The organism is Leptospira neocaledonica, assembly GCF_002812205.1.
Classification (GTDB): domain Bacteria; phylum Spirochaetota; class Leptospiria; order Leptospirales; family Leptospiraceae; genus Leptospira_B; species Leptospira_B neocaledonica.
The window spans coordinates 1-57671 of sequence record NZ_NPEA01000003.1 but is presented as its reverse complement, the minus strand read 5'-3'; the positions used below and the strand labels follow the sequence as shown (position 1 = coordinate 57671).

Sequence of the window (57671 nt, the reverse complement as noted above, 5' to 3'; positions counted from 1 at the left end):
CGCTGCAGGTGGGGTAGGAATTTACGCAAATCGTATCGCTAAAAAATTCGGTGCTTGGACCTTAGGTTCCGTAGGAAATCATTCTAAAATTTCTCTTCTGGAAAAAGAAGGGTATGATGCGTGGATCATTCGTTCTTCTCGTTTTCCCGAAGAATTAAAAACAGCACTTGGCGGAAGAGAATTACATTTAGTTTTAGAATGTATTGGCGGTAAAATTTTCAAAGCTAGCTACGATGCTCTTTCTCCTATGGGTCGTATGGTTGTTTATGGTTCCGCTTCTTTTATGAGCCAGGGAGACAAGGTCAATTGGCTGACTTTAGCTTGGAGATATTTGACCAGGCCGAAAGTGGATACCTTAGAAATTGTATCTGAAAATAAAGCAGTGATGGGATTTAATCTGATCTGGTTATATGAGAAAATTGACGAATTAACCGTTCATCTCAAAGCACTTTTGAAATTAAATTTGGAACCACCTCATATCGGTTCCGTATATCCTTTTGTGGATCTTCCGGAAGCGGTCCGGCATTTTCAAACTGGAAATACTACCGGCAAAGTGGTGATTACTGTCGAATCAGGAAAATGACGAATCGAACGGAAACTAACGAACTTTCTCAATTACTAAAACGTTCCAAGGATCGTTTCGAAGATTATTTAGAAAACGAAGTATATCTATATTTTAAAAAAGAATCTGCTCCCGAACTTGCGGCCGCAATGGAATATAGCCTAAGGGCCGGGGGAAAAAGATTAAGACCTATTCTTACATTTGCATCTTTCGGAAAGATAGATCGGGATTCTCTTTCTATCGGAGCTGCATTAGAATTTGTTCATACATATAGTTTGATCCATGATGATCTTCCCAGTATGGATGATGATGATTTCCGAAGAGGAAAACCTTCTCTTCATAAACAATTTTCAGAAGCGACAGCTATCCTTGCAGGAGATGCTTTACAGGCATACGCGTTTGATTGGCTAACCCAGATCGATTCTTCTGACAAAAATTTGCATAAGGATCTAGTCAGAACTTTGGCAAAAGGTGCCGGGGCTGCGGGAATGGTTTCCGGGCAAATGTACGATCTACTATTAGAAAGAAATCCTTCTTCTTTAACCGGAACAAAAGAAGAACTACTTTCTAAAACTCATAGATTGAAAACCGGAGCGTTAATCCAGGCTTCTTTTTTGATGGGAAATCGATTGAGAGAAGATTACCAAGAAAGAGAAGATATTATTTCCGAATACGGTTCCAAGTTAGGATTATTATTTCAGATCACGGATGATATTTTGGATATTGAAGGAACTAAGGAAGATCTGGGAAAAACTCCCGGTAAAGACGGAAAATCCGGAAAGATCACTTATCCTTCTTTGTATGGAATGGAAACTTGTAAACGGATGGTTTTCGATTTAGTTTCCGAGTTGGAAGAACTAGGATCCGATCTGGATTCTTCTTCCTCTAAAAATGAAGTTTCCGAATTTCCGGAATTCTTTAAATCCTTACCTTCTAACATTGGCAAAAGAAAAAATTAGGCTAGATGACTTACTCTTGAAAAAGGGTTTGGCCGAGAATATTTCCAAGGCCAGAAGTCTGATCTTATCCGGTTCAGTTCTCGTGAACGACAGAATGTCCGACAAGGTTGGCACATTATTTGACGAATCTGTAGAGATCCGTATCAGAGAGATCATCCCGAAATATGTGAGTAGGGGTGCCTATAAACTCAAGGCTGCATTCGAAAAATGGAATATTTCCGTTAAAGGAAAGCTTTGCATAGATTGGGGGGCATCTACCGGAGGATTCACTCAAGTTCTTTTGGAAGAAGGAGCGGATCTAGTGTTTGCTTTCGATGTCGGTTATGGACAGATGGCATCCAAGATCGCGATGAATCCAAAGGTTTCAGTTCGAGATCGATTTCATATAAGAGATACAAGCTGGAAATTATTATCTTCTTTATGGGCAGAAAAAACTGACAGAAAATTTCCCGACGAAATTTTGCTAGTTATGGATTTAAGTTTTATTTCTCTTCGAACGGTTCTTCCTGTTCTTACCGAACTCAAATCTAAAAATCCTCAAGTTCGATGGAATATAGTCAGTCTATTCAAACCTCAATTTGAAACTGAGTCCAGAAATTTGGACAAAGGGATCTTAAGGGACCCTTGGATTCGTTGGAAGACGATCCGTTCTTTTTTGCGATTTTTGAAAAATGAAATTAAAGGAAGAAGGATAGGTTTGGAAGATTCCCCGATTACCGGGAGAGAAGGTAACCGAGAAATCTTGGTATACTGGACCCTTTAGTTTAACCGAAGGTCGCGTCTAAAACCATAGAAACTCTGGAGCCGATCCCAGGTTTTTTTGCCTTTCCATCCACACGAACGAATTCGTAATCCTTAGGACGAAGGAAGAATGTCCTGGCCTTAAATTCGAAAGTAAATCCCGGCCAAAGAGTCGTGTTTCTACCAGAGCTGGTATTATACCAACTTACACATCCTCCGGTTAACCAGACGGATTTGCCTAGACGTCTTTGGATTTCTGCATTATAGCGATCCTGAACGTCTTTGCGAACATCTATAAACTTTATGTTTTTCTTAAGTAGATAACGGATTCCCTGGAGAGCATATTGTACTTGGGATTCTATCATCAGAATCATAGAACTATGACCTAAACCTGTATTTGGGCCTACGATCATGAATAGATTCGGAAAACCGGAAACAGTTGTTCCCAAATATGCTTCTGCCCCGTCTTCCCAAACATCTGCCAAAAGTTTTCCACCTCTGCCTCTAATCTCAAATGGCGAAACCGCTTCTGCTGCTTGGAAACCTGTGGCAAAAATGATCGCATCTACCTTATGTTCAACTCCGTCTTTCGTTTTAACTCCGGAAGCGGTGATCTCTTCTATGCCATCTGTAACCAATTCAACATTTTCTCTATTCAAGGCCGGATAATAATCGTTGGAAAGAAGGATACGTTTACATCCGATCGTATAATTCGGGGTCAGTTTTTGTCTGAGTTCTTCGCTATGAATGCTCTTGTTTATAAAACTTTTAGCGAACTTTTCGAAAATTTTCATCAGCTTAGGATTGATTGCGAAAGCTAATACGCCGATTTCGTTCAACCAATAGATCGCTTTTCTAAACAACCATCTCAATGGAGGAATGAACTTAAAGATCCCCTTTACCGAACCTGAGATATTACTATCCGGTTTTGGGATGATCCATGCTGGAGTTCTTTGAAAAAGTTTTAGTGTTCCTACGATTGGAGCAATAGTCGGAACGATTTGGATCGCGCTTGCACCTGTTCCGATCACTGCTACCTTCTTCCCTTGGAGATTATAGTTATGATCCCACTTTGCAGAATGGAATTTTGCACCTTTAAAAGTATCAATCCCTTTGATATTCGGAAGAACGGGTCTGCTTAAACCGCCTGTGCCGCTCACGACGGATTTTGTTTTATAGGATTTCCCTCCCGTAGTGTTAATTTCCCAAAGACCTGTATTTTCATCAAACCAGGCACCGCTTACTTCTGAATTTGTGCGAATATATGAACGGATTCCAAAATAGTCCGTGCATTGGTTCATATAGTTTAGGATTTCTTCTTGGGGTCCGAAAAGTCTGGACCAATCCGATTTAGGTGCGAAAGAAAAAGAATATAAATGGGACTGAACATCACAGGCTGCCCCCGGATAGGTATTGTCTCTCCAGGTTCCTCCAATCCCATTTCCTTTTTCTAAAATAACAAATGATTCTATTCCCGCTTGTTTCAAACGGATCCCCATACATAGTCCCGCAAATCCGGTTCCTATGATGACCGCATCATAGACCTTTTCCGCTTGGGAGTTCTGATTGAGGCTCGGTCTTTCCAATGTCTGAGCTACCATTCTTCTTCTCTCCTCTAAACAATCTTTCCGGAGTTTCCGGTGTTTTGTTGGAAATATAGAATACAATCTTTCTCGAAAAGGATCGTCCGATCTTAGAATTTGATACCGAGAAATACTAATGAATTCCGGAATCAGCAAGGAATTTCATTCTATTTGTATTCCAATTTTTCTTTTGGAATCAATATTCCAGAGCAGATCGTTCAAATCTTACAAAAAGTGCGAACCACTTTTTCTCTCTCAGACCCGTTCTTCCAAAGCAACTCGCTTGAAAATCAATTATAGGATGAATAGACTATGACAGAACCAATACTATTAGTTCCCAAAGCGCTCAGGAACAGTTTAGGCGAAGAAGGTGCAGAGGCTCTTGTTAGTCTTTTAAATCAAGCCAATTCGGGAGGAAAAAAGTTTATGGAAGAATTCGTTTCGGAAAGATTTGAGAAAAGACTAATGGAAGAGACTGGTAAACTTCGTTTAGAATTTAAAGAAGAAACAAACAAACTCAGAATGGAATTAAAGGAAGAAACCGCAAAGCTATGGATCGCAATTGCGGAACTAAGAGCAGAGATGCATGCAGGGTTTGCAGGGATCCAAGAACAATTCAAAGAAGTGTATAAAGAAATTGCAAATATTCATAAATCAATCGCTTCTCAAACGAGATGGATGGTTGCTGTGATCATTGCATCTGTTCTTCCTATTTACTTAGGTTTAGCTAAACTGATCTTTCAATAATCTCTACAATTCTTTTAGAAATAAAAAAACCCCAGTTTGTCCAACCGGGGTTTTTTCCTACATTGAAATGAAAAGAGAGGATTATGGGCGAACCGAAATCACTTCGTCTTTGTTAATCAAAGCAACGATGTGTTTGTATTCCGGGGAATCCTTTCCGTATTTCAGCTCGGTAGCGCGGAGAAGGTGGATGTTTTTCTTGTGACGGAATTTGAACATCTGGTCTTCACTTGCTCCACCATATTTCTTGATCATGTTTTCTTCGAAAGCATAGCAGCTTGCAAGATACTTGTGAGCTGGGTATTCTTTCTCATTTTCATTAACCTCGATGTAGAGTTCCAGTATAGGAATACACTGAGGTAAGTTTTGTAGATCGTATTCAGTAACAATCCAAGATCTATATACATCGGAAAGAAGTCTCTTGAACTCGGCACGTTCACGTAAATCCGGGTTCTTGATCTCATCCAAATGGTTGATTGCCTTGGTGAAATAATTCAATGCTTGTTGTTTTGCTTCCAACTTTTGGCGGGAAACGACACGATCCTCGCGAGCTTTACGGTCGACCTTTTGCCAGTACCATTTCTCGTCTAGACGTTTCTTCTCCGCTTCCTCTTTACGGTACTGCTCAACAGCTTCCCTCATCTTGAGGACGGTATTCACTCCGGATTGATAGCTAGTTAGGGCCAGGCGGAACTTATTGTTCGCAAAAGCCTTAGAAAGCTGATGGAGTTCTTGGAAGTTCTTGTCGTAACCTTTGAAGTCAGGGTTCTTCCAGATCGCTTCCTGCTCCTGGATTTCTTTTTTACGTTTCTTAGCTTCTTCCGTTAGATTTTTGTCGTCGTCTTCCGGAACGAGCTCACCTTTCAGCAGTTCGTCGATCTTATCAGCTGCCGCCTTGGCATCTGTAGTATCCTGCCCCCCTTGGTTCTGTGCGAACAAGGAGAGGTTGAGTCCGACCACGGCCAGAAGAACGAATATAGTCTTCATCACCTTCATAGTGCTCACACCTGTGCCTTCTCTTTCAAAGATAGGATTTAGAAAAAAGACAGCAAAGTCCTTTTCTTCTGTTTATCTATCGGTCAGGGACCTTTAGATATAAACCTGGATTAGAAAAAATTTCCCATTTTTCCTATACAAGGGACATAAACGAGAATCTTTTTACAATATCCATTAGCGAAATTCTATCATTTTTCGCTAATTTTGTACCCAAAATCCGTTCAGGATACTCCTCCAGGATCTTGCTTAAAGCAGAACTTGTCAGCAGATTTTTAGGAATTCCTAGGAAATGATAGGTCCTTAGATTTCTTTCTTTCTATTACTTTCCTTTTTTCCAGTCTGGATCTAGACCATGAATTTAAAGAATTTAACCCTAATCAGAGAAGGTTCTCCCAGTTGTAAATTCTGCGCAGGAGTCGGATTTCTTTTGGAAGAGAATGTAAAGAATTCCAGCTCTGGAGTTCTGTTACTTTGTTCCTGCGTCGGAGAGTCTTGTCCTTGCGGTGGTAAGGCTCCTTATATGGTCTACGACGAAAGTCAAAATAGAATGTTACCTTGCGTCTGTCATAACGCTAGGATGGAACTCGGCAGGGTAGAATATTTGGTAAAGAAGGCGGGGATCCCTGCTAGATATAAGTATAGAACCCTGGATAGAATGGATACCACCGAACTTTCTTTCTTGGCCGCTCATGACTGGGCAAACGATATCGTAGTAAAATGGAAAGAGAGAGAGAGAGCCCAACAGGGTCTCTATCTTTGGGGTGGAACAGGTTCAGGGAAAACATTACTTGCCTGTGCTATTTTAAACGAACTCATTCTTCGTTACGGATTGGAATGCAAATACGCAAAGATTAATCGTGATTTTCTTTCTACCATTCGAGATAGTTATCAAAAAGAAAGTGAACTTCACGGAATGGAGCAAACCATTAAAAAACAATTCACCGATGTGGAAGTTTTGGTTTTAGACGATTTTGGAGCAAACAAAGAATCCGATTGGGCAAATTCTCAGTTGTACGATCTGATCGATGCAAGATATGAAGAAGAGAAAGTAACCATTCTCACTTCTAATATTCCTCCTAGTGATTGGAAGGATAAAGCAGAAGGAAGGATTTTTTCAAGATTAATGGAGATGGCAAAACAAATCCATTTGGATTGTCCTGATTACCGTCTAAGTCATAGCGCCTTCGGAACTCATTGATGGATAAAAATAATCACATCGCATTTTTATGTTTGGGAACGAATTTAGGAGATCGTGAATTGTATCTTTCGGATGCGATTCAAAAGATCAGCGCTCATCCTGAAGTAATGGTCCTAAAAAAAAGTACTGCTTTAAATACGGAAGCTTTAGAAGTTACCGACCAACCTGATTTTTTAAATCAAATTATACAGATCTCTACTCATCTTTCTCCCAGAGAACTTTTGGATTTTTTGCTCGGAATAGAAAATGAAATGGGAAGGGTCCGAACGATAGACAAGGGGCCTCGAGTCATTGACATAGATATTCTATCCATCGACGATATGAAAGTCCATGAGAAGGGTTTACATCTTCCTCATCATAGTCTGTTTACCCGTCCTTTTATATTAGAACTTTTAAATGAACTCGGAGAAGGTTCCCTAATCCAAGCTTTCGGGAATCCTTTGGAGGGATGACATGAGAGATGTTAGCAAAGTATTTCCTAGAGGACCGAAACCCGTAGAAAAAAAAATCACAGTATTAACCTGCTATGATTTTATGTTCGCTCGAATTTTAGAAGATTCCGGCGTAGATTGTATTCTCGTTGGGGACACTCTTGGCGTAGTCTACCAAGGCCAGCCGACCACCTTGCCGGTTACCTTGGACGAGATGATCTATCATGCAAAGGCCGTTAGAAGAGGGGCTCCGAACACATTTGTAGTAGTGGACCTTCCATTTCTAAGCTATCAGGTTTCTTTAGAAGAAGGAATCCGATCTGCAGGAAAGGTAATGAAAGAAAGTGGATGTGACGCTGTAAAATTCGAGGGTGGCGGTCCGGAGATTCTGGAACTTATCTATAAATTGGAAAGAATAGGTATACCTGTTATGGGACATATAGGCCTTACCCCTCAATCCGTGAACGTTTTCGGAGGACATAAAATCCAAGGAAAAGCAGAACAAGATAAGGCCAGATTGATAAGCGAAGCAAAAGGGATCTCCGATGCCGGAGCCTTCTCCATTGTTTTCGAGTTAATACCCTCTACTCTTGCTAAAGAAATTTCCGAATCTGTCCCAATTCCTACGATAGGGATAGGAGCGGGAGCGGCGACCGATGGACAGGTGCTGGTAATTTACGATTTTCTTGGATTGAATAAGGGCTTTAAGCCTAAGTTCTTAAAAACTTTCCTGAATGGATACGACGATGTCTCTGGCGCAGTCAAAAATTATATTCAGGAAGTGAGAAATGGAAGTTTTCCGGGGCCGGAACATTCTCATTAAACTCTTTTCTCTGCGGATTTCTTGACGTTCCGTGTATGAAGTAAAGGCTGGAGAGAGAATCAATCCCGATTGTAAAATCGAACAAAGATAGGACGGAAGATACGTGGACATAGTCGAACTGGAGAAGGGATATCCGGAAACCGAAGCAAAAATAAAGGCTTTGGCCTCCGAATGTGGGAACGCCACCGAGATCATTCGCGGAGCGGTCGTATCCGATACCATTCATTTTATCGGGGATACCCGTAAGATCTCCGACAAGGAAGGTTATGTGAAAGAACTTCCTGGTGTGACTAGAATTTGGAACGTATCATTGCCTTATAAAAATATCGCACGCACTGCTGCCGGTAAAAACGGAGAAGTGGTCCATCGCGAAAACCGAATTGTAGAAGTTCATGGAAAAGACGGATTAGTTCGTAAGTTCGGAACAGGGAAACATATTTTTCTAGTTGGTCCAGATTCTCCTCAGACTTATGAGCAAACTGTTACTATCGCAAAACAAGCGGTAGAGATCGGTAAAAAATTCGGGATCTTGGATCGTATCATCTTTAGAGGTGGAGCATTCAAACCTAGAACTCGTCCGACTGATTGGAGAGGAATGGGTTGGGACGGAATCAAATTACTCGATAGAGTAAAAGAAGAAACCGGCCTTCCTTATGTAACCGAAGTTATGGACCATACCATGGCGGAAGAAGTTTCCAAACATGCGGACATGATCCAGATCGGAACAAGAAATGCTCAAGACTTCGAACTCTTAGAAGCGGTAGGTCGTACGGGCAAACCTGTCATCTTAAAAAGAGGTTTCGGTAACGAAGCTATCGAATGGTTCTCTGCTGCAGAATATATTGCTAATCAAGGAAATTTGAATATTGTTCTTTGTGAAAGAGGAGTGAAAACTCTTTTCATCAAGGAAGGATATTGCCGTAATACTCCGGACCTGAACGTGATTACTCACGCTAAGAACCAGACAATTCTTCCTGTGATCTTCGACCCAAGCCATGTTGCTGGAGATGATAAGATCGTGGTTTCCAATTTGCTGGCTTCTCTTCCATTCAACCCGGATGGGTCCATTACGGAAACCTTACATGTTGAGGAGTTCCGTAAAGAACAGATGTGTGATGCGGCTCAGGCACTTCTCATGTCTCTATACGAAAAAACGGTAGAAGCTATTTTAACCTATGAGGAAAAAATTAAACCTCTAACAGATAAGGTAGATTCTTATTTTTTGGAACGTAAGGGAAAAAAATAAGTCCGAGGTCGGGCCTATTCCGGAAATTTGGGAGCTAATTCTTTTTTGGTTTGCTCCCAAAGGCTCGGAAGTTCCTGGCAAAGGGCCAAACAGGCCTCTAAGTTTCCTTCCTTCAATTTTAGTTCAGCCTCTGTAACATTCTTTTGAACTCCGGCGAGTCCGAAATTTGCGGCGACACCTTTTGTCTGGTGTAATTCTGCCTGGAGTTCTACGCTTTTCTTTTCGTCAGTGAAGGTTTTGATATTCTCTAAACGACTGTTCATGTTCTTGCGTAAGGAACGTACCATTTCTTCCAGCCAGATAATATCATCTTCATCATCGCCTTGTTTTAGGGAATCTAGACGAGACCAATCCACCAACATAGAATTCTCCTTCCCGAACCGCGTTTGGTATTTAGATCCGGCTTCCAAAATTCGACGAAGCCCTGAGCCCTTTACCGACCCCAATTATTTATAGCTTGAATAAAAAATCCACGTCGATTTTCGTATTATGGAAGATTTAAGAGGCGAAACTTAATGAAAATTCACCCAACAGCCATCGTTGATTCGAAAGCGGAATTACACGAATCCGTCGAAGTCGGTGCGTATACAATTATAGAAAAAGATGTGGTAATCGGCGAAGGAACCGTAATCGAAACCGGAGCCCGAATTTTCGCAGGTACTAAATTAGGTAAATTCAACAAAGTACATCATGGAGCGGTAATCGGAGTAGGTCCTCAGGATCTAGGTTTTGATCCTAGCACTCCTAGCAAAACGATCATCGGAGATAATAATACTTTTAAGGAATATTCCAATATTCACAAGGGAACTAAGGTGGATTCTCCCACTATTATCGGAAATAGAAACTACGTAATGGGGAATGCCCATGTAGGCCATGACTGTATTTTAGGAGATGATAATATTCTAACTCACGGTCTCGTCTTGGCAGGACATGTTACGGTTGGTAATAAAGCATTTATCTCTGGTTTAGTTGCGGTTCACCAATTTTGTTTTGTGGGCGATTATGCGATGATAGCAGGTTGTTCTAAAGTAGTTCAGGATGTTCCTCCTTTTGCTACTGCTGACGGAAACCCTTGTACGATCATCGGTTTAAATACTGTGGGTCTGAAAAGAGGCGGATTTTCTCCTGAGACAAGATCGGCGATTAAGAACGCATACAAGGTGATTTATCATTCAGGTCTAAATTATAGAACTGCTTTGGACCAACTGGAAAAGGAATCAGGTCATCCTCCTGAAGTTCTTCAGATCATTAAGTTCTTTAGGAACAGTGATCGTGGAGTCATGAACCACAGATAATTAAAAGTTCTGCGTGTTGGAACTCCAACACGCATTCTTATATTCACTCGATTCTGGCACAGTCCGGATTGATAGAAGTCACGTATTCCAGGGGTAGGTCTCCTAAAAAGTCGGATCCTTGGAATTTCCCTTTAAAATTTAATTTTCCCTTTTTATAGGCATCCACCCAGGCTCTTTGGAATTTGTTGGAGAGCGGAGCGTAAGACCAATGCCATTTCTCTTCATTATAACCTTTTCCACCTCTTTCCGATTTGGCTGAATAAGGCTGGCAGAATCCGAATTTATGAGCATTCTTCTTCATCCAATGATAGAATGTTTCCCCTTTTCCTCCTTTATCAAAGTAAGAATTTTCCAAAGCATTGATATCCATGTCTGTTCCCCAGTGATGGCGGGAAGTGCCGGGAGCGCTCGAAAATTCTAAAATTAAAGAAATAATCTCAGAAGGAGTTTTGCCTTTTACAGATTCTCTCATCTTCTTCTTTCCCGAATACTTATCTTCCCAAATGGATTTTTGATCCGAAAAAGACCTATGAGCAGAAATTAGAAACGGCTCTTGCCTTTCTTGGGGATTGTCTTTTTTATATTCTTGTTTCAATTTTAAGAAAGCGGCCTTGGCTTCTTTTCTTAAGAAGAACTGTCTTGTATCTCCAGGATTTGTAAAGGACACGAGAGCTTTTTCTTTAGGAAAATCTCCGATCAGGTAAGAAGTTTCCGAGACTCCCTGATAGGTTTCGTCTGTCGTTTGGGAGTTTAGGGAGAAGATACCAAAAATCAGAACTAGTACTAAACATCGGAATAGGAATAGCATAATTCCATATTCTTCTTTGCCGACTTGGGGAAAAGGGATTTTCTAATGATCCAAATCCCTTTAAAGACACAAATGTTACTACAGAAATTTCTGGGACTTTATGACAAACCCCTGCCTTGAAATCCGGAAATTTGTATTGCATTACCTAGGAAATTCGGTTGAAGTTAAGCTCTAATTGGAAATTTTTTGTAAAAAACAAATTGGGAGAACCCTGGATGAAAAAAATCATCACTCTTCTTCTGCCTCTGGTATTAACGTTCAATTGTGTTCTGTTCGATGCAGTCGGCTTATCCTATCCGGATACCGTTGATGGAAAAGAAGCAAAAAGTATCATTTTGACAAGTGCAGTTATTGGATCCGCAGTAAGCGGCTTTGAAGTTCTTTCTATTCTTGCTCCTCAATTAGCAAAAGTAGAAGAAGATAAATACTATAATAAATCGGATGTGGACGATTGCGCAAATGAGGCGTTGATTATCAACTTGCTGACTGTGGATCTCGGAGGATTTACCTGCGATTTGAATCCTAGAGCGACAATCATTCCGTTTATCTATTAATTCTTTAGAACGAGATATGTTTTTTGGTCGGTTGAAATTTCGGCCGGCCGGGAAACATTTTTATTAATTCGAAAATAACAAAGCGCCTTCCGAAAATCTAGAAACGATTTCCGATTTTTCCAGATCTCCTAAATTCCCGAACTGAGCTGCATCTTCTCTCGAAATCTCAATCCATTGACTGTCTTCTCGTAAGTCAGCGATCTTAAAGTCTGGCAGTCCACTTTGTCTTACCCCAAGCAATTCTCCTGGGCCTCTTAATTTCAAGTCCGCTTCCGATAAGAAGAATCCATCGTCGGAGTCTACTAAGGCCTGTATTCTATATCTTGCTTCTTCCGTAATTTTGGAGTCTGAAATTAAGATACAAAAACTCTCGTGTTTTCCCCGGCCTACACGCCCTCTCAACTGATGAAGCTGAGAGATCCCGAATCTATCCGAATGTTCAATGACCATCACGGAAGCATTCGGAACATCCACTCCAACCTCTATTACAGTAGTACTTACTAAGATATTGATCTCGTTTTGCTGGAACAATTTCATGATCCGGTCTTTTTCAGAAGTTTCCATTTTTCCGTGGAGAAGTCCCACTTTGAATTCCGGAAAAACATCTTTTCTTAATGTTTCATAAGCTTCTATACAAGATTTCAGATCCGATTTTTCGGATTCTTCTACCAATGGGTAAACTATATAACATTGTCTTCCTTGAGAGACGTACTTTTGGATGGATTTATAAACTCCAGATCTTTTGCTTTCGGTAAACCATAAGGTCTTGATCGGTATTCTTCCGGCTGGACGATTTTTTAAAGTCACTAATTCCAAATCACCGTATAGAGTGAGACAAAGTGTTCTTGGAATAGGAGTTGCTGTCATAGCAAGAATGTCCGGATTTTTTCCTTTGGCTCTTAATGTTTCTCTTTGTTCCACTCCGAACTTATGCTGTTCGTCTATAATGGCAAGCCCCAGATCTTTGAAAGTCACATCTTCCTGGAAAACGCTATGAGTTCCTATGATAAAGAGAGATTCTCCAGTTTTGATTCTGAATATTTTTTCTGCCCTGGTCTTTTTGGGCTCTTTTCCGACCAAAAGTTCTATTCGTAAGAAAGGCATATTGCCTAAAAAGTTCATTACGGTTTGGTAATGTTGTCTGGCCAAAATTTCGGTAGGAGCCACCATACAAACCTGGACCTGATTGTCCGTGTATTTGAGGGCAGTCAAAAGTGCCACAAGGGTTTTTCCGGACCCCACATCTCCTTGTAATAGGATTGCAGCAGGAGTGTCCGACTTGGTCCATTCTGAAATTTTTGTCAGGCTTTCTTTCTGATCCGGGGTCAACTCGAAAGGCAGATTTTTGATCAGATCGTTTGCGGTTTTGGATTCAGGAAGAGGCCAAAGAACTCTAGGTATTTTTGCTCTTTGAGAACGTTTGTAATCTATCAGAAGATTAAAATAATATAATTCTTCGTATTTAAATCTGGTCCTTGCTCTTCCCAATTGTTCGTCTTCTGTGGGAAAATGGATCTCATTATAAGCCTGAGCTCGATCCATAAGATTTCTTTTTTTGACCACTTGAGCCGGAAGAATTTCCTGGATTCTACCTTCCAAAAGTTTTAATGCAAAATGGATAAGTTTCCGGAGCTCCCTGGAGTTAAGATGTTCATCTCTCATGGCTTCGGTTGTAGGATAAAGTGGAATGATCCGTCCTGTATGGATACTCTCCGGAAGATCGTCTTCCGAAATGTCGGAATTTCCACCGTAAGATAGAACTTCGTAATCCGGATGCATGAGTTGGAATCCTCTGAAATATTCCAACTTGCCGGTAACAGCCACAAGAATCCCAGGTTGAAAAACCCTACGGAAAAATTGGATCCCTCTAAAAAAGACTAAACTGATCGGTTCGTTGTTTTTTGTTTTTGCAGAAACTACCAGTCTGGATTTTTTTCCATGAGCTAGATAAGAATCGATCACCTCCAGAATTAAGGTAACCGATTCTCCCTGCTTGAGAAGTATGTTCTCCGTTAAGTTTCGATCTAAGTATCTACGAGGAAACCATCCTAAAAGATCTTGAATGGTTTTGATCCCAACGGATTCCAAAACCTCCTGCTTTTTAGGACCAACACCTTTTACTACTCCGATGGAGCTAGTTAGGGAAATATTAGAATTTTTTTTATCAGAGACCGAGTTCTTCATCCTGGACTGGTTTCGGTTGAGGAGAATTTTGCACCATTTCCTCTGGAGCCGAACTCGAATCATCCAATCCTAGGTAACAATAACGGCAACCATAAATCCGAGCTTGTCGTTTTGCTCCAGGTGTTGCGGGCTCAAAAAGTACTGCGTATAAATATTCATTCTTATCCAAGAACCGACCACATACAGGGCAAAGTCTAGGGCGAGGAAGATTCGGATCCCAATTTCCACCATATACTTTTCTGGGATTTCCATACTCGTTATCTTTAGGTCGTTTGGACGCTTTTTTATCCAAACGTTTTGTATCTACCGTATATAATACGTGGAAGAATATCGCAGCCGCAGCCAAACAAGCGACTAAGGTGAGAAAAGTGATCATTGTTTTAGATAATCCTTTATTTTCTCCGCCATAGAGCCCGGCAATTTAATTCCCTTATCTGCTAATCTTCCGGCGTACTTATGGAAAGAGTAAGTATGTTGGGAAGACTTGATTATACCTTCGAAACATTCTTCTAACGATTCGGAAATTTTTTCCCAAAGAGGAAGATTCTCCGAGATCATGTTTTCGTATTTATGAAGAAGCCTACGATTCACCCCTCTACAAATGGATCTATAAAAACAAAAACGGATGAGTAAGGCAGAATCTGCATTCTTATCTTTTATATCTTTTTCCAATTGGTTCAGATTGATAGAGTCCACGATCTCTAATTTATATGCCTGAGAGTTATGTTCAAAGGTAACCAGATTTAGGAACATATGCTTGAACAGGGAAATTTTATAACAATTTTCCAGTCCACATTCTCCCATTTTACCTTCTTCACATCTGGTATACATTACAATGTCTGTGTCGGAATCACTTGTGGCCTGGCCGAAATTTAAGGAACCCAGGATATCGAATGCTACTTCGTCTCCGCCGTAGTTGATGAGTTTATTAAATTTTTTGAAATCTTCTATTCTTTCTCTGGATACTCCGGTCTCGTGAGATCTGAAAAACTTTTTCAAACCTACGAATTTTTGTATATTGGAGTTCGAACTGAGTTTAGGAAGAGTCATAAAGCTATCGGATAAAATCTTCCGCCGATACTTCCGAATCGCTGCTTACATGGACAAGCCCTAACTTGTCTCCAGAGCAATCGACCTCTAAAAGTTGGCGAATTGAGTGATCCGATAGTCTATTCAATTTTACTTTTTTTACAAGATCCTTTTCTAATTCTATTTCCGAGAAGAAGCCTCCGGGTTGAAATCCGAAAACCGAATCCACCGGCCCAAAATTAGAAGGATTCAAAAACACTGTTTTTCCTTTTTTTACGATCCCTTGGTCTTCGTGAACATGACCGGAGACCACTAAAGAAGGGGTATAATCATCTAAATATCTTCTAATCCCTTGGGAACCTACATGTCCAAAACTTGGGATTTTATCTAAGAATCCATACGCAGGATTATGGATTACAACTATGTCCGGATTTTCTTCCTTAAAGAAATCTTCGGGTTCGCTATAATTTTTTCCGTTACGATTGTATTCGTGGAATTTAACCGCTAATTTTTCGGGAATACCCGAAGTGATGACAGGAGCTCCACCGTAACCTGCAAATTTTAATCCTTCCATATCGAAGGTCTTTCTATGCAGGTCTCTTTCATATAACGCGGAGTATTGAAGATCTATATCATAATTTCCCGGTAGTAACCAGACAGGTGCTTTCGCATATTTTTGGATGATGATCTCGATGAGTTCGTATTTTTCCTTCATCGTTTTTGCGGCTTGGTGGAATAATCTTCTGTAATCGTGGGATTTTTCTACCACGTTAGGTTGGTATTTCTCCGGAAAACGTACCGCTCTTGTCGCATAATCGTAAGGATTGATATCTTCTTTGATATCATCCATGATCCGATACATGTCCTCTTGGAGTGTTACAAATTCGATGATACGTTCTGGGTTGAAAAAGGCTTTGTAGATTATATCGCCGGAGAAAAGGTACAAGTCGCATTCGGTTCCTAGTAGGACTTCTTTCAATCCTCTGAGTCCGTCGTGGATATCGGTGAGGTAAATGATCCTCATTTGGACTTATCCTAAATTATATGTTAAACGACTTAAAGCCGTTTGACCCTTTCTATACTGATTCTTGAAAAACCCGCGATAATGTCCAATCTTTCTAATCCCTCCACAGCATGAGCATACTGTCCTCGTTCTCCGAAATCGGTTCTATTCTCAGATAGTCCGGACCAAAAAAATCCAATAGCGGTTTTAAAATCGTATTGGAACGCACGAATAAGAATACATTTCCTTTTTCGGGGATTACTTTTTGGACGGTGACAGCTCCTGCCACTTCCGGAATTTCCGCTAAAAAATAATTTAAGTCGACTCGGATCTCATTTCCTATATCCGTAAGGGATAGTATTTCCGGAATTTCTTCGACGATCTCTTCTAAAATTAATTTTCGATGGAATTTGAAAACTTTGGAAAAAATTCGTATCGGATCGATTGACCTTGGGTTATGATCGTAGAGCCTAAATGCTTCGATCTTAAACACAACTCTGTTTCCGTCTACCTTCACGGGTCGTAAAGAGAGTTTGTACCTGATATGATTCGTTCTTAAAATTTTGGACCAGGCCAGTCCTTGGATAGAGTAATGTCCGGAAAGGTATAAAACACCCCGACCGGAATCCATCACTAGGGACTCCAGATCTTCCGTACCTTCTACCACTTTTTTTTGCAGAACCTTATTCAAAGAATGAAGTAAAACGGCGATCCTGTAATTGCTTCTTAAGGCTTTTTCTTCGAAGGAATTTTTTCCCGTCAGAAAATCTAAAAGATTGAATCCCGAAAGTTTCCGCAAATCGAGCATGGAAGAACAAAGTTAATCCTCCGGATTTGGTCGGTAAACTTCATTTCTATTTTATGCCAAAATAAGAATGCAAAGGCCTTCCTATTTCCGTTCTTTTTTTTCTTGCCGTTTAGGCTTTCCAGGTCAGGATCATCACTCCCTAGGGTTAGTCGGGGAAAGGGTATCTCATGCAAATCGGCGTTATCGGATCTGGAAGTTTTGGTTCTTCTTTAGGTGTGTTACTGGCGGACAAAGGTTATGAGGTTACCATTTGGGGAAGGAACTCTGGACTGATCCAAGAGATTAACGAGAACCATCGGAACGAAAAATATCTACCGGGCATAGATCTTCCTAAAAATTTAAAAGGAAGCACAAGTTTAGAAGAAGCCGTCCGCGACAAAGACATGATCGTTTCTGCTCCTCCTTCTCATGCAATCACTGATATTTTAAAAGAGATTAAATCCTTCCTTCCTGAAAAGGCACCTATTGTTTCCGCAAGTAAAGGAATAGAAAATGGAAGTCTCAGGCTGGTTTCCGAAATTTTCGAAGCGGAACTTCCCGGTAAATTTCACAGTAGATTATCTTATCTTTCCGGACCTAGTTTTGCAAAAGAATTAGTCAAACGTGTACCTACGATTGTGAGTATCGCTTCTAAAAACGAAGCAACAGCAAGAAAGGTACAGGAAATATTCAGTTTCACTTATTTTAGGACCTATTGGACACCCGATGTGGTAGGAGTAGAAGTAGGCGGCTCCTTAAAAAATGTGATCGCGATTGCTGCAGGAGTTTCCGACGGATTAGGATTCGGGCAGAATACAAGAGCCGCTTTAATCACTAGAGGACTAACGGAGATTTCCAGACTTGGAGTTAAATTGGGTGCTGACCCTCTTACTTTTTTAGGACCATCCGGAATGGGAGATTTGATCTTAACCTGTTGTGGAGATGCTTCCAGAAATAGGACTGTTGGTTTTAGATTGGGAAAAGGAGAAAGTCTGGAATCTATCCTGGGCGGCATGGTAGAAGTTGCAGAAGGCGTAAAAACCGCAAAAAGTGGATTCGAATTATCCCAGAAATTAGGCATAGAAATGGCCATCACCACCGAGGTGTATAAAATGCTTTACGAGCATAAGAATCCCAAGGAGGTTGTTAGAGATTTAATGGGCCGTGACTTAAAAAGAGAAGGTCTATAAACCGGACTTAAATCGCGATCGATTCCCTTGCAAAATGCAATTTTAAATATTCGTAAAATAGGCGGCATTGGCCTAATTTTAAAGTATATTCCATTTTTATTAATTTCATTCTGTTCTTTTTGTACATCTCTTTCCGCACAGACCCGTAATGACTACGGTTGGACCGGTTCTCCGGGTAATTTTTATCTTTTGATGGATGGCAAAAACGTTCTTACAAAAGAAACTGATTTTAATTCTTTTCCGGAAGGCCTGAATCCAGTCCAAAAATCAGAGTTTGCACTTTTAGCCGGAGAGTATTTACTTCTCAATAAAGATTCCGGGAAATTTTCCAATCTGATCAATACTATCCGAAAGGAAAAAGATCTAGGTTTTGCAGAAGTTCTTCTACTTTATTTCCAGGATATCTACTTTTCCAAAAAAACGAACGGGGAAAATTTTCTAAAAGTTTGGAATCCTCCTGCAGGAGATACTTATCAAAAGGAGTTAGTAGAATCGACGCGTAACGTTCTTCTCTATAAAAAACCTGCAGATAAAATCAAATGTTCTCCTAAAAAACAATATTATTCACTTTGTAGAACACTTCGTCTCGGAAGTTATATGGCGGATTTCAAACTTTCGGATCCGAACCATGATCGGGAATATACAAATCTACAGAGGATACTTTCTCCTTTTCCCGGAGTTACTGATCCGGAGGAGAAGGAGCTAAAACATATTCCTTTTTTATCTAATTTTCTCCCAAATATTGCGGATTATCTTTCCGAGTTAGGATTTGCAAGAGATGCGATCCAATTTTCTAAAATAGGAATTGTATCCGAAAATCTGGGCGGAAGAATGCTCTCTCATTCTTATGAAAAATTAGCATATTACTACTTGGTAGATGGGGATCCGAATTCCGCCGAAAAAGTTTTAAAGTATATTATTGAGAGACAAGGGGAGATGGCTCCCACTTATAAAAATTCATTATATCTAAAGTTAGGAACTCTTGCCTATTTGCAAGGTGAACCTACAAGAGCTTTGGAATATTATTTGAATTTGGATTTTTTACATTGGTCTACTAAGATACTTCATCCATTTTTAGGAGAACCTATTCCGATCAATAGTGCTCGCGACTTGGTGTCCGTCGCTGTTTGGAAATCCAAAAATTCTCATAAAGCAGTGGATGCTTTGCAGTCGGTCAGTACTCCTAAAAATCTAACGGAAGATGATCTATTTACTAAATTAAGAATTATTCAAATACTTTCGGAAGACGAACCCGAAGTAGCTTCCAAACTTGCCATGGACTTAAGTTTTCTAGCGCAAAGTAAGGGATGGAGAAGGGTAGAATATTCTGCCACATTGCTCCACGGGTTTTTGCAGTTAAAAACCAATAATCTCAGGAAAGCAATCATTGAGTTCACCAAAGCCGGCGGAATTTTAAAAGAAGATCCTTCTTATAAAGAGGAATGGATCCGCTTGAATGGATTATTTCTTTCTCATAAGGAATCTTCTAACTTAAGAGGAGTGAAAAGTTTCTTAGACCAAGCTCTTAAAATTTCTGCTTCCGGTATTACGGACGATAAAACTTTCGAGATCAAAAATTATCTCCCTCCTTCTTTCGGAAGCAAAAGTTTAGAGAACTCTGCCATTGATTTTTATACCAGACACGGTTATACGAATGATCTACTTTCTTTTATGATTCATTACGAGGAAAATTCGGAACTTCAAGAAGATGATTCTCCTCCGGATATTGCGATCCTTAAGACCCATATTAGAATTTCTAGATATAAAGGCTTTTATCCTCCTGGAAGAGAACCTTGGAAATCCGCTTGGTCCGAAATGAGAACCAAGGAATTTTCTCGGATTAGGGAAGAATCGGATCCTCTCAGAAATGCAAATTTCAAAAAGTTAACTCATCCGCTTATTGCTGTTTTTGTGAAAGATAAGAGAGTATTTCTATTTCATAAAGACGGCGATTCTTCCGAGCTGGAAGCAAGAGAATTGAATACGGATAATCCTTCCAGTTATACTGCTCAATCTGCTCTAAGAAATACGATGGAATCTTTTTCCAAAAAGGACAAAATTCAAATTTATCTGAATTCACCTGGAGTAGAAGCGGCAGAATATCTGAGAAAGGAATTCCCTGATTCTGAGATTAAATTATTTTTAAGATTCGATAAAAGAGAGGAATCAGATTCTGCTAAAAAAGTATTCGGTCCTGCTTGTGAGAATCTTTTCCCTAAAAACCTTCCGGAAGGGGAAGGTCATTTGGGTTGGCAATCCTTTCCATTACAATATTATGATGGATCTAAATTACTCCAAGGGAAGTCTGCGTTACTTGTTTGGAATATGAAAGTGACTTCTAAATCTCCTAATGGTCTTAGGGATTATGAATGGTCTTGTGGATCCGATTCTATATCTTTCAGAAAAGCAAAACGTAGATTGGATTTTAGAAATTTACCGGACAGGATTGCATTCACTAAGGATTCTCTTAATGGTTCCGGTTGGGGAGATAAATCCGAAGATTTTCTGGACTGGGCTAGATTCTGGTTATCCGCCGGAACTTCTCGCCTTTATTTTGTTAAATATTGGAATCCTGAGTCGGAATCCGACATAAATTTATTAGAAAGACTCGCAAATGAAAATGGGGACCCGAACCTGAATTCTAGAGTCCTAAAAATGGTCCGAAACGCTGAGTAACCCGTTTAAACCGGGTCCGGTAAAAGGGGAAATTTTCATTTTTTCGGCTCCAAAACACTCGACAATGCATCGTTTTTCAGGGATGGTATCACAGATAGATGGACCCCGACAGTAGAAGCCGGATTTTTCCGGACCATAGCCATATTTTTCCCACCTTGTTTTATTCTTTCGATCTAGCAATCTGCCTAAATCTTACATTCGGAAGATCTTGCCGTTAATGGACGTGATTGGATTTTTCGTAATTCTTCTTCTTATTTTTGCAAACGGATTTTTCGTGTCCGCAGAATTTGCCCTGGTCTCGATCAGACCTTCTCGTTTGGAAGAATTGATCAGAGACGGCAGACCTATGGCGGCTCTCACTAAAAAAGCGGCCAGCATGTTGAACGATATGCTCTCTGTCTGTCAGGTGGGGATCACAATTGCAAGTTTACTTTTAGGTTGGGTGGGAGAAGGTTATCTGTCCAGTTGGATAGAGCCTATTTTTCATTACGCAGGTTATCCTGATTCCGATTTAACGGTCCATGGGGTGGCAGTTGCGATCTCGTTTGCATTGATCACATTTTTGCATATTCTTTTGGGAGAACTTCTTCCTAAAACTGTTGCTATTCAAAAAACGGAAACCTTGGCCTTGGTAACAAGCGCCCCTATATTCTTCTTTTATTATTTATTTTTCCCTATTACGTTTTTCTTAAATGGAATGACTTCTTTTATTTTGAAAAGAATCGGGTTTAAGGAAGACTCTCATCGTATCATCCATTCCCCAGAGGAATTGATGATCCTGATTCAGGAGCAGAATAAACAGGGAAATATAGACCAGGAAGAATTTCAGATCATCCAAAACACTTTCCAGTTCTCCGAACATTTGGCAAAGGATGTGATGACTCATCGACTCAGTATTGTGGGGATTCCTGCAGACAGTCAAATGGATGGAGTTCTTTCTATCATCGCAGAACATCATTTTTCCAGATATCCTGTGTATGATGGAACTACTGATAATATAGTAGGGATTATCCACGTTCAGGCGTATCTCGCATGGCTTTCCGAATCTAAACGGAACAAAAAAGCGAAAGTAACTACAATCATGCAATCTCCTATCGTGGTTCCGGAAGGTATGTCGATAGAAAAGGTCCTTCAGAAGTTGCGGCTCGCAAAACAACATATGGCGATCGTGATCGATGAGTACGGTGGGGTTTCGGGATTACTTACTATGGAAGATATAGTGGAAGAAGTTTTCGGCGAGATCCGGGACGAAACCGACGATCATGAAACGGATGCTGTTCCATCACATTCTCCTGATGCATTCGATATTGACGGAGAAACCGAGCTCGACGAACTAAAAGAGATCCTAACAGGCATCGAAGAAGAAGAGCTAAACGATATTCGTACCATCGCAGGTTTTATTTTAGAGAAGTTAGAAGATATGCCCAAAGAAGGGACCGAAGTTGCGATTCCTGAAGGTAAGCTGACCGTAGAAAAAATGGATGGGAACAAGATCATGACCGTTCGTTTTACGAGGCTTTCTGCTCCTTCTTCTTTTGCGATTTAAGTTGTAAATCTGATCGAATGGTTCTGAATCTGTAAGTATGGACAAAAAGGATATTTTGATCGCGGTCAGCGGAAGTATCGCAGCCTTTAGAGCCTGCGAACTGGTGCGTAATCTTACCAAAGAAGGTTATCCTGTTTCCGTGATCATGACGGAAAATGCCACCAAGTTTATAGGTCCGATCACGTTCGAGGCTCTTACCGGTAAAAAAGTCCAGGTAGATGAGTATGAGCATGGAATGGCTCATATTGATGCAAGGAATCGCGCGGCGGTGATCGCAGTGGTCCCGGCTACTGCAAATATTATTGCAAAAATGGCTAACGGAATTGCGGACGATCTTGTAACTTCTACCTATCTTGCTGCGAAATGTCCTGTATTAGTTGCTCCAGCAATGAATCCAAATATGTTCACTCATCCTGCCACACAAAGAAATCTTGCACGTTTGAAAGAAGACGGAGTGATCATCTTAGATCCTCAGGAAGGAGTAGTGGTTTGTGGTGACGAAGGTTACGGCAAACTTGCCGATGTTCCGGTAATGCAAAAAAGGATTCTGGAATTATATCTAAAAACTTCTCATTAAGATGTTTTATCTTGGGTAAATATTCAAAAATCATAATAACTTCGGGACCCACTAGAGAGTGGATCGACCCTGTACGTTTTATCTCAAATGCTTCCTCCGGAAAAATGGGATATTGTTTGGCCCAAGAAGCGACTCACTTAGTGAAAGATATTGTTTATATCCGAGGATTGACTGAACCAAAGTATTCAGAACCTAAAGGTGCAAGAATTATAAAGGTAGAAACGACTCTCGAGATGAGGGATGCTGTTCTGAAAGAAGTGGATTCTTCTTCCATTCTAATTATGGCTGCTGCCCCTGCGGACTTTCGCCCTAAAAATGCGAATGAATCCAAAATAAAAAAAGAAGAAGGTAGTGATACCTTAGTTCTGGAACTGATTAAAAACCCTGATATACTCGTTTCCGTTCACGAAAAGATCCATACCCAAAATCTGAAAGATATTCTGCGTATAGGCTTCTCCGCAGAGACCGATTTATTGGACCAAAATGCGCTTGGTAAACTTAGGAAGAAAAATCTGGATTTTATCGTAGGCAATTATGTAGGTAAAGACTCTAAGGGTTTCGGTGATTTAGATACCAGTGTGATTGTTTATGGAAAAGAAGGTTCCAAAAAGGAAATTGGTCCCGCTTCTAAGGAGACAATTGCCAAAGGAATTTTAGAATATTTGGATATTCTTTCTAAACAAGAAAGTATTATTTAAAGACTGCTTTGGCCTCGTCCAGGGTGTGATAGATCGCCACTTTTTTAGGTAATTCCATCAATCGGATCACATTCTCTAAGAAGTGATTTAAACCTCCGATCACGATCTTTCCGTTATGCTGGTCTACGGTTTTGATCAGGGTTAAAAGTGTCGCAACACCAACACTATTGATATATTCCAAAGATGAAAGGTCCAAGATGATCTCATAGATTCCTTCGTCGAAAACGAAATTGATCTTTCTGGAAATTTCGAAAGCGTTTGAGTTCGTCACTTTTCCATTCATGATGACGACTAGAACTTCTTTGTCCCCGACAGAGTCTTTTTTAGTTTCTATGTATAGACCTTCGAATTCCGTTTTTGCCATTTTGTCCCGATCCGCGTTAAAGAATCATTGTTCCGTCTTTGATGGTGGCTGTCAATTCCGTCCATCCGGAGACTTCTTCCGATTTGGAATCCGTTTTTGCGGACCCACGAAAAAGTATCCTAAGTTGCCCCTTCTCTTCGATTTCGCCTTCTAAGTCCAGATAGATCCTTCTGTGATCTTTCTTTCTTTGAAAAGTTATTTTCGATCCACTTTGGAGCAAATCCCAATAGGATGCGATTGTTCCGAAGGTGATTAGACGAGAATTTCCGTCAATATCCAAAAATAAATCCAAATGTGATTCCCCGAACCCTTCATGTAAGGACAATGTGCAGGGAAATTCGCTCATAATTTTATAGTCCGTCCCATAATTCATGTTATCGATAACTATTTGATCCCGGGCTTCAAGAGCCTGGGACAGGCTCTTACAATTTGTCTTCCAACCGGATAGCAACAGAGGGTTCTAAAACCACTTCGGACGTATCTATCCTACCTAAAGATGCAGAAATCGAAGCTTCCACACAAGGATGTGTGACCACTACAACTTCTGCAGGTTCCTTTTCCGATTCGTTTTGACGGACAGAAGAAATAGATACCCCGTTTGTTCCCAAATCTTTCGCAATTTCCGCCAAAACTCCAGGTTGATCCAAGGTATTAAATCTCAGATAATATCTGGCTTCTGTTTGGTTGGCTTCCGATATGGATGCTTTTGGAAATCTGTTCTTTTCCATCGGAAGATTTTTGCCACGTCTTGAGCCGTAATAGATCAGATCCGAAACCACTGCAGAAGCAGTAGGCAAAGCGCCTGCGCCCTTTCCTACGATCAAACCCGGGCCCGCAAATGCTGTTTTATAATACACTGCATTAGTTTCGTTCATCACGCTTGCGAATGCGTGGTGTTTTGGGATCATTACCGGTTGGACTCTAGCTTCTACCTTGCCGTCCAATTTTCTTACAAGACCGAGTAACTTTATTCTATAACCCAGGTCTGAAGCAAATGCGATATCGAGTCGTGTAATCTTTGTTATACCTTCGACGACTATGTTTTGTAGAGGAATTTTTTCTCCGAAGGCCAGGGATCCTAAAATGCTGATCTTATGAGCGGTATCAATACCTTCTACGTCGAAGCTTGGATCTGCTTCTGCAAATCCCTTTTCCTGAGCGAGTTTTAGAGCTTCTTTATAATCTAACCCTTCTGTTTCCATTTTAGAAAGAATAAAGTTAGTTGTTCCGTTTAAGATCCCATAAAGTCCGAGGATCTTATCTCCTGCCAGACAATTCCGTATTGCTCGAATGATCGGAATAGAACCTCCCACAGAAGCTTCGAATCCAATTTCGGTATGATTTTCTTCTGCAGTTCTATAGATGATCTCTCCTTTTTCGGAAAGAAGCGCCTTATTAGCTGTGATTACGGTCTGTTTGGATTGCAAAGCTCCCAATACGATCTCTTCGGAGATTGTTGTACCACCTACAAGTTCGATGATCGTATCGATTTCAGGGTTTCCCACCACTTGTTTGTAATCGTCTGTTATTTTTACTTTAGAAAATAATTTCGAAATAGGGGCGATTTTTGAGGGGGTTCGGGTACAAATCGTATGTACATTTAAGGATATACCGTATTCTTTTTCGAATCTTGCGGATTCTTCCGAAAGAATTTTAAGAACTCCTGAGCCGACTGTACCTGCACCAATTAATCCGATTCGAATCGTCTGCATTCTGGGACAATCCTTTCGGCTATACTGGAAACATTCGACCTTTTTTAAGTATGACTAGGGGCTTTCCTTTCAAGCTGGCGGTTTTTTCTTTACTAAATGAGCTAGTCTTGGTAGAGATTCTTTTACGGACGATTTTAAAATTCGTCTAGGGCCTTTTAGAGTAAATAGGTCCAAATCCATCGACTGAAAGGATAACCCACTTTATGGCGAACCGTCGTAAGCCTCCCCGCAAAACTTCCGGGAATAAAAAACAAGAATCTTCCCATAAACACCCAGGTGCAGGAAACCGCGGTCATCAGCAGAAAAAAAGACCGGATCATGGTCGTTCGAATCGCCACCAACAGCATACCGTAGCTACTAAAATTTCAGAAACGATGAAAGAACTTCCGATGAAGGCTCCTCAACCCGGAGGAAGTTCGGGTACTCTCGTAAAAGTTATTGGATTTCTCGCAGCCGCATTGATCGTATTTTTCGGATATTTTATCGTTCAGGAATATTTAGATAAGACTCCTGTTTATGGAAAACATGGTTGGGACGAAGAAGCAGGATCTCCTGTAGCTTGGGAAGATGCAGTTCGTTATTGTTCTTCCAGAAGAAAGAGACTTCCTGATAAAGAAGAGCTTAAAACATTCTCCAAAAGGGCAGATAAAAAGATCAAAACTATCGGACTGTTTTGGTCTACAAGTGCGGCTGGAGACAAAGGGGACTATATGACCGTAAACTTGAGCAGTGGAGATTTTTCTCCAAGTCCCAGCACAAACAAATTCGCAGTCATTTGTGTGAAATGATGTAATCCATTCATCATGGCTGTTTTAACTTTTTCCAGCGTCAGTTATCTTACCGGATTTCTTCTCTCCGGGCTCTGCGCTTTTTTTCTTCTAGTTAGAAAGGAAAAGTATGAAACAACTCTTCATCTAGGCTGGGTATTCCTATATTGCGCGTTACTCGAGCTTTCCTTTTTACTTGGGACTTCTTTTTTCCATCCTCTTTCTTTCTTACATAGATGGGTTTCTTTACCTTCCGCATTTTTGCTTTGCGCCCATCTTTGTTTATATTTTTTCCAGCTGAATTCGCAAGCCTCAGAAAAGACTGGAAGGATCTTATTAGGCGCAGGGTACTTTCTGGCCTTAAGCATTTTGGTCCTTCATATAGTTGGAACAATATTCGCTAAACCTGTTTACGATTTCGGCGGAGGTGTCTTCGACGTAATCCATAGGGCCGATGAGAGAGTTATATTTTGGTTCGGGATTCTTTATGTTTCTGTAATATTACTCTTCGGGGTTTGGAGAGGTTTTCAAGCCCATAGATCCGATATACAGTTGATGGCTCTTTCTCTCTGGGTACCTTTTTTACTTCTTCTCGGCACTACTATACTTTTTCATCTGAAGGAGATTGCTTATCCTATAGATAGATCCATCGGACTTTCTTTTTGGAATCCAATCTTTTTGACTGCATTGTTTTTGGCCTGGCTGATCCACTTAAGAGCCTCCGGAGAAGCCTTCAGTCTTAGATCTCCCATTCTACTCGGGATCGTATTATTAATATTATTCGTGTTCCAAGGAAGTAGTTGGCTTTTCTTACAACCCGGATTGGAATCTTTTAACGAAACGGTTAAGGAAAGATTAAAGGCTCAGGATTTGTCACCTGATTCTTATTTGCTTTCCGTGCAAGATAACGACGGTTTTGTCCTGACCGCTTCCGGAGGATTAGAAACTTCTTTTTTTGCGGAATCTAAAAGAGATTTGATCCTTTCCTTTATTTGGAATAATCCTTCTTCTTTGAATAAGGAATTTCCTTCTTATGCAAAGGTTGCGGAATCTTTGAAAGGTTCCGATAAATATTCTGAAAATTTAATTAACTTTTCGAAAAGTTTGGAGAAGGTCCGTAAAAAGATCAGAAATCTCCCTCCTAAAGATATTCGCGATGGGATCTTGGAACAAATATCTCCTGACGGCAAAGAGGAGAAGTTCGCTTTATTCTTAAAAATACTTTCCGGTTCAGTGAAAAACTCTTCTGCAGAAGGAGAGGCATTGCGCAGTTTTGCGTTGGACCAAATGAGAGAATTGATCCCTGAAGGAGAACCTCGTTTCAGAAGGATCCCAGGACTCGTAATGGGAGAATATTATTATTCCGTAATCCAAAAATCTCCCGGTAAAACCCAGATAAAAGAGATCGGTATCCCGTATCAGGAATTTTTGGCTTTTGAGACAGGATTACTGAAAAAACCGGTACTTGCGTTTTTAGTTTGTCTTCTTCTTTTTTCCATAGCGATCAATTCGTTTTTCTCCTTCTTTGTGATCCATCCTTTGGATAGATTGTATTCCGCATTGGAGCTTGCTACCGAAGGAGATCTGCAAAGAGAGTTACATCCGGAAGCTTGGGATGAGATCGGTAGTTTAGCGGATCAATTTAATAGAATGATCCAATCCATTCGAACGGAAGAAGGTTCCGAATCTTCTTCTTTTAGTCGGAGCGAAGCTGGGCCCAGATCGAGTGGCGGAATTTCTTCCTGGAAAGAAATTTCGGATCGGATCAAAAAAACCAGTTCAGTTTCGGAATTGAGAAAATTCCTTTCCGATCTACAAGGAAGCCAAGATTCACATCCGGTTCGTTCAAAGCTGATCTTAAAATTAGGTTTGAAGATCAAAGATTACCAAACTGCGTATATGGCGGCCCGGGAATTGAGAGAGATGGGAATTGTAAAAGATCCGGAGATGCTTTTTATCCTGTCTTATTGTGCTAAAAAAACCGGGGATATCCAAGAGGCCATCCGTTTGTCGGAAGAATTGAGATCAATTTCCGAGGGACATACTCAAAACAATCTGCATTTGGCGGATATGTATTATCATACGGATCGTTTGGATGAGGCTAGGAATCTTGCAGTCCAGATCCGTAAAGAGCAGGGACCTTCTGCGGCAGTTACAAAACTTTTGAATGCGATAGAAAAAAAAGGCGCCTGAGATATACTGGGCTAATGGCTGCTCAGATTCGAAAAATTTCGGGAAAATTCCAAAACTCCAAAGGATCTTTTATGGGGACGGTGGAGCTGGATCCGAAAACCGGCCTTATACTTTCCATTCAAAAAGACAAAATATTACAATCTTCTAATGCAGAAGAGCTTGTATTCGATCCTGAAAAATTTGTAATCTTTTCCGGCTTCGGCGATATTCACGTACATGCAAGAGAAGACGAATCGGGAAAACACAAATATAAGGAAGATTTTTTATCTGCAGGAAATGCTGCGATTAACGGAGGTGTAATCCATATCGCGGACATGCCAAATAATCCGATCCCTCCTACTGACGATATTACTTATTCTAAAAAAAGAGAACTCGCGGATCATTCTCCTGTTCGGATCACTTTGTATGCGGGCATAGGTCCTCATACAAAACCTCTAAAAGCTCATGTTCCTTACAAGGCGTTCATGGGTCCTTCTATTGGAGAATTATTCTTTTATTCAAACGAGCAGTTGGAAGAGACGATTCGCCATTACAAAGGTTGTAATGTTAGCTTTCATTGTGAAGATCCTGAAATTTTAGAAAAGAGCCAGAATGAAACGTATCATGAAGATAGAAGGCCCGCTATTGCCGAAACTTTAGCTACGGACTTTGCACTCTATCTAATCGAAAAATATGAGCTCGTTGGAAAGTTATGCCATTATTCTACGGAAGAAGGTTTAAAGAAGATCATCGAAGCTAGAAAAAGGGGGGTCAAAGTAAAATGTGAAGTAACCCCTACTCATCTCTATTTTGATCGAACCATGCTTACGGATGAAAATCGTCATTGGTTTCAGATGAATCCACCTCTAAGAGGACCGGAAGACAAAGTGGCTCTACTCCAAGGAGTAAAAGAAGGTTGGATCGACTTTTTAGCTACGGATCATGCTCCTCATTCTATAGAGGAAAAACTAAAAGGAACATCCGGTATTTCTCAACTGGATACTTATTCTTTATTTGTAACTTGGTTGCATAAGACGGCAGGAATTTCTTTGGAAAAAATTTCGGAGATATGTGCAGAAAACCCGGGAGATTTTGTAGCTGAGTTTTTGCCGAAAGAATACGGAAAAGGTTTCGGAAAAATTGAAGAAGGTTACTGCGGAAGTTTTACAGTTCTGGATTTTAATACTCCAACTACATTCAAAAAAGAAGATATAAAAAGTAAAAGTGGTTGGTCTCCATTCGAAGGGGTTACATTTCCCGGGAGTATAATATCCGTCATTCATCTCGGAAAAAAGGTAAGGTAGGAGAATCAGAGAATTTTTGCTCTAATTCGAGCAGGAATTTTTTTCTCCAGAGCCCTCCGCCATATCCTGTTAGATCTCCACTTTTTCCTACGATCCTATGACATGGGATCAGAATAGCGATCCGATTTTCTCCGTTCGCTTTTGCTACTGCACGGACCGCATTTTTGTCTCCGATCCGGATCGCCTGAGCCTCATAAGAATTTGTCTTTCCGTAAACAACGGAATGTAAAGCTTCCCAAGCCTTTTTCTGAAATTCAGTACCTAAAACTACAAGAGGGATATCGAAATCTTTTCTTTTACCTTCGAAATATTCCTTAAGCTGATCTTCTAATTGGTGGAAAAATCTACTTTCCCCCGGTTGGATATCTTCACCGAAAACTTTTTTCAGCCGAGTAAGTTGGAGTTCCAATCTCTCTTTTTCGGTGAATTCCAAAAGGCAGATACCTTCTTCCACCGCACCTGCGAGAAGTATTCCTAAAGGGGATTGGATTTCTTTACTGAAGATCATTTGTTTGGCTAAGTATAAAAGATTTTTTGAATTTAGCACAACCCGAAAATTGTTGTAAAATATCTTACTATTGATCTTAAGATTTAATCTGAAGCCGACCTAAGACCAAGTCATGGACCAAAACCGTTTTTGCCTAGTCTTGCGTTAGCTTCGTCTAAGTAATGGAAAACAATACATGGATACTCAACTCAAAGATAAAATCGCATTAGTCACCGGATCAACCGCCGGAATCGGACTCGCAATCGCCACAGGCCTAGCAGCAGAAGGAGCCCAGGTAATTATAAACGGAAGAACCAAAGCAAGAGTAGAAGAAGCAATCTCTACCATTCACAAAAAAATCCCCAAAGCAAATCTCCTCGGAATCGAGGCGGATTTTTCTAACAAAGAAGAAGTAAACAAAATCGCATCAAAATTTCCTAATGTTGATATTCTTGTGAATAATGTTGGGATCTTTGAACCTAAAGATTTTGTAGAGATCCCAGACGAAGATTGGATCCGATTTTTCGAAGTGAATGTTCTGAGTGGAGTCAGACTTTCCAGAGCTTATCTACCTTCTATGCTCAAAAAAAATTGGGGGAGGATCTTATTTATATCCAGTGAATCCGGAATTCAGATCCCGAATGAAATGATCCATTATGGAGTTACAAAAAGTGCTCAGATTTCTTTAGGCAGAGGAATTGCTGAACTTACAAAAGGAACCAATGTTACTGTAAATTCTATTCTCCCAGGACCAACTCGTTCCGAAGGTGTAGAAGGATTTTTAGAAGATCTTGCAAAACAACAAAATGTTTCTACTTCAACCGTAGAAAAAGAATTTTTCAAAAACGCGAGACCTACCTCTCTTTTACAAAGATTCGCAACAGTAGAAGAAGTCGCAAATCTTGCAGTTTATCTTTCTTCTCCACTTTCCTCCGCAACGAATGGTGCTGCACTCCGAGTGGATGGGGGTGTGGTCAAGTCTGCATTCTGATATGATCCGATTAAGTGTTTTAGATCAGTCTCCGATCCGCAAAGGTGGGACCGCATTTCAGGCGGTCCAAGAGACGATCGAACTTGCGAAGCTTACCGATAGATTGGGTTATCACAGATATTGGGTTTCAGAACATCATAATATTCTGGGACTGGCCGGGTCTTCTCCTGAAGTTTTGATTTCTCATCTTGCCGGCGAAACGAAAGGGATCCGTATGGGTTCCGGCGGGATCATGCTTCCAAATCATAGCTCTCTTAAGGTGGCCGAAAATTTTAGGATGCTCGAAACTCTTTTTCCAGGAAGGATAGATCTTGGACTCGGTAGGGCACCCGGTGGAGATCGACTAACGGCTGCTATACTAAATCCTTCTAACAGTTTTGTTCAGAATGATTTTATCCAACAATTGATGGATTTACGAGATTTTTTGACGGATAATGCAGAGCCCGATTCCATTCAGGAGAAAGTAAAAGCGATCCCGGTTGCGGAAACCTGTCCTGAACTTTGGATATTAACTTCGAGTGGAGAAAGTGCTTTGATTGCGGCTCATTTCGGGATGGCTCTTTCTTTTGCCCAGTTTATCAATCCTACCGGAGGATTTGCGAGTATCAAGGCTTACAAGGAAAGATTCCAACCTTCTGCAGGCCTTCCAACTCCTCAAGCAAGCGTTGGTATTTTTGTGTTATGTGCGGATACAAAAGAGAAGGCAGAAGAACTACAGGCTGTAATGGACAGACAACTTTTAAATATTGAAAAAGGAATTAGCGAAGGTATACTTTCTTATGAGGAAATTAAACCGTACGTGTATTCGGATATGGAAAGGGTCAGGTTACTACATAATCGGGGAAGAATGATTGTGGGCACTCCTGATACGGTCAAAAAAAGGATTTTCGATCTGACCCAAGAATATGGAATAGATGAAGTAGTGGTTTCTACTATCACGTACGATTTTAAAGATAGGGTTCGTTCTTACGAACTTTTGGCAGAAACTTTCGAATTGGAAAAAAGATTATAAAAGCGTAAACTAGGGAAGTGAGAACTGGACTAGGTCCTGCAAACCAAAGCGGGACCTAGTCTTTTTATTATTAGGCTTCTGGGTTTTCCAGAATAAGGGCGATCCCTTGACCTCCGCCGATACAAAGAGAAGCGACTCCGTATTTTGCCTTTCTTCTTCTAAGTTCATAAGCCAAAGTGATGGTCACTCTCGCGCCACTTGCTCCGAGTGGATGTCCGATTGCGACCGCTCCACCGTTTACATTAGTGATCTCAGGATTTAAGCCCAATTCCTTTTGGACTGCAAGATACTGAGCTGCAAATGCTTCGTTTACTTCTACAAGGCTCATGTCCGAAAGTTTTAAGCCCGCTTTTTTCAATGCGATAGGAATTGCTAATGCAGGTCCGATTCCCATTTTCGCAGGATCACATCCTGCATGTCCATATCCTCTAATGATCGCTAAAGGTTTTTTACCTATCTTTTTTGCGTAAGAAGCTGAGGTAATAATAGTCGCCGCAGCTCCATCATTCAGACCGGATGCATTTCCCGCGGTGACAGTTCCGCCGTCCCTAAATGCAGGTCTTAAGCCTGAAAGTTTTTCGATAGAAGCTGCACCTTTAATAAATTCATCTTTTTCTAATGTAACCGGTTTTTTTCCGCCAACGGTTACAGCGAGAATTTCTTCTTTTAGTCTACCTTCTACCGTAGCTTTCTCTGCTCTTGTTTGAGAAATTCCAGCCCATTCATCTTGTTCTGCTCTACTGATCTTATATTGATCAGCAAGATTTTCTGCAGTAGCTCCCATGATGAGACCAACATATTGGTCGGTTAATCCTTGCTCTAATGAATCCTCGAATTCAGCAGAACCATATTTAATTCCCCATCTTGCGTTACGCACAACATAAGGTGCATTGCTCATGGATTCGGATCCACCTGCAAGAACCGCTTCAGATTCTCCCAAGTAGATTTTTTTAGCTGCTTGTATGATTGCTTCCATTCCGGAACCGCAAAGCCTGTTCAAGGTCAAAGCTGGAACTGTGATAGGTAATCCGGTTTTGAGTCCTATATGTCTTGCTAAGTAGATAGCCTCTTTTCCGGTGGGTACCACGTTTCCGAAAATAGACTCACCTATATCGGAAGGACTCACTCCTGTTCTTTCCAACAAGGATTTAGAAACTAATACTCCTAAATCCACTGCGCTTACGTCTTTTAATGTTCCGCCGAAATTTCCGAAAGGGGTGCGGATTCCGTCCAACAAAACTGCTTCTTCCATTTTTCCAGTCCTATAAATATTAACATTACGCAGTCATTAACTGCAGATCAATACGGTGTACTACCATTCCATTTTACGTCGTTTTCGAGTCATACTATTTTAATTCGAATTCGGGGCAATCAACGGAGAATGGGACTTCTTTTCCTTCCTTGTTAATATAGAAGGAAGAATGTTTCAGCCTATATACTCCAGGAGTATCATTCTTATCCGTCTCCCAAACTAGCCGGATCTGATCGTCGAACAAAGGTAAGAAGGATTTTTTATAATAGAATTTAGTAGCCCAGTCGGAGTCAGTATAAGTAGTGATCCATTTGTCTCCTTCTTTCTTTTCCACATTAAAATAGGATTTTTGTTTTGGATAAGAAATGTTTGGATTTACGGAACTTACTTCGCAGGAAACGAGTTCTCCGATCTTTGTAATACTTTCATTCGGCGTTTTTACTTTGGGCTCGAAAGAAGAGATCTTTTCTCTATGAGGGATATCTGTTCCTACAACCGAAGCACTCAGATCCTTAGGAAAAGGTCCTTGGTTACTTACTTTGTTTTGTAAAAGATCATTTGCAAGTCTGTGGTATTCTTGTCTAAAAAGATCTAAACTAAACGGTCCATGAAGAGTATGACCGCCTTCGTATTGTTGTGTAGAATATTCTTCTTTAGTAGTGATATAACCGGCAAAATCGTTGGTCAGCCCGGAAAGTGCGATCTCTTTGATTTTCGATCCCAAAACTTTTTTGACTGTTTCTTTCATTCTTCTGCTGGACATCGTAGTAACTTCGTTAGGTGAAATAATTAAAGCAAAATCTCCGATGGTAGCGAGTCCTAAGGGTAGAATTTGAGAAAGAGAAGGATCCGGTTTTGTTTCTCCCATCGGAAATAGGATTGCTTTAGGTTTTTGGCAAACTCTCAACTCATCGCTTGGAGCTTGCAGTAATCTTGCAGCTAGCCAATCAATATAGAATTTTCTATCTTCATCCTTCATCCCTTCATGGAAAAGCCAATGTCCTCCACCTTCTTCCGTAGAACCTGCTGCTAGAGCATATCCATAAGCGGAGAGACAGGTTCTCTCGTCTTTTCCTGTTTCTGAAAATTCCTTACGAACGATCGAGTTTGGCATATCTATAAAGGATTGTGCATAGTTGAGCCCCGAAGGTAAGGCTCTGGGATTTTCATCGTTCAGGATTTTAGAACTCGCAAGATATTGTCTTTCTCCAATGATCTTTGTGCTCTCAAACATATCTTTTCCAGGACCTGTATTGTTCAGATTCAGGTTAGGAGTCACATCTCCTTCATTAGCCTGTGCAAAGATCGCGATAAAATCTTTTTGTCCTCTTTTAACGGCTTCCGATTCGGAAAGATAAGAAGCATATCCTTTATTGTCCGTAGATACCAAATGATTGTCGAAGGTCATATTCGTGGTATGCACTCCATACCAGTTTACGATCCCGATCACACCTCTTCTGGTATTCACCGAGAGTTGGATCATTGTTTTGTCTGTATCTGAATTGTATCTGTCTCTTTCTTCCTTAGGGTTTGCTTGGTATGCCACTAAGGAACGATTCACTCCTGCGCCTTCTACGGTTGCACTTCCGATCAACAGTTGGGCAGCTTCTTTTTTGGAATAAGCATCCTTGATCGCCTGAAAGATCCCGTTTACGATCACAGAATAATATTCGGGAAAGAATTTAGTGGTATATATGGAATTTTGAATATAATGGAAGAATCCAGCAGGAGCGCTATGAGTATGAGAAGCGTTTAAGAGCACATTCGCGAAATTAAAATTAGGATCCACTTCCTTCTTCAATCTAGCTACGATGTCTCTTTGCACCTCGTGAGGGACTCCGCCTAATTCGGCTGTCACATAGGCCAATACTTTTCCGGTTTTTGGATCTTTGATTACTAAGGCTCTTGCGAATTGCCGGAGATGTATACCTTCTCCTTTTTGCCCTTCTTGCGCATAACCCCAGAACATGATCCCTGTTGGAGGTCCTGTGATATCTACTTTTGACATTCCAGCCTCGAAATTAAAATCTTTAATCTGAGGTTTTGCTGTTCCGGAGAATGTAGGCTCGGAAAAGAGTAAAAATAAGAACGGAAGAATAATCGTTAAACGGAATATCTTCATAACAGGACTCCTATCGGATCTTTATAAAAGTATTTTATTAAATTCGAATATTCAGCTTATTCAACATTTTCTGCGACAGGGAAGGTGAGATGGAAAGGAGAAGCTCCTATTCCTGTTTTTATGCCTCCACCTTTGATAAAGTCGGGAAAGATAGTTTCATCCGACCAAACGGATTCTATCCTTGCGAATTTTCCTTTACCTGTGCCTATAAATGCAGTGCTTAGTTTGGATCCGTCTTCCGCTTTTTGCAAAAGAACATAAGGGAGAATAGAAGTGCTTACAGGAAAATTAAAACCTAATGTTCGGATTTTAATTTTGAAAAAAGTTTTTCCATCTCTGGAAACTTCTATCTTAGTTACTCGGCCTTCTTTTTTCCAAATGAAATCAGCTCTTTCTTTCGGGATGGCCCAGTTACGAATTCCTTCTTCGACGGAAGTTTGGCTGGATACAAAAATGCGGGTGATCCTTTTGTAATTTGTATCCTTGTGTTCGAAATTTCCAGGAATGTACAAAAGTTCGTAATAAGGTCCAACATCGGATCTTTCGTAATTCACTAACATCAAAGAGCCGAGTCCTCCTTTGAAGGACTTACGATCTTCTTCATCCAAAAATGCCATTTCCGAATTGTAGGACTTCCTACCAAACAACGGGAACAGGAATCCTTCTCCTGTTAATGACCAAGGAGCCGGAAAATGTCTCTTAGGGGATTGGGGTCTGGTCTTGCTGATTGTGGCTTTTTTAGGGGATTGTTGTGTAGTTTTTGCGGCTTTGGTCTTTGGTTTGACCTTGGAAGAGGCGGTTGCTTTCATTCTAGGGGTCCGTTTCTATCTTTTTTGTATCCTATACTAGGAAAATCCCCAAATTTGAAAAGGAAACTCTTGAACATCCTGCCCATTTTTGGGATAACTGGACAATGGGGACGATACTCGAGCCGTTCTCGGCTTTCGAGTGTCCCGAAGGCAAAAAATATGACTGCAGTAGCTGCTCCGCGTCCAAGAAGGCGCACTAGAAATAGTTTAAATAAAGAATCCATCGTCCAGGCGGCTTTGGATATACTGAACGAAGAGGGAATTGACGGGCTTTCCATGAGAAGGATCGCCGAAAAGTTGGATTGTAGTGTCGCGAGCCCTTATTCTCACTTCAAGAGCCAACAGGATATCATCAAAATTATCATTTCCCAGGGAGAAGCTCAGTTAACCGAAACTCTGAGAGCTTCCAGACTGAACGGAAAAAATTCTTATGAAAAATTAACCCTGATCGCAAGGGCTTATTATGATTTTTCTGGGAATAACCAAGAGCTGCATAAGGTAATGTTCAATACTGTTCATGGCCATATGCATAGAAAAGCATTCCCGAAACTTCCGACCAGTTACCGCGTATTTTTGGAAACCATCCGAGCGGGCGTTAGATCGGGAGAGTTCAAGATCAAAGAAGAAGATTATCCTTCTCTCGCGAGAACAATGTATTCTTGGATGTACGGGATCATAGTTTTGGACATGACTGGAATGTTGAAAAAAAGAGGAATCGGCGATCCTCTGGACGAAGGCTTTTTATTTTTCCGTAAAATACTTTTAGACAAAGAATGAGAAAGAAACTTCTCCTCGCTTTAGCGGTACTTGTACTGATCGCACTTACCGCTTTGCCGTTTGTTCGCTCGAGAGAAACAATCGAATTAAACGAGTCGATTCGCTCCAAAGCCTCCGGGCAATTTGCGGAACTTCCCTTAGGTTGGACTCATTATGAATTGTCTGGACCTGAAAAAGGAAATCTTGTAGTTTTAGTTCACGGTTTTTCCACTCCCTATTTTATCTGGGACCCTGTTCAAAAATCACTTACGGATGCGGGTTTCCGAGTTTTGCGATTTGATCTTTATGGAAGAGGATATTCTGACAGACCGGATACAGTTTATAATCTGGACTTGTTTACTACTCAGATTGATGATTTATTAAATTTTTTGCATATAAGCGGATCTTTTGATATAATGGGACTTTCTATGGGGGGGCCTATAGTCGCTCATTATGTTTCCAAACATCCGGATAGAACGAAAAAAGTAGTCTTAGTAGATCCATTTACTTCAAAAACGAATACATTTCCTCTGACTATTCCTTTGATCGGGGAATATTTAAATTCTGTTGTTTATATTCCTTCTTTACCCAAAGGTATCTCTACAGATTTTGTGGATCCTTCCAAGGTTCCGAGCGGTTGGGTGGAAAAATACGAAACCCAACTGAGTTTTAAAGGTTTCGGAAGAGCTATCCTTTCTACTATCCGAAATATTATTTCTTTCGAGCCAAAGCCTGAATTCGAAAATTTGGCCTTAACTCAAAAACCTGTTTTGGTTTTTTGGGGAGATCAGGATCGTACTACTCCTTTGGAAAAAGGAGTATATGTGAAAGAACTATTGAAAGCCGAATTCGTTTTGGTAAAGGATGCAGGACATCTGCCTCATATAGAAAAGCCGGAAATAGTTCTTCCGGCTATCTCTAAATTTTTATCAAAGTAGATGATGAATTCTTAATATTTAGCTAGAGAAGGGTCTACTTCGTCCGAATACAATAGGATACCGCCTTCTAAGTTAAATACTTTGGAAAAACCTGTGGATTTTAAAACTCCGCAGGCATTCGCGGATCTTGCTCCGGAACGGCAATATACTATAATTTCTTTTCCGGAAGATTTCCAAGAATCCAATTCTCCGATCCTTGTAGGTAGTTCTGCAACCGGTATCAAAAGATCTGTTCCTTCGATTGTGGAGATCTCTTGTTCGTTCGGGTTACGTACATCCAGAAGGTAAAAATCATCACTTCCTGATTTTCTGGCATCTAATCTGTTTTTTAATTCTTTCGGATTCATTTAGTCTCCTTTATGATCATTATACTACGGAGGAAAGTTCTTCCATTTCGATTTGCAGTTTTTCCCAGGTTTCGGTTAAGCGAGAGATTTCTTTTTTGGTCTCGTTATAATTGTCTAATTCCATTTGATAACTGCGCTTTTTATAAAACTCAGGATCTGCGAGAAGTTCCTCGGAGTTCGATTTATTCTTTTCTAATAGAGCGATCTTAGCTTCGATTTGTTCTATTTCTTTTTGGATTTTTTTCACCCGATTTTTATCTGCATTCTTTTGGGATCTGGTCTTGTTTTCGATCCCTGCATTTTCAGTCGGGGTCTTGACCGTAAAGCCGCCTTCGGCTTCTAATTCTTCCGGAGGGAATTTTAAATAATCGGAAAAGCTGGTATTCAGATCTTTTACTTTTCCGTTCGAAACGGAAACAGTCCTGGTGCATAGATCCTTTAAAAAATCAGGATCGTGAGAGATAACTAAAACCGCTCCGGGATATTCTTGGAGTGCCCGTTTCAAATTATCTCTTACCACTAAGTCTAAGTGGTTGGTGGGCTCGTCCAAAAATAAAGTATTAGAGGAGAATCTTACCAAAAGAGCCAATCTCAGTCTGCTCTGTTCTCCTCCGGAAAGAAGTCCCACTTTTTTGAAAACTCTGTCGTCGCTGAAAGAAAAATAGCCTAATAGTTTTCTTGCTTCCACATCCGGAAGGTCTGGATAAACGGAAAGGACTGTTTCTAAAAGATTTTTTTCCGGGTCCAGGTGCTCATGATGGTTCTGGGAGAAGTAGCCTATTTTTGTCTTGGGTCCGAAAGTGACCGAGCCCTCGGTTAATTTATGAATTCCTAATATATTTCTTAAGAATGTGGATTTACCCGCGCCATTCGGCCCTATGATCGCGATCTTGTCTCCATTAGAAACATGGAGTTCAGCATTGGAAAAAATATTCTTCCCCGTTTTTTCGTAAGCAAAGGATGCGTTTTCGATCCGGAAGGAAAGATTTCCGCAAGGAGTGTAATTGAATCTGTATTCAGTTTTGGAATTCCAGAAAGAATCTTCGGGTTCGTCTACCTTCTCCCTTTTTTCCAATTTTTTAATAACACTTTGGACTGCTTTTGCCTTTGTGGCCTTAGAACGGAAACGTTCTATCCACTCGGTCCTTTTCTTTAAATAAGCTTCTTCTTTTTTGAATTGAAGCCTTAACTTATCTAAAAGTTCGTTTTTATGTTCGAAGTAATCTTCCAAAGTTCCTTTAAATTCCAGAACACCGGAAGGATTTAATTCTGCGATCGTATCGGTAGTTGCGTTCAGGAATTCTGGATCATGAGTAACCAGAACAAAAGAACGATTCGTATCCACTAAATATTCCGCGAGCCATGCCTTAGAGGCGTGATCCAAATGGTTGGTAGGTTCATCCAAAAGAAGAAGGTTTCCCGGATTCAAAATTGCAATCGCAAGCCCCAATCTATGTTGGTAACCGGGAGAAAATTCTTTTACCTTCTTCTCCATTTGATCATTAGAAAACCCTAAACCACCAATGATTTTTTTTGCCTGGGCTTCTAATTCATGAACGCCATAGGTAAATGCGTATTCTTCCAATTGGCTTTGTTCTTCTAATAAAGCCTCAAACTCAGGAGAATCATGATCCGTGCGATCCATTCTTGCATGAATGTCCTCGGAACGTTTTATATATTCGTTATAATGTTTATGTTTAGAAAGTGCAGTATCGATCACCCTTGCTTCGAAATTGAAATCAGGGATCTGTTGGAATAAAGAGATCTCGGTATGTTTGGAGCGGCTAACTATCCCTTCTTCGGGATTCAGTTCTCCAGTGGCCATTTTGAATAGAGTGGATTTGCCGGAACCGTTAGGTCCTACCAAAGCAATCTTAGAGCCTGGCTTGATATGCCAGGAGAAGTTTTCGAAAAGTGTGGAGCTACCGAACCGGTGCTTGATATCGATGAATTGTAGCATGGTCCAAGGAAATTCTGAGGAACCCCCGCACGAGTCCGCGGAGGTTATTGAGGGTTTTTAAAGTAGTGCTTACTTCTTATTCGCGAGTTCTTCTTTTCTCGCTTTAAGATGTTGTACGTACTTGCTCGTTTCCCCGTTCATCTTCTCGACTGCGTCTTTCAGAGCTTGGTCAAGCTCCCCGGCGCTCATCTTGTTGATTTTTTTGTTCTTCTTTTCGGCTGTCTCTTCAGACATAGGTACCTTCCGATGCGTTCGTATTGCCAAAATTTACGGAAATACCCCTTTCGACAACCTATTTTGGCTCTGGAGCTTGCCCCTTGTCGGCAGGGAAGATAAATTAGAATGGAAATATGTCCGGATTTAAGTTAACTAGGATGCAGATTCGGCATGTTATATAATTTATTTCAAACGAAAGAAGGTTTAGGGCCTCTATTCCTAAGATTAGGCCTTGCTATCTGTATCTTTCCTCATGGAGCCCAAAAGGCATTGGGCTGGTTCGAAGGCTCGGGATTTTATGCTGCAATGGATTATTTTACAGAGACACTGGGCGCTCCTTATGTTTTGGGAGTTCTGGTGATTAGTTTTGAATTCATTGGGACGATCTGCTTTGTATTCGGATTTTTGACCAGATTCTGGGCCTTGGGACTTGCAATCATATTGACCGTCGCAGGTTTTACTCATAGAGATTACGGCTTTTTTATGAATTGGTTTGGGGACAAAGGCGGAGAAGGTTTCGAGTACCATATTTTGGCAGTGTCCGCAGCACTTTCTCTTTTGTTCAGAGGAGCAGGCTCTTTTTCTTTTGATAAAAAATTAGGAGAATGGTCCGTATAAGAATCAATCTCTAAGGACGAGTTTTTAAAGCTCGCATGTTAACATGTAGGTATAAAAAAACCCGGGACTATAATTTCCCGGGTTTTTAATTTTAGAAAGTATCTATTGATTTTTATTAATAGATAATCTTCTCAACCGAGTTCTCGTCCAGGATATAAGATCCTTTCAGAGTTTGAACGATCAGTTTGCCTTTCTTTTGAGAAACCACAACACCTCTTATCTCGCGGCCATCTTTCATTATGATATGTTCGATACTCTTATCATAAAGTTCTTCCAGCTCTTGCTCGGTTTTAGCAGTCTTTAAGTTTTGAGTAGTTGCTAAAACTTCTTTGTCCAGGCCGCTCAAGTTCTTGCGCATGTCGCCGTATTCAGGGCCTTCTTCTTTAGCACGTTTTTGATCTTCAATCACGAGAACTTTTTCATCCGTGACTATGATCAATCCGCCAGTGATCAAAGCTCTTTCTGTCTTATCATGGATCAAAGGTGTTACTTCGACCGCACCTTCGACAACGAAGACCGAAGATTCTTTATCGGAAGCGTTCACCTCAAAAGAAGTTCCTCGAACCGCAGCCACCACAGTAGGAGTATCTACGAAATAGTTTGCGTTTTTCTTTTCCTTCTCGACTAAATTCAGAATTTTACCTGACATTAAGGAAATTCTGATTTGAGAAGCATCTGTTTGTCTTAAACTTTTGAGAACTAGCTCAGAATTTTCTTTCAAACGGATCACACTGGAATCGGTCAGACCGATATCGATAGACCCACCCTTGCCTGTTACGATCTTGTCGCCTTCGCTAAGTATATCACCTAAATGTAATGCGACAGGAGCTTCTTTTATATTCTTCGCGTCGCCTTTAACGAATACGACTGCTGCTTTAAGCAGGGTGCCTTCGACTACAGGTGCGGCTTCTTTCTTGAAAATAGTGAAATAAGTTCCGGCTCCAATTCCTACGAATAAGATTGCTGCCGCAGCTAAGAACCATACTTTATTTTTGGAGCCGAGTTGAACTACATTGTCCTTAGTAGGAGATTGCATGATATTTGCCTCCACAGAGAAGCGAGGGGACATGCCGATCCAGTTTGGATCAAAGTCCGGTGCCTTAGAATTCGGTAGAGACTTTTTGAGGAGCTCTGCGAATGTTTGGAATTCAGGGTTCATTCTTTCCATCCTCTTTACCGTATCCTTTAGTTCCGGGCCGCTTCACATTGTCCTGCCCGCTCAGTTGGATCAACAAACTGAAGGCAGGTACCTTGCTCATTTTTTTGAGTGCGGATGGCTTTTTTGACGAAATGAATCACTTGTTCGAAATACATAAATTTGCGAAAATCCTAGGATTTTAAGAAAGAAGAAGGTTGAATGCCTCTCTTCTTTCCTTCTTGTAAAAGCTGCTTTTCAGCTCTTTCCAGCAGTCTGGAAACCCCGGATACGGATAAGTCCAATACGGAGGCTATCTCTTCCAATTTGCAACCTTGGGAATAACGTAGCTCTATAGCAGTCTTTTGTTCTTCCGGTAGGGTGTTTAATAATTCGCCTACAATCTTTCCAAGGTTTTGGGCTTCCATTTCGTCCAGGACCTGACTTTCAGGACCTTGTCCTTTGGAGCTGAATAAAGAAGAAGTTTCCTCTCCAACGAGAGCAACGTTCTTTTGATAATAGGACTTTCCATGATTGATCATTAGGTTTCTAGAGATCCTAAATAAGATCATCCTAGAGACTTGCTCATCCGGTAATTCCTTGCCGGAATAATGTTTAAAGAAGTTCAAAAAAGTGTCTTGTAATAGGTCCAAGGCTGTGGATTCATCTTGGACGGAGCGCCGAATAAATGAAAACAAGTGATCCTTATTTTTATTGTATAGTTTTTCGAAAAACAAGGTTTCAGACACGGTAGAATAGAAATTTTTTTCTATTGGTCTTTTTTCAAGTAAATTCGGTTTTTTCTTGTAGAAAGCAATCAGTTTTAAAACGGTTATAGCCAGACAATTTTAGTGTCTGTAGTCCTAAACCAAAGGGATTTAAGATAACATGCCTTATCGTTGGCTTTTTGCAATTTGTTTACTAACTGTTACCCATTCCCTTTTTGGTTCTAGTCTAACCTTAAAAAACGGAAAGGTACTCCAGGGGAAGGTAGTAAACCAAACCCGAACGGAAGTCCAGATCGAAGTGGATGGAAAGGTTCTAACCATTCCAAAGACCGAGATTGCGGAATTGAACTTAAAAGATACGCCTAAGCCAGAAGTGAAAAAGGATCCTATTGTTAAACCTAAAGAGGAACCTAAAAAAATCGAGGAAGAAGTGGTCCAGAGATGGTATCAAAAGCCTCGCTGGGATTATTCACTTAGATCTGCAGTTGTTCCAGGTTGGGGGATTTGGAAGGCAGACAAAAAATACAGAGCTTCAGCGACCTTTGTAGCAGTTTTGGGGGCAGCTTATCTAGCAGTTAAGGCCCAGAACGATTTTGGATCTGCGAAAAGTGCTTATGAGGAGAATGCAAGAAATTATTTCATATACGCATTGAACGATCCTGTCCTCTCATTGCCTGCAAATACCGGCCAACGTTTGATCGGAGCCTTCTTGGTGAATAAGGGAGCATTCAACCATTACCAAGGCCTTGCAGAAGAATCCAATAATTACCAATATTTATTCGGGATTGCTTACGGATTACAGCTCTTCTACTCCTATTATTTAGGGGTAAAAGCGGAGCAAGGAGTTGCAGAAGGGCCCAGCGCCGGTTTTAAATTCAGCTTTGCTCCTTCTTACCAGCCTATGACAGTTGGTGGCAATGGTTTGGGTTGGAATGGAGAACTTAAATACGAGATCCGATATTAAAGATTGGAAAAATATTATTTCGATTTAGAAGGTTTGCTTCTATCTATATAAAAAAACTCGGATCACTTTATGGGTGGCCCGAGTTTTTCGTCTTTTAGGATGTATGTTTATTTATTGGATTACTGTTACAGGGGATTCAATACCCCCGGAACTGTCTGAGTAAACATTTTTGGTTGCATTATCCCCTCCAGTAAAATCCGGGTCGAACAGATAAATGAAATCTGCGTATTCATCTCCTACACTCATAAAACAAGTTGTAGTTCTGCAAGTAATCGAAGAGCCCATGGTGCTTCCTGTGGTTATTTGTGAATAAGAATAATTTGTCACACTTCCTGCAATGCCAGTGCCGGAAGCGATTGTAACCGGAAGATCTGACACTTCATTATACACTCCCATATCCGCACAGAACGAGTCATAGGAAAGCAATAGAGTTGTACTATTTGCAATCGCAACGGAAGGGATCATATATTGATCTCCACTGCTATTTACTGGGTCACAGCCATAAGGATTTGTTTCTGTGATCATTGTTGCGGGAGTAGTTTGGAAGTTTTTAGAACTTTTTAAAGTAGAAGAGTTTACGTTTCCGGATCCATCCGTGTTTGTCTGGCTATAGAATAGCCAAGTATTGGTACCTTGCATTAGCAAGGACGGATAATCTAAAACAAGCGAATCTGTGCCGTTTGTGGCAGTATAAGTTTTTACGGAAGTAGCCGATCCAGTCGAAAAACTAAAGGCTGTCAATGAGTAAGCATCCGAACTTGTTTTTTGACGGAATGCTGTAGTATAACTGCTACCGTTCCAAACAACATCCGCATTAGAATAACTCGTACTAGTGGAGGAGACGATCGTAGTCGCGGTTCCGACCAAAGCCCCCGTAGATGCATTAATCCTCTGGTATTTTGCAGCTCTTATAGAAGCTGTTTCTGTCCATACTACTGCGAATTCTCCGCTCGGATTATAAGCGGCAGAAACTTTTCCAATCGTTACACCGGCTCCAGTATAGATTGTAAATGTTGACCCTACCGCAGTAAGACTTATATCGTAATATTGTCCTTTGATCGTGGTGTCGGCTGACTTCCAAACAAGTAAATAATTGGTTCCATTCCAGACCAATTCTGGATCTACAGAACTCGGTGCTCCACCCACGGTGACGGCAAAGTTTTTAGTTATCGAATAAGGTCCGGAATGATCTACTCCAAATAGTCTTAAGGCTGGAGTTCCACTATTTGATTTCCATCCTGCCGCGATCGCTAATTGTCTTTCGCAGACTATCGTAGCTGTTCCGGTCGTACCTGCGGTTCCACTTGCATTTGTGCTGATACTACAGGTCTGTCCTTGGGTATAAGTGCCTAATGAGATCGAATAAGAATCACCATCAGTAAGTTCTGTGGAGAATGCATAAGAACCATCTGCAGTTAATGTTAGGGTTTGGGTTGTGCTATCGGTTGAATCCGATAAAGTAAGATTTAGATCATTAGAGGTCACATTTACATAACCGCTGAGAGAAATGTTAACCGCAGAAGTAGCGGCAGGAGAGGTTCCGCCAGGATCTCCAAAATTGCCGAATATACCAAAATTACCGTCCGAAAGTAAGGCCCCAATTGCAGAAGAACTAGCATCTATACTGATTGCCTTTGCATTATTACAAGCTTGTAACAATAAAAATGAGAATAGAAAACATCCATGAATGAATAGGCTAAATACATTTAAGGTTTTGTTTGAATTCTGGAATCTTTTCATTTTAGTTCTCCATGCGAAGCAGGGAAAATTCGGATAGTTTTCCCCATAACAAAGGCAACAATCGGTGTTAAGCACTTTGATTCCTTTTTTTACAGGGAATAATTTTTTTACTAAAATGTATTGAGATACAATGTAAATCGCAGGTTCGTTCGAAAATGGAAGATCTCTAATTGAGATACCCCTTTAGATTCTGTCAGATTGGCTTTATTCGTTTCAGAAAAAGGCTACTGTCCTATACAAAGGAAGTATCTAAACTTATTACATAGATTGTAATCAGGTAGCCCGAGTGTTGTCTGTTTAGAGATTAGATTAGAATCTGTAGATGCCAAATTTCCGACGATCCCTGAAATCGAGACCGAATTGGTAGACCAGGAAACTAAGCCACCTGCTTGGTTGGTCCCGGCACATTCGCTTAGTATTTTGGAAGTCGCATCTGACCAAGTGCTCAACAAACCTGTCCAAATCAGACTGCTGCCGAGTGCTTGAGAAAGTTCAGGATTAAAGTTGTATGTTCTGCCAGAATCGGTAGTGAATAGCTTCTTATTCTGAGCTCCGAAATAATAATTGGTACTTGCGGCAAAAGGCCAATCATTGTACTGTATGCCTCTCGTTTTGGCCCCGTTACTCGGACCGGTCACACTCAATAGAGCCTTATAAGTCATAGTGCTCGGAAAATTACCGGGCTTACTGGAAGAAGAATTACAAGCAGCATCAGCAAAACCTCTAGCATCATCGTTTAGCTTACCGTCCAATGCAAAATTCCCCTGCCAACCTTTTGCATCGTTAGTCGCCACGAACGCACATTTATCCGAATCCTTTGTATCAAATGAAATCAGTTGTGGAACATTGGTAATAGAATCGATTGCTATGATAGAATATTTCTGTTCTATACAATCTGCATCATCCAAATAGAGAGAGATTGTTGCCTGGTACGCCTGGAGAGAAGGATCAAAAGTATAAGTATTATCGTTACTTCCTGCAATACTTCTGATTTCGATAGAACCAGGATGATTCGTGCTAAATGTGAATGTGATTGTTTCTGCTGCATCAGGATTTAATGGAGTAACCAACTCCAATGTCACTGTATTAGAAGTCGCAGAACGTTCCGGCACTGTATTCGGAGCCGCAGCGCCAGGAAAATCCACAAGTTGTAATGGTACAGCAGGAGTTCCTATTCCGATAAGTAGAGTAGGATCGATCATGATTGCCCCTGTGACTGGGCTCTTACTACTATCAAAATCTATACTATCCGCCTTGTTACAGTGAATAGAAGCGAATGATACGATCAGAAAAAGAAAAGGTAGAGAATGAGCGTAATACATTTGGGCCTCTTAGATTCCGCTCAAGGAAACAAGGCCCAAATATATACTATAAAGAAAGATATTGATAAACTTTTTTCGAAAGAACGTAAAAAGTTTTGGTCAAACGGATTGCTACAGATGTAACAATTATTGTCCTACGCAAACGATATTACGTTTTTGAGAACATAAATTTTGAATTACTATAGCGGGATCCGTATTCGTCATCTCTGCAATAGAGTTTCCATTCACTGCAGTAAGAACTCCTTGGGTTCCTGTAGCAGTGGAAGAATACCAAGAAGAATAAGGAGCTCCAGTTATTTGTAACGATGCACATTGGGTAAGCACAGGAGTATCCGTAGTCCAATCTATCGAACTGAAGCCTGTCCAAATTTTACCCGAAGTTCCAAGAGAATTTGTCCACTGAGCTGCATTCGCAAATCCGATCGTATTTCCGGAAGTGAAACTATATGCTAACTTCTTACCGCCCTGGCTAAAATATCTTTTGAACGTGCTGAAAACCCAATTAACGGAAGGGTCTCTGTAATTTCCGCTCGGACTGTAACTTATCGCAAGCATTGCTCTATAAGCCACATCTTTGTTAACACCGTCCGGAACATTTGAATTACAGATATCGTCAGCAACTTCGAGTGGGCCTGCGAATATTGCATTATCAATTGCCTTTTTAGCAAAGTTTCCTGCATAACCGGCTCCGTTATTCGTAGCTACGAAGATACATTTATCAGAATCGTTTACTTTTACTTTAAAGGTTTGGGAAATTCCGGAGGCAACGTGTACTGCGACCAGATCGTAATAATTATTAATACAGTTATCATCCTCTTGGGAATTGATCTGAAATCCATTCTTGTAATCAAAATTTGCATTTTGAGGATCCGGACCAAAATCTAAGGTAAGATAATCTTGATAACCGCCTTGGTCTGGATTATAATCTGTGACGAAGGTGATATTTGCGTTTGTATAAAATCTATATTGGATGGTGCTCCCGTCGGACGGAGGGTTCTGCACTGCGAACATAATGTCAGCAGCATCGTTTTCATCTACACTGAGAGTGGTTTCCCCCTCATTTAAAAGTGGGTCAATTGGATAAGGAGGAAGTGTAGTGAATATATCCCAGAAAATAGAAGGATCTATAGTGATCGCACCTGCTAAACTGGGCTTACTTCCATCCAGAGGGGTGGATTCCGCGTTATTACACTTGGAAAACCATAAAGTAAGACATAATAGAATGAAAGCTGTCCTTAATGATTTAGATCCTTTCATATTCGCACCCACCCGATCTCTTAGAGGAAAATACCCCATAAAGTATGAAAACAGCCGGGCTGGAAAAAAATTGAACGATTTTTTGGTTTAGTCAGGAGAATAAACGCAAATAAACGGCAGGGCCATTGGAGAATCGCAACTAGATAGGGTCGTATAGGCCGCATCTCCGGTAGTTATACTAGAACTACCTAAGTTTCCACTTGATGAACCGCTAGCATCTGTCCAGCTTTCCGAACCATTTAGGCAGGTATTACTGTCCATTCTTCCCCAGCCCGAATGCATTCCTGTCCAATATTGTCCAGAATCAATCAATGGATTATCAAAATCCGAACTTGGGGGCCAAATTCCGGTGATGGAAAAAACTTTTACCCAAGTTCCATCCCCTTTTTTACGAACATACCTTTTATTGTTTCGGAAGAAGGAAGTAGAAGATAAGGTTTCTCCTGGATTTCTATCTCCGTAGGTACTAGAAAGAGCACCTACCATCGCTTTATAATGAGAGGAGTTTCTGGGTAGACCTTTTCCGCTAGCCAAATTTTTGCAATGATTGTCCATTGCTCCGAGCCCGCCTAGTTGAGCTAGAGTTTTGGCAGAAGATTCAAAAATACAATAATCTCCGTCCTTTACGTTTACATCATATACGAAAGTATCTCCCGTGGAATCTTTCGTAATTCTGAAACTGAATTTATCACCTGCACGATCCAAACAATTATCGTCATCAGCGTTTAATGCAAAACCGATGGACTGGGTACCTGTATTCGCAGGAAGAGTGAATGTATTGTAACCTACAAAGCTAGGCGAAGACGCAGTTGTATAACTTTCGATCTGCATCGTAAAATTTTCGTCTACAGCGTTTTGCTCCAAAAATGTCAGGTCTATATAGGTATTACCTGCATCATACATAACGTTAGAAGAAAGTTGCGGAAGGCTTTCCGGAACTACCTCTGCTCCAATAATATTTGGTAAAACAACATTCAAAAGAACGCCGGCAGCACTGCTGCTGCCGTCCAAATTGATCGGGTTTGCTTGATTGCAAAAAGAGAATACGGAGAATAACGATACGATCGAGATAAATCTGAAAAAAAACTTTGGATTCGAATTCATAGTTCCAGGTCTGATGATTTCTTTTTAGAGATCACAAATCAATTTGCGAGTTTTTGCTCACTTTTTCGGAAAAAATTTATCGAAGAGACTTTCTCAAGTCCCAATTTTTAGTGTATAGGAGGTGAACGGCGTTTGCCAGTTGGAAAGTATTCTTTAAGACTTATCCACTTTTCTTACTTTATCAATTTCTTTTCGGAAAGATTCATATGGATCGTCAGAGTCCACTTTTCCTTTTTGAGGGGTCGTTTTATCCGAAGAAGACTTATGAGAGGCAAACCAATCATCCACATGTTTAATTACTTTTGCGATTCTAGTTCTGGAATCTTCTTCCTCTGCAGTTCGAACCTTGTTTTGTAAGACTTCCATTCTTTCGGATAGTATTCTATGTAATTCTCTGGCCTTATTTCTAAAGGATTCGTTTGAGGGGTAACAAAGGATCTGGTCCATTCTTTCTTTTCCTTTTTCCCAAGGAATAAAAACGAATTTTTCTCGGTCCAAAATTTGATAATATAGATCAGCCGAGAATTCGCCTATATTTCCTTGGATTTCGGAGGCAGTAGGTGGAACGCTTCGCTTAAAATAAAATTCATCCATTGCAGAAGAAATTTTAGATCTTTGTTCTGCAGAGCGGATTTTCTCTTCTTCTTTGATCTTTTCCTGGATTTTTGCCTGCTCTTCTCTTTTGGAAGCCTCGTGATTGCGAACCTTTAGTTGGTTTTGTTGACCTTTGATCTTTTCTTTAGCCTGGGAAAAGAATACATCTTGGAATATCCTTCCTATTCCTAAAAGATCGAGAATGGTATAATACCACGGGAAATAATCTAAATAACCTTTTCTTAATACTTTTCCATAGGCTCTAACCAAATCCGGTTCTCGGAATATCGATTTGATCTGAGGCTCATTGGATTCCACAAGTTGTCTGATACATAGGATTTTCCAAGTTTCTACGTTTGTGGCCGCACCCAAGCTCAAAATGATCTGTCTGACACTGTTTGCATTTTTATGAAAGAATGCGTGAATAGTAGTGGTTTTAGTTTCCCAGGTGGAATAACCGATTTCCAAATCGTCTATCAACATTCTCTTTAATTCTTCCGGATAAGATTTGAATTCTTTATCGGGAACTAAAAGAACCTTCTTTTCCCAAGAACCTGATTCGGAGAGAAGGTTCTTTTTAATATCATGGAATCTGTTTCGATCTCTTTCTGCCGATTGTTTATGAAGTTCTTTTTCTGCAAGTTCCGAAAGACTGCGGACTAAAACCACACTCAGCATCCCAGGGGTTCCCGGGCTAGGACTGCCGGAAAGTGCTCTTGCAAATGCCTCCGCTCTTTCTGTTTTAAATTTTGTGGTCTCAGGATTGGAAGTATTAGAATAATATAATTTTTCTTCCATAGCGATCTTCTGAAATTCTTCCATGAGAACATGACGTAACTGTTTTGTTCCTTTAGATTGAATAAAATCATCCAAATATTCCATGATCTGAACTGCTTCTTTTGAACTTCTAATTCCGAATAGTCCGTATCCGGGTACGTCGATGACTCTTCCTTTTTTATGAAGATCGTCCTCCAATTCAAATAAGAAATCCTTAATGAACTCTGGATTGGCCGGGATCCTGAAATGTTCATTATGGAATGCTTGTCTTAAGTATAAAAATAGCTGGGGGAACGGTGCTTCTTTTCTGGCTCCCCATTCTAGATCCGATTCCAAATTTTCCCAAAGTAAGGTCTTACCTGTTTCCGGTTTTCGATCTAGATAACTTAAGAGAGAAGAAACGGAATAATCCAGAAGTTCTAGATAAATCCTACTCAAATCCAGGGACTCCGATTCCGGAAAAGTAGCGTAACATGGAAGTGCTTCCGGTTGTTTGTCTGCACTATCGCTGATCAGATAAGCAAGTTGAGAAACTGTTCCATCTTCCAAAAGTCGTTTTAAGTGAAGATCTATATCCTTAGGACCTAATTCTCCTACTTCGGGAACTTTATGGTGAGGTTCGAATAATTGCCTTTTTTTTACATTCTTGAAAGATGTCGCTGCCTGAATCGCTTTGTAGACAGAGTGAGTTATCTTGTCGTTCATATAATAACTCACTACTTCGTTTAACTTCTTAACTTTTAAGAAGTTAGGAACGGCTACATTGCCTGTATGCGGATCTAAGGGTTTGGGACCTTTTGCGTTCATCTTTGTTTATAAATAATTAAATATTAAAAATTTAGCATATAGTTTGCGGAGAAGTATCCGCATAAGGATATGAGTATCCCTGCGGATGTTCAAAACCATCATATAATGCATTCTAAACGCTTCCACCGAAAAACCTAAATCTTCCTTCTTTTTCGATAAAACCTGCATAAACCGAAGGGTGTATGCCGAAGTCCCTACATGAATCCTCTTGACGAAGCATGGGGAAGAGCTTTCCTGGAATAGAATGCAACTGAAGAAAAAGACTCCCTTCTCTCCCAAAAAGCTATTATTCGTAATTTTAGATGGCGTAGGTTATACTCCAAAAGGACCCGAATTCGGGAATGCAATCGCTGGCGCCAACCTTCCTTTCCTCAATAAACTTTGGAAAGAATCTCCCACTATACTTTTGAAAGCGCACGGGACTGCAGTAGGTATGCCTTCCGATGAGGATATGGGAAATTCCGAAGTAGGTCATAATGTATTAGGATGCGGGCGTATTTTCGATCAGGGTGCTAAGCTGGTCAACAATTCTATCGCCAAAGGACTGTTATTCGAAGGAAAAGCTTGGAAAGAAATTGTAGAAAATACTAAAACAAAAAATTCCACACTCCATTTAATCGGTTTGTTTTCCGACGGAAATGTTCATGCACATATCGATCATACAAAGTCTTTGATACAAGCGGCGATCCAGGAGAAGGTCCCAAGGATCCGATTGCATATTCTTCTAGACGGAAGGGACGTGCCTGAAAAATCAGCGCTAGAATATTTGATCCCTTTCGAAGAATGGCTGACCACATTTAGATCCAAAGGAGCCGACGTAAAGATTGCATCAGGCGGAGGAAGAATGACTATCACCATGGACCGTTACGAAGCGGATTGGGCCATGGTAGAAAGAGGCTGGAAGATCCATGTCCATGGAGAAGGTAGAACTTTTTCTGATGCAAAAACCGCGATCGAAACTTTTAGAAAAGAAGACCCGGCAGTAATCGATCAATATCTTCCTAGTTTCGTAGTAGAAGAATCCGGAAAGCCGGTCGGAAAAATTCTCAGCGGAGATTCAGTAGTATTCACAAATTTCAGAGGAGATAGAGCGATCGAAATTTCCCAGGCTTTTACTCAGAAACATTTCGATAAATTCGATAGAGGGAATTTTCCAGAAGTGTGTTACGCAGGAATGATGCAATACGACGGGGATTTACAATTGCCCGAACGTTTTTTAGTTACTCCACCTGCGATCGATCGAACTTTGGGAGAATATATGGCCAAGTCCGGGATTAACCAATATGCGTTATCCGAAACACAGAAATACGGGCATGTGACATTTTTCTGGAATGGAAATCGTTCCGGTAAATTTGATTCCAAAAGTGAAGAATATAAGGAAATTCCTTCCGACGTAATTCCATTCGACCAAACACCTGAAATGAAAGCGCAAGCCATCACTGCGGAACTCGAAAAAGTTTTAGCCGAGAAACATTCTGATTTCTATAGGATCAATTTTCCGAACGGAGACATGGTAGGCCATACGGGAAATTATCAGGCAACCGTCAAGGCTATGGAATTTCTGGACGGATGTATGGGTCGTCTTGCAGAAGCATGCAAAAAAAATAATGTAGTTTTATTAGTAAGTGCGGACCATGGGAATGCGGACGAGATGTACCAATTGGACAAAAAAGGGAATGTGCAGATGGATAAGGAAGGTAAACCTGTTCCTAAAACTTCTCATACCTTAAATCCTGTTCCTTTTAGCGTTTTGGATCCTGAACATAAGATTAAATTAAGAACAGATCTACAAGAACCTGGACTTGCAAATGTAGCTGCTACGATCTTAGATATTATGGGATACGAAACCCCAGAAGGATATCACCCTAGTTTAGTAGCTAACTGAGATCAGTCGCTTACACAATGTACTGCATAGAATAGACTTTTATCGAATTGGTTCAGGATTCCGTACATGAACACCACTGTTCTAGCAAACTGATCCATTGGAGAGCCTGTAATTCCTTTGGATGCGGTCCATGTTGCCGGAGATACCGGATTTGGGAAAGCAGTGGTGTTGATAAAAGGATCCGCGCCTCCTTCTACCAGAGAATATAATTCCTCCGCTCTAGGAAGTCTCCAGTTTTCCCGATCCGCATAACCTATTCCTGGTCCATGTATGGTGTTCAGGTAGGCACATCCGTCTAACGCAGATCCCCAAGACATATTCGTTGCAGAGCCTGAGGCACAACCAGGTCCGCTTCTTCCTTCCCAACAAGTTTTCCAAACAAGTCCAGTAGAAGTATCCGTAGTTGTAACATCCAAAGTATAAGTTCCATGAGTAGTTGGACCGGAATAGACTTGAGATCCCGTAACAGTGGCTCCAGTCGTAGTAGTAAAAGTTGATTGATGACTGACTGCATTTCCCGCTTCGTCTTGCAAAGAACTGGAGGGAATGGTCCAACGGATCTGTGATTCTTCCGGAAAATAGGTCCAGCTAACAGTAATGACTAAGGTTTGAGAATCCTGCCAATCGAATATCGTATTGTTATTTGGAATCGTGACCCATGAAGTTCCATCATAAATTTCAGTAGTCATGCTCATCGTGAGACCTGTGTTCATTGGCTCTGCAAAACTCAGACTAATTGATCCTGGAGAAAGAGCGACTCCAGTTGTACCATCACTTGGATTGGTTGCTGAAATGGTAGGAGTTACTGTATCTACGGTGATATCAGAAGTAGAAACGGCGGATACATTCCCTGCCTTATCTCTTGCTAGATATTTGAAAGATGTAGTACTGTTTGCAGGAACATTGATGGCAGAAGAATATTGTGTTCCTGTATTCACTGTCCCGGTCGCACCGTCTATATCAGGAGTTGAAGTATCGGTAACGTATGCTATCTTATCACAACCTGCGCCTCCAGTATCCGAACAAAGAATCGAAACATTTTGAGAAGAAGTATATGCACCCCCAGTAGGATTTGTGCTCACAGTCGGATAAGTATCATCTCGAACAATCTTGAAAATTCCTGACCCAGTTTGATCTTCTTCCGGATCAGTAACACAAACTCGAATATAACTTGCCCCCAAAGGAAGAATGTTTGCAGCGATCGTAGCTAGATTGTCTGTATTTGCAATGGCAGTTCCTGTAATTAAGCTTGCGCCACTTGTACAGGAGTCAGCATCGATCCGAACATCATACGGTCCGGCAGTATCCGATTTCCAAGTCAGATCAGAGGAAGAAATTGCTCCTGGATTATTACTTACAAATTTTGTAGTGAGGCTACCACTGATTGCGGGCCCTGGAAGGCATACGTCCAATTCTCCTAAGATACAACGAACAAAGGTGGTTTCCCACCAAGCATCCGAAAATGGGATGGCCGGGTTATGTACTTCTATAGGTTTACATAACATTCCGAATCCGAGTAAAAATAATAAAAAGTGAGCCCGCATATTGCTAACTTGACCAGAGGTTTATAACAAAAGGACGAATTTATCCTCCCATCTATTTCCGTCTGGTAAATAAGTTTTTAACACCTATATATCTATCTTATCAGGGAGAAGCCTCCGACAAAAAAACTAGCTCCATCCCCACATTTCAGGGTTTTTTTGTCTGTTTTTCTTTCTTTTTAGAGGTTGGAGACTGACGAATCTTAGAAAATCCATCCCATAACATTTCGGCAGATTGTTCCAAAAGAGAAGGTTCTATATGATTTTCCTGGATCCGATGAAAACGTAAGATTCCAATGAAAGAGCCTAGAATGAGAGAGGGATAAAGTAGGCTTAGATTTATATCATTCTGAGCAGGTGCAAAATATTCTGAAATTTTTTGTTTCAAGCCCGCTGCACTTTTTGTGCTTTCTTCATCTAGTATGTAAGAAGATAGATTTCTTTCTATCATGATTAACTGGTCGAATTTGCCTTGTGAGAATAGTCCGAGCCCTTTCCAAAAATCAAAAAACTGTTCTTTCGAAGATAAATTCTTAGAGATAGAATTATCTAAAAACTCAGAGAACTCGCGGACTGAGATTCGAAACGCCTCATTGAATAGGTGGTCTTTATTTCTAAAGTGACGGTACATTGTACCGACTCCTACTTTTGCATGAGCGGAAATTTCAGGGATCCTTGTTTCGAAAAATCCTCTTTCTGCAAATAATTTAAGAGCGGAACGAAAGATCCTCTCTTTGGATTCCTCTTGTTTTTTGTAGAATTTTTCCTCCTCTGGCTCCTTCTCGGGATCAATTATAGGATCCTGATCGTGTATATGTTTTGGATCCGACGAAATATCTATGATTTCTGACAAGGGACTATTTTCCATTCGGGTAACCATTTAATTTTTCTCAACTACCTTGTTCGCTTTTAAGAGTTTTCTTACTGTATTATTAAACTTTTTTAATTCTTTCAGGCTTAATACCGGTTTAATAGAATGTATAAAATATACGTAATCAAGTAAAAAACGTATAAAAAGTACTTTTTTGTTTAAGAATAAAAATCGAGGAAATTAAGGAACTAAAACATTAAAGCTTTCTTTTGCGGATCTAATTGAAAAATAGTTTGGTTATCTTCTCCGAAGTCTCCGCCAAGTATTTAATCGGCGAAATTTTACCCAATAAAAGACGCTGAATGCCAGACATCTGAATATTCTTGAGCTCCTCGGCTTTTAGTTTTTCGTATCTGTCGCAGATTTCTTTATATCCAATCGGATCAATTTTATTCAATAGATACCGATTGATCGTAATTACAATGGACGAAATCCTAGGACTTCTGAGATTTTTTCCGAAGTCCTCTATATCTACGTTAAATAATCTATATTTTGTAACAGGTATCCAGCTAAACCATAAGAAGAAGATCAATCCAATGGCCAAAATGGAATTATGGATCAATTCTTCGGAAGGGCTAAATAAAAGAAAACCGACTGAGAAGAGGCAGGAAAATAGGATTCCCGTAAAAAGATAGATTGAATGAAGTTTTTCAAAATAGCTTCCTTGGAACATATTATAAACAATCCTGCCCATCCCCCATGCAAGCGCCGTATAAATGTAAAATACAGAAAGATTATAAATTAATCCTCCGTGAAAATAAAAGGACGATCCATTGAATAAGAAAGGGGATCCTATCCCCAATATAAAAAAGCTCGAAAATAGGATAATTACGATAGTATGGGCCGTTGCAAAAAGGCGCGGAACAGGAGTTAGGTTATTTGGGTTAGAATAGTTTCTAATAATATAATTTACTAAATATGGAATGAAAAGGGGAGGGATTGGCACTAGATTCGCTATTGCTAATTTAATTCCGAAATTTAGTTCAGATTCTAAGAAAAATAATAGTATTGACCATAAGGCCATTAAAGAAGCAATCGAAGTGAAGGCTAAAGACAACCTTCTTCTATCGGATTTAATATAAAAAAATACCGCTGAGCAAAGAAGCACTATAGAAGGCATGAGGGACAAATGATTTCTCCTAACTATCTATCATTTTCGATTCAACCAATGAAATTGATTCAGAACCGGCAAGGGTTCTCGTAAATTTTATGAATGAATTACAAAATATACAGCTATTCCCAAAAATATGCATTAATGTAGATAGCACCGGAATGTGAATTCAGATTCCGTAAAGTATTTCTTTCTAATATATGAGCACCTTAGAAAGGGATACTATTTCACAAAGTATATTTTATACGTTAAAATGAAAAAAAAGTACAAAATGTACTTTACTGTTTTTGAAACTTTGGAGTTCCATTGCAGAATCGCTGAAATCGGACTCTAAATATGTCTCAACTTAGGAAAGTAATAGCTAAACGGATCCAAATT

The 57671-nt window shown here is 40.5% G+C and carries 54 protein-coding genes (1 of these 54 running past the window's edge); 25 read left to right on the top strand and 29 right to left on the bottom strand.

All coding sequences use genetic code 11. The annotated features are described in order from the left end of the window. The 3 genes in view from CH365_RS05090 to CH365_RS05080 are tightly spaced (each overlapping or abutting the next) and all read left to right on the top strand, a layout consistent with a single transcriptional unit that may run on beyond the window. Positions 1-583 carry the 3' portion of a synaptic vesicle VAT-1 family membrane protein gene (locus tag CH365_RS05090; protein ID WP_100767532.1) on the top strand. It extends 446 nt beyond the left edge of the window, so only the last 583 of its 1029 coding nucleotides appear in the window; its start codon lies off the left edge, out of view; the stop codon is at positions 581-583. Continuing rightward, positions 580-1521: a polyprenyl synthetase family protein gene (locus tag CH365_RS05085; RefSeq protein ID WP_100767531.1), complete on the top strand. Its 942-nt coding sequence runs from the start codon at positions 580-582 to the stop codon at positions 1519-1521. Before CH365_RS05090 ends, CH365_RS05085 begins: the two co-directional genes overlap by 4 nt. After that, complete coding sequence (locus CH365_RS05080) at positions 1502-2284, top strand: TlyA family RNA methyltransferase (protein WP_100767530.1); 783 nt, start codon at positions 1502-1504, stop codon at positions 2282-2284. Before CH365_RS05085 ends, CH365_RS05080 begins: the two co-directional genes overlap by 20 nt. Before the next feature lies 1 nt (position 2285). Here CH365_RS05080 and CH365_RS05075 read toward each other — a convergent pair whose 3' ends face one another. Beyond that, positions 2286-3863, bottom strand: coding sequence for a flavin-containing monooxygenase (locus CH365_RS05075; RefSeq protein WP_100767860.1), 1578 nt, complete (start codon positions 3861-3863; stop codon positions 2286-2288). A gap of 294 nt (positions 3864-4157) precedes the next feature. On the opposite strand from CH365_RS05075, the gene CH365_RS05065 reads away from it, so the two are divergent. Next, positions 4158-4592 (top strand): LA_3696 family protein, encoded by a 435-nt coding sequence (locus tag CH365_RS05065; protein WP_100767528.1) that lies wholly within the window; start codon positions 4158-4160, stop codon positions 4590-4592. 81 nt (positions 4593-4673) lie between these two features. Here the strand turns inward: CH365_RS05065 and fcpA are convergent, their stop codons facing one another. Further along, positions 4674-5585: a flagellar coiling protein FcpA gene (gene fcpA, locus CH365_RS05060; RefSeq protein ID WP_008589523.1), complete on the bottom strand. Its 912-nt coding sequence runs from the start codon at positions 5583-5585 to the stop codon at positions 4674-4676. A 352-nt stretch (positions 5586-5937) separates the two neighbouring features. On the opposite strand from fcpA, the gene zapE reads away from it, so the two are divergent. From zapE to CH365_RS05040, 4 genes are all read left to right on the top strand, one after another. Continuing rightward, complete coding sequence (gene zapE, locus CH365_RS05055; RefSeq protein WP_100767527.1) at positions 5938-6783, top strand: AFG1/ZapE family ATPase; 846 nt, start codon at positions 5938-5940, stop codon at positions 6781-6783. After that, a complete protein-coding gene (folK, locus tag CH365_RS05050; RefSeq protein ID WP_100767526.1) occupies positions 6783-7235 on the top strand; it encodes a 2-amino-4-hydroxy-6-hydroxymethyldihydropteridine diphosphokinase in 453 nt (150 codons plus the stop codon). The genes zapE and folK overlap by 1 nt, the downstream gene beginning before the upstream one ends. Before the next feature lies 1 nt (position 7236). Beyond that, positions 7237-8037 carry a 3-methyl-2-oxobutanoate hydroxymethyltransferase gene (gene panB, locus CH365_RS05045; RefSeq protein ID WP_100767525.1) on the top strand — a complete coding sequence of 267 codons (801 nt, stop codon included), beginning with the start codon at positions 7237-7239 and terminating at the stop codon, positions 8035-8037. 103 nt (positions 8038-8140) lie between these two features. Next, positions 8141-9283: an N-acetylneuraminate synthase family protein gene (locus CH365_RS05040; RefSeq protein WP_100708092.1), complete on the top strand. Its 1143-nt coding sequence runs from the start codon at positions 8141-8143 to the stop codon at positions 9281-9283. 14 nt (positions 9284-9297) lie between these two features. Here the strand turns inward: CH365_RS05040 and CH365_RS05035 are convergent, their stop codons facing one another. Next, positions 9298-9645: an Hpt domain-containing protein gene (locus tag CH365_RS05035; RefSeq protein WP_100767524.1), complete on the bottom strand. Its 348-nt coding sequence runs from the start codon at positions 9643-9645 to the stop codon at positions 9298-9300. A gap of 153 nt (positions 9646-9798) precedes the next feature. On the opposite strand from CH365_RS05035, the gene lpxA reads away from it, so the two are divergent. Then, a complete protein-coding gene (lpxA, locus tag CH365_RS05030; RefSeq protein ID WP_100767523.1) occupies positions 9799-10578 on the top strand; it encodes an acyl-ACP--UDP-N-acetylglucosamine O-acyltransferase in 780 nt (259 codons plus the stop codon). 43 nt (positions 10579-10621) lie between these two features. On the opposite strand, the gene CH365_RS05025 is transcribed toward lpxA, so the two are convergent. Then, positions 10622-11386 (bottom strand): M15 family metallopeptidase, encoded by a 765-nt coding sequence (locus CH365_RS05025; protein ID WP_100767522.1) that lies wholly within the window; start codon positions 11384-11386, stop codon positions 10622-10624. Positions 11387-11601: 215 nt separating this feature from the next. On the opposite strand from CH365_RS05025, the gene CH365_RS05020 reads away from it, so the two are divergent. Beyond that, positions 11602-11940 carry a TIGR04452 family lipoprotein gene (locus CH365_RS05020; RefSeq protein WP_100767859.1) on the top strand — a complete coding sequence of 113 codons (339 nt, stop codon included), beginning with the start codon at positions 11602-11604 and terminating at the stop codon, positions 11938-11940. Positions 11941-12003: 63 nt separating this feature from the next. On the opposite strand, the gene recG is transcribed toward CH365_RS05020, so the two are convergent. The 5 genes from recG to CH365_RS04995 form a co-directional block, all read right to left on the bottom strand. Next, positions 12004-14124, bottom strand: a complete 2121-nt coding sequence (recG, locus tag CH365_RS05015; RefSeq protein ID WP_100767521.1) for an ATP-dependent DNA helicase RecG — start codon at positions 14122-14124, stop codon at positions 12004-12006. After that, complete coding sequence (locus tag CH365_RS05010) at positions 14105-14500, bottom strand: hypothetical protein (RefSeq protein WP_100767520.1); 396 nt, start codon at positions 14498-14500, stop codon at positions 14105-14107. The genes recG and CH365_RS05010 overlap by 20 nt, the downstream gene beginning before the upstream one ends. Then, complete coding sequence (locus tag CH365_RS05005) at positions 14497-15174, bottom strand: hypothetical protein (protein WP_100767519.1); 678 nt, start codon at positions 15172-15174, stop codon at positions 14497-14499. Before CH365_RS05005 ends, CH365_RS05010 begins: the two co-directional genes overlap by 4 nt. A gap of 4 nt (positions 15175-15178) precedes the next feature. Further along, positions 15179-16177 (bottom strand): metallophosphoesterase family protein, encoded by a 999-nt coding sequence (locus tag CH365_RS05000; protein ID WP_100767518.1) that lies wholly within the window; start codon positions 16175-16177, stop codon positions 15179-15181. Between the two features lie 94 nt (positions 16178-16271). Further along, the gene (locus tag CH365_RS04995; RefSeq protein ID WP_100767517.1) at positions 16272-16964 is read right to left on the bottom strand and encodes a hypothetical protein; all 693 of its coding nucleotides are present in this window, start codon (positions 16962-16964) and stop codon (positions 16272-16274) included. Positions 16965-17131: 167 nt separating this feature from the next. Between CH365_RS04995 and CH365_RS04990 the strand changes: the two genes are divergently transcribed. From CH365_RS04990 to CH365_RS04970, 5 genes are all read left to right on the top strand, one after another. Continuing rightward, complete coding sequence (locus tag CH365_RS04990) at positions 17132-18133, top strand: NAD(P)H-dependent glycerol-3-phosphate dehydrogenase (RefSeq protein WP_100767516.1); 1002 nt, start codon at positions 17132-17134, stop codon at positions 18131-18133. A 27-nt stretch (positions 18134-18160) separates the two neighbouring features. Further along, the gene (locus CH365_RS04985) at positions 18161-20809 is read left to right on the top strand and encodes a tetratricopeptide repeat protein (protein ID WP_100767515.1); all 2649 of its coding nucleotides are present in this window, start codon (positions 18161-18163) and stop codon (positions 20807-20809) included. Positions 20810-21026: 217 nt separating this feature from the next. Continuing rightward, entirely contained in the window at positions 21027-22355 is a 1329-nt protein-coding gene (locus CH365_RS04980; RefSeq protein WP_100767514.1) for a hemolysin family protein, read from the top strand. A gap of 37 nt (positions 22356-22392) precedes the next feature. Beyond that, entirely contained in the window at positions 22393-22932 is a 540-nt protein-coding gene (locus tag CH365_RS04975) for a phosphopantothenoylcysteine decarboxylase (RefSeq protein WP_100767513.1), read from the top strand. An 11-nt stretch (positions 22933-22943) separates the two neighbouring features. Continuing rightward, positions 22944-23630 (top strand): phosphopantothenoylcysteine decarboxylase domain-containing protein, encoded by a 687-nt coding sequence (locus tag CH365_RS04970; RefSeq protein ID WP_100767512.1) that lies wholly within the window; start codon positions 22944-22946, stop codon positions 23628-23630. Here the strand turns inward: CH365_RS04970 and CH365_RS04965 are convergent. The 3 genes from CH365_RS04965 to CH365_RS04955 all read right to left on the bottom strand — a co-directional run bounded on the left by CH365_RS04965 (position 23623) and on the right by CH365_RS04955 (position 25706). Further along, positions 23623-23994 carry an STAS domain-containing protein gene (locus tag CH365_RS04965; RefSeq protein WP_100767511.1) on the bottom strand — a complete coding sequence of 124 codons (372 nt, stop codon included), beginning with the start codon at positions 23992-23994 and terminating at the stop codon, positions 23623-23625. The two genes, CH365_RS04970 and CH365_RS04965, sit on opposite strands and share 8 nt — an antisense overlap. A 16-nt stretch (positions 23995-24010) precedes the next feature. Further along, positions 24011-24340 carry a hypothetical protein gene (locus CH365_RS04960; RefSeq protein ID WP_100767858.1) on the bottom strand — a complete coding sequence of 110 codons (330 nt, stop codon included), beginning with the start codon at positions 24338-24340 and terminating at the stop codon, positions 24011-24013. A gap of 76 nt (positions 24341-24416) precedes the next feature. Further along, on the bottom strand, positions 24417-25706 hold the full coding sequence (locus CH365_RS04955; RefSeq protein WP_100767510.1) for a homoserine dehydrogenase: 1290 nt from the start codon (positions 25704-25706) through the stop codon (positions 24417-24419). A gap of 203 nt (positions 25707-25909) precedes the next feature. Between CH365_RS04955 and CH365_RS04950 the strand changes: the two genes are divergently transcribed. From CH365_RS04950 to CH365_RS04940, 3 genes are read left to right on the top strand one after another with little or no spacing between them, the layout of a single operon-like run. Next, positions 25910-26494 (top strand): LIC_10572 family protein, encoded by a 585-nt coding sequence (locus CH365_RS04950; protein WP_100767509.1) that lies wholly within the window; start codon positions 25910-25912, stop codon positions 26492-26494. 15 nt (positions 26495-26509) lie between these two features. After that, positions 26510-28666, top strand: coding sequence for a HAMP domain-containing protein (locus CH365_RS04945; protein ID WP_100767508.1), 2157 nt, complete (start codon positions 26510-26512; stop codon positions 28664-28666). Positions 28667-28680: 14 nt separating this feature from the next. After that, positions 28681-29949 carry an amidohydrolase family protein gene (locus tag CH365_RS04940; RefSeq protein ID WP_100767507.1) on the top strand — a complete coding sequence of 423 codons (1269 nt, stop codon included), beginning with the start codon at positions 28681-28683 and terminating at the stop codon, positions 29947-29949. Here the strand turns inward: CH365_RS04940 and CH365_RS04935 are convergent. Next, positions 29921-30457 carry a methylated-DNA--[protein]-cysteine S-methyltransferase gene (locus CH365_RS04935; protein ID WP_100767857.1) on the bottom strand — a complete coding sequence of 179 codons (537 nt, stop codon included), beginning with the start codon at positions 30455-30457 and terminating at the stop codon, positions 29921-29923. The two genes, CH365_RS04940 and CH365_RS04935, sit on opposite strands and share 29 nt — an antisense overlap. 175 nt (positions 30458-30632) lie before the next feature. Between CH365_RS04935 and CH365_RS04930 the strand changes: the two genes are divergently transcribed. After that, on the top strand, positions 30633-31427 hold the full coding sequence (locus CH365_RS04930; protein ID WP_100767506.1) for an SDR family NAD(P)-dependent oxidoreductase: 795 nt from the start codon (positions 30633-30635) through the stop codon (positions 31425-31427). A 1-nt stretch (position 31428) separates the two neighbouring features. After that, positions 31429-32439, top strand: coding sequence for an LLM class flavin-dependent oxidoreductase (locus CH365_RS04925; protein WP_100767505.1), 1011 nt, complete (start codon positions 31429-31431; stop codon positions 32437-32439). Positions 32440-32509: 70 nt separating this feature from the next. Here CH365_RS04925 and CH365_RS04920 read toward each other — a convergent pair whose 3' ends face one another. From CH365_RS04920 to CH365_RS04910, 3 genes are all read right to left on the bottom strand, one after another. After that, complete coding sequence (locus tag CH365_RS04920) at positions 32510-33691, bottom strand: acetyl-CoA C-acetyltransferase (protein WP_100767504.1); 1182 nt, start codon at positions 33689-33691, stop codon at positions 32510-32512. A 94-nt stretch (positions 33692-33785) separates the two neighbouring features. After that, positions 33786-35813: a neutral/alkaline non-lysosomal ceramidase N-terminal domain-containing protein gene (locus CH365_RS04915; RefSeq protein WP_100767503.1), complete on the bottom strand. Its 2028-nt coding sequence runs from the start codon at positions 35811-35813 to the stop codon at positions 33786-33788. Positions 35814-35869: 56 nt separating this feature from the next. After that, entirely contained in the window at positions 35870-36622 is a 753-nt protein-coding gene (locus CH365_RS04910) for an acetoacetate decarboxylase family protein (protein ID WP_100767502.1), read from the bottom strand. Positions 36623-36781: 159 nt separating this feature from the next. On the opposite strand from CH365_RS04910, the gene CH365_RS04905 reads away from it, so the two are divergent. Together CH365_RS04905 and CH365_RS04900 are read left to right on the top strand one after the other, a co-directional pair. Continuing rightward, on the top strand, positions 36782-37399 hold the full coding sequence (locus CH365_RS04905) for a TetR/AcrR family transcriptional regulator (RefSeq protein ID WP_020769708.1): 618 nt from the start codon (positions 36782-36784) through the stop codon (positions 37397-37399). After that, a complete protein-coding gene (locus CH365_RS04900) occupies positions 37396-38316 on the top strand; it encodes an alpha/beta fold hydrolase (RefSeq protein ID WP_100767501.1) in 921 nt (306 codons plus the stop codon). Before CH365_RS04905 ends, CH365_RS04900 begins: the two co-directional genes overlap by 4 nt. An 11-nt stretch (positions 38317-38327) precedes the next feature. On the opposite strand, the gene CH365_RS04895 is transcribed toward CH365_RS04900, so the two are convergent. The 3 genes from CH365_RS04895 to CH365_RS19955 all read right to left on the bottom strand — a co-directional run bounded on the left by CH365_RS04895 (position 38328) and on the right by CH365_RS19955 (position 40857). Then, a complete protein-coding gene (locus CH365_RS04895) occupies positions 38328-38663 on the bottom strand; it encodes a rhodanese-like domain-containing protein (RefSeq protein ID WP_100767500.1) in 336 nt (111 codons plus the stop codon). A 19-nt stretch (positions 38664-38682) separates the two neighbouring features. After that, positions 38683-40623: a ribosomal protection-like ABC-F family protein gene (abc-f, locus tag CH365_RS04890; RefSeq protein WP_100767499.1), complete on the bottom strand. Its 1941-nt coding sequence runs from the start codon at positions 40621-40623 to the stop codon at positions 38683-38685. Between the two features lie 69 nt (positions 40624-40692). Next, the gene (locus tag CH365_RS19955) at positions 40693-40857 is read right to left on the bottom strand and encodes a hypothetical protein (RefSeq protein ID WP_165780203.1); all 165 of its coding nucleotides are present in this window, start codon (positions 40855-40857) and stop codon (positions 40693-40695) included. Positions 40858-41010: 153 nt separating this feature from the next. Here CH365_RS19955 and CH365_RS04885 point away from each other — a divergent pair, with 153 nt between their 5' ends. Next, complete coding sequence (locus CH365_RS04885; protein ID WP_100767498.1) at positions 41011-41457, top strand: DoxX family protein; 447 nt, start codon at positions 41011-41013, stop codon at positions 41455-41457. A gap of 115 nt (positions 41458-41572) precedes the next feature. On the opposite strand, the gene CH365_RS04880 is transcribed toward CH365_RS04885, so the two are convergent. Then, positions 41573-42625 (bottom strand): FecR family protein, encoded by a 1053-nt coding sequence (locus tag CH365_RS04880; protein ID WP_100767497.1) that lies wholly within the window; start codon positions 42623-42625, stop codon positions 41573-41575. A gap of 161 nt (positions 42626-42786) precedes the next feature. Then, on the bottom strand, positions 42787-43341 hold the full coding sequence (locus tag CH365_RS04875; protein ID WP_425268535.1) for an RNA polymerase sigma factor: 555 nt from the start codon (positions 43339-43341) through the stop codon (positions 42787-42789). 139 nt (positions 43342-43480) lie between these two features. Between CH365_RS04875 and CH365_RS04870 the strand changes: the two genes are divergently transcribed. Then, on the top strand, positions 43481-44284 hold the full coding sequence (locus CH365_RS04870) for an LA_0442/LA_0875 N-terminal domain-containing protein (RefSeq protein WP_100767496.1): 804 nt from the start codon (positions 43481-43483) through the stop codon (positions 44282-44284). Positions 44285-44395: 111 nt separating this feature from the next. Here the strand turns inward: CH365_RS04870 and CH365_RS04865 are convergent, their stop codons facing one another. The 5 genes from CH365_RS04865 to CH365_RS04845 form a co-directional block, all read right to left on the bottom strand. After that, entirely contained in the window at positions 44396-46024 is a 1629-nt protein-coding gene (locus CH365_RS04865) for a hypothetical protein (protein WP_100767495.1), read from the bottom strand. A 224-nt stretch (positions 46025-46248) separates the two neighbouring features. Continuing rightward, positions 46249-47346 (bottom strand): DUF1554 domain-containing protein, encoded by a 1098-nt coding sequence (locus tag CH365_RS04860; RefSeq protein WP_100767494.1) that lies wholly within the window; start codon positions 47344-47346, stop codon positions 46249-46251. Between the two features lie 126 nt (positions 47347-47472). Beyond that, positions 47473-48642: a DUF1554 domain-containing protein gene (locus CH365_RS04855; protein ID WP_244282995.1), complete on the bottom strand. Its 1170-nt coding sequence runs from the start codon at positions 48640-48642 to the stop codon at positions 47473-47475. Between the two features lie 48 nt (positions 48643-48690). Then, positions 48691-49707 carry a DUF1554 domain-containing protein gene (locus CH365_RS04850; RefSeq protein WP_100767492.1) on the bottom strand — a complete coding sequence of 339 codons (1017 nt, stop codon included), beginning with the start codon at positions 49705-49707 and terminating at the stop codon, positions 48691-48693. Between the two features lie 153 nt (positions 49708-49860). Continuing rightward, positions 49861-51885 carry a hypothetical protein gene (locus CH365_RS04845; RefSeq protein ID WP_100767491.1) on the bottom strand — a complete coding sequence of 675 codons (2025 nt, stop codon included), beginning with the start codon at positions 51883-51885 and terminating at the stop codon, positions 49861-49863. A gap of 244 nt (positions 51886-52129) precedes the next feature. Between CH365_RS04845 and gpmI the strand changes: the two genes are divergently transcribed. Further along, the gene (gene gpmI / locus CH365_RS04840) at positions 52130-53770 is read left to right on the top strand and encodes a 2,3-bisphosphoglycerate-independent phosphoglycerate mutase (RefSeq protein ID WP_100767490.1); all 1641 of its coding nucleotides are present in this window, start codon (positions 52130-52132) and stop codon (positions 53768-53770) included. Positions 53771-53772: 2 nt separating this feature from the next. Here the strand turns inward: gpmI and CH365_RS04835 are convergent, their stop codons facing one another. The 3 genes from CH365_RS04835 to CH365_RS20095 form a co-directional block, all read right to left on the bottom strand. Then, positions 53773-55275 carry an Lcl domain-containing protein gene (locus tag CH365_RS04835; RefSeq protein WP_244282994.1) on the bottom strand — a complete coding sequence of 501 codons (1503 nt, stop codon included), beginning with the start codon at positions 55273-55275 and terminating at the stop codon, positions 53773-53775. 184 nt (positions 55276-55459) lie between these two features. Then, positions 55460-56164 (bottom strand): TetR/AcrR family transcriptional regulator, encoded by a 705-nt coding sequence (locus CH365_RS04830; RefSeq protein ID WP_244282992.1) that lies wholly within the window; start codon positions 56162-56164, stop codon positions 55460-55462. A gap of 235 nt (positions 56165-56399) precedes the next feature. After that, entirely contained in the window at positions 56400-56855 is a 456-nt protein-coding gene (locus tag CH365_RS20095; protein ID WP_244282990.1) for a hypothetical protein, read from the bottom strand. Positions 56856-57671 lie beyond the last annotated feature (816 nt).

Bases quoted from the DNA above. Each gene is read 5' to 3' on its own strand.
- folK (WP_100767526.1), top strand. From the start codon at position 6,783: ATGGATAAAAATAATCACATCGCATTTTTATGTTTGGGAACGAATTTA.
- CH365_RS05025 (WP_100767522.1), bottom strand. From the start codon at position 11,386: ATGCTATTCCTATTCCGATGTTTAGTACTAGTTCTGATTTTTGGTATC.
- CH365_RS04965 (WP_100767511.1), bottom strand. From the start codon at position 23,994: ATGGCAAAAACGGAATTCGAAGGTCTATACATAGAAACTAAAAAAGAC.
- CH365_RS05005 (WP_100767519.1), bottom strand. From the start codon at position 15,174: ATGACTCTTCCTAAACTCAGTTCGAACTCCAATATACAAAAATTCGTA.
- CH365_RS04980 (WP_100767514.1), top strand. From the start codon at position 21,027: ATGGACGTGATTGGATTTTTCGTAATTCTTCTTCTTATTTTTGCAAAC.
- CH365_RS04940 (WP_100767507.1), top strand. From the start codon at position 28,681: ATGGCTGCTCAGATTCGAAAAATTTCGGGAAAATTCCAAAACTCCAAA.
- CH365_RS04885 (WP_100767498.1), top strand. From the start codon at position 41,011: ATGTTATATAATTTATTTCAAACGAAAGAAGGTTTAGGGCCTCTATTC.
- CH365_RS04835 (WP_244282994.1), bottom strand. From the start codon at position 55,275: ATGTTATGTAAACCTATAGAAGTACATAACCCGGCCATCCCATTTTCG.
- CH365_RS04975 (WP_100767513.1), top strand. From the start codon at position 22,393: ATGGACAAAAAGGATATTTTGATCGCGGTCAGCGGAAGTATCGCAGCC.
- zapE (WP_100767527.1), top strand. From the start codon at position 5,938: ATGAATTTAAAGAATTTAACCCTAATCAGAGAAGGTTCTCCCAGTTGT.
- CH365_RS04955 (WP_100767510.1), bottom strand. From the start codon at position 25,706: ATGCAGACGATTCGAATCGGATTAATTGGTGCAGGTACAGTCGGCTCA.
- CH365_RS04900 (WP_100767501.1), top strand. From the start codon at position 37,396: ATGAGAAAGAAACTTCTCCTCGCTTTAGCGGTACTTGTACTGATCGCA.
- lpxA (WP_100767523.1), top strand. From the start codon at position 9,799: ATGAAAATTCACCCAACAGCCATCGTTGATTCGAAAGCGGAATTACAC.
- panB (WP_100767525.1), top strand. From the start codon at position 7,237: ATGAGAGATGTTAGCAAAGTATTTCCTAGAGGACCGAAACCCGTAGAA.
- CH365_RS05010 (WP_100767520.1), bottom strand. From the start codon at position 14,500: ATGATCACTTTTCTCACCTTAGTCGCTTGTTTGGCTGCGGCTGCGATA.
- CH365_RS19955 (WP_165780203.1), bottom strand. From the start codon at position 40,857: ATGTCTGAAGAGACAGCCGAAAAGAAGAACAAAAAAATCAACAAGATG.
- CH365_RS04860 (WP_100767494.1), bottom strand. From the start codon at position 47,346: ATGTATTACGCTCATTCTCTACCTTTTCTTTTTCTGATCGTATCATTC.
- gpmI (WP_100767490.1), top strand. From the start codon at position 52,130: ATGCAACTGAAGAAAAAGACTCCCTTCTCTCCCAAAAAGCTATTATTC.
- CH365_RS04905 (WP_020769708.1), top strand. From the start codon at position 36,782: ATGACTGCAGTAGCTGCTCCGCGTCCAAGAAGGCGCACTAGAAATAGT.
- CH365_RS04995 (WP_100767517.1), bottom strand. From the start codon at position 16,964: ATGCTCGATTTGCGGAAACTTTCGGGATTCAATCTTTTAGATTTTCTG.
- CH365_RS04850 (WP_100767492.1), bottom strand. From the start codon at position 49,707: ATGAATTCGAATCCAAAGTTTTTTTTCAGATTTATCTCGATCGTATCG.
- CH365_RS05085 (WP_100767531.1), top strand. From the start codon at position 580: ATGACGAATCGAACGGAAACTAACGAACTTTCTCAATTACTAAAACGT.
- CH365_RS05035 (WP_100767524.1), bottom strand. From the start codon at position 9,645: ATGTTGGTGGATTGGTCTCGTCTAGATTCCCTAAAACAAGGCGATGAT.
- CH365_RS04935 (WP_100767857.1), bottom strand. From the start codon at position 30,457: ATGATCTTCAGTAAAGAAATCCAATCCCCTTTAGGAATACTTCTCGCA.
- recG (WP_100767521.1), bottom strand. From the start codon at position 14,124: ATGAAGAACTCGGTCTCTGATAAAAAAAATTCTAATATTTCCCTAACT.
- CH365_RS04960 (WP_100767858.1), bottom strand. From the start codon at position 24,340: ATGAGCGAATTTCCCTGCACATTGTCCTTACATGAAGGGTTCGGGGAA.
- fcpA (WP_008589523.1), bottom strand. From the start codon at position 5,585: ATGAAGGTGATGAAGACTATATTCGTTCTTCTGGCCGTGGTCGGACTC.
- CH365_RS04870 (WP_100767496.1), top strand. From the start codon at position 43,481: ATGCCTTATCGTTGGCTTTTTGCAATTTGTTTACTAACTGTTACCCAT.
- CH365_RS04895 (WP_100767500.1), bottom strand. From the start codon at position 38,663: ATGAATCCGAAAGAATTAAAAAACAGATTAGATGCCAGAAAATCAGGA.
- CH365_RS05065 (WP_100767528.1), top strand. From the start codon at position 4,158: ATGACAGAACCAATACTATTAGTTCCCAAAGCGCTCAGGAACAGTTTA.
- CH365_RS04845 (WP_100767491.1), bottom strand. From the start codon at position 51,885: ATGAACGCAAAAGGTCCCAAACCCTTAGATCCGCATACAGGCAATGTA.
- CH365_RS04945 (WP_100767508.1), top strand. From the start codon at position 26,510: ATGGCTGTTTTAACTTTTTCCAGCGTCAGTTATCTTACCGGATTTCTT.
- CH365_RS04915 (WP_100767503.1), bottom strand. From the start codon at position 35,813: ATGAAGATATTCCGTTTAACGATTATTCTTCCGTTCTTATTTTTACTC.
- CH365_RS05000 (WP_100767518.1), bottom strand. From the start codon at position 16,177: ATGAGGATCATTTACCTCACCGATATCCACGACGGACTCAGAGGATTG.
- abc-f (WP_100767499.1), bottom strand. From the start codon at position 40,623: ATGCTACAATTCATCGATATCAAGCACCGGTTCGGTAGCTCCACACTT.
- CH365_RS20095 (WP_244282990.1), bottom strand. From the start codon at position 56,855: ATGTTCCAAGGAAGCTATTTTGAAAAACTTCATTCAATCTATCTTTTT.
- CH365_RS05020 (WP_100767859.1), top strand. From the start codon at position 11,602: ATGAAAAAAATCATCACTCTTCTTCTGCCTCTGGTATTAACGTTCAAT.
- CH365_RS04910 (WP_100767502.1), bottom strand. From the start codon at position 36,622: ATGAAAGCAACCGCCTCTTCCAAGGTCAAACCAAAGACCAAAGCCGCA.
- CH365_RS04925 (WP_100767505.1), top strand. From the start codon at position 31,429: ATGATCCGATTAAGTGTTTTAGATCAGTCTCCGATCCGCAAAGGTGGG.
- CH365_RS04865 (WP_100767495.1), bottom strand. From the start codon at position 46,024: ATGAAAAGATTCCAGAATTCAAACAAAACCTTAAATGTATTTAGCCTA.
- CH365_RS04930 (WP_100767506.1), top strand. From the start codon at position 30,633: ATGGATACTCAACTCAAAGATAAAATCGCATTAGTCACCGGATCAACC.
- CH365_RS05075 (WP_100767860.1), bottom strand. From the start codon at position 3,863: ATGGTAGCTCAGACATTGGAAAGACCGAGCCTCAATCAGAACTCCCAA.
- CH365_RS04920 (WP_100767504.1), bottom strand. From the start codon at position 33,691: ATGGAAGAAGCAGTTTTGTTGGACGGAATCCGCACCCCTTTCGGAAAT.
- CH365_RS04950 (WP_100767509.1), top strand. From the start codon at position 25,910: ATGGCGAACCGTCGTAAGCCTCCCCGCAAAACTTCCGGGAATAAAAAA.
- CH365_RS04855 (WP_244282995.1), bottom strand. From the start codon at position 48,642: ATGGGGTATTTTCCTCTAAGAGATCGGGTGGGTGCGAATATGAAAGGA.
- CH365_RS04990 (WP_100767516.1), top strand. From the start codon at position 17,132: ATGCAAATCGGCGTTATCGGATCTGGAAGTTTTGGTTCTTCTTTAGGT.
- CH365_RS04880 (WP_100767497.1), bottom strand. From the start codon at position 42,625: ATGGAAAGAATGAACCCTGAATTCCAAACATTCGCAGAGCTCCTCAAA.